This window comes from Nonomuraea sp. NPDC004580 (assembly GCF_040609855.1).
Lineage (GTDB): Bacteria > Actinomycetota > Actinomycetes > Streptosporangiales > Streptosporangiaceae > Nonomuraea > Nonomuraea salmonea.
In genome coordinates this window covers 54,862-99,327 of record NZ_JBEXLH010000029.1, presented here as the reverse complement: position 1 = coordinate 99,327, position 44,466 = coordinate 54,862, and the positions used below count along the sequence as shown (strand labels likewise).

Here is a 44,466-nt window from a genome sequence, read left to right as displayed (position 1 = left end):
CTGCGCGGCCGTCGCGGGCGCGTCACGCAGCGCGGGGGCCAGCGCCGCCGCCGCCTTCAGCCGGGCCGCCGCCGCGACGTCCTGCAGCCCCATCTCGCGCAGCGCCGCCGGCACGCCCGACAGGAACAGCGCCTCGGCCTCGGCCCTGTCCAGCCCGGTCAGCCGGGTACGGTACCCGTCGAGCAGCCGGTACCCCCCGCCGCGCCCCCGATCGGCGTAGACCGGCACGCCCGCCTCCGACAGCGCCAGCACGTCGCGGTGCACCGTGCGCTCGGAGACCTCCAGCTCCTTGGCCAGCTCGGCCGCCGTCATCCCGCCCCTGGCCTGCAGCAGCAGGACCAGCGACATCAGCCGCGCGGCGCGCACAGCGGCAGCACCACGGCCGACGGCCGCCCGGGCGAACGGAACACCTCGACGTCGGCCGGCACCATCCGGCCGCCCCCTGAGCCGAGCGGCTCGCCGGTGCCGGGGTTGCGGGCGATCGTCGGGTACGCCCCCGCCGCCACGTGCAGCCGGATCCGGTGCTCGCGCCGGAACCGGTGCCCGATCGGCCACAGGTCCACCTCGACCCGCCGCACGCCGTCCTCGTCGGTGGCCCCAGGCCCCAGGCGTCTGACCCCCTCGCACACGTTGTACGACCGCCCGTCCGGATGCACGTCGCACACCCGCACCACCACGTCCACGTACGGCGTGCTGGAGCGGACGTACAGCTCGGCGCGCACCGGCCCGATCGCCTCCACGGCCGAGCGCAGCGCGGGGGAGCTGTAGACCAGCACGTCGCGCCGCTCCTCCAGCCGCCGCTGGTCGCGCGGCCTGGAGTCGCCCAGCAGCACGGGCCCGCCGATGCGCGGCGTCGGGTGGTCCGGGCGGTAGCGGAACCGGTCGGGCCCGCCCTCCAGCGGCCCGTCCGGCCCGAGCCCGAACCCCTCACGCAGGTGCCAGCGCGTCTCCCGCATGCCCGGCACCGGCCAGTCGGGGTAGTCGCGCCACTCGCCCGCCCCCGTCACGTGGATCCGCACCGGGTCGGGCCGCAGCCGCGACCGGTCGCCGAGCAGGTGGGCGCGGAACCACGCCGACGCCTCCTCCATGGTGGCGCGGCCGTGCCTGGCGTCGATGTGGTACCAGGGGCCGATCGTCAGGTACGGCCGCCGCCCGGCCGCCCGCAGCGCCGCGTAGTCCTTGAGCTGCCACGGCAGGAACACGTCGTACCAGCCGCCGAGCATCGTCACCGCCGCCTCCACCTTGCCCACCTTGGCGGAGAAATCCCGCTTGTGCCAATACGGGACCGCCGGGTCGGCGTGATGGGCGAGCAGGTCCTGGTAGAAGCGGAGCGGCCGGCCCGCCGAGACCAGGTCGAGCTCCGCCACCGGCCGCCCCGACAGCACCGCGCGGCGGGTCAGGCGGGGCGCGGTCAGCACCGAGGCGCCGCCGAACCTGCGCGACATGCCGTCGGTGAGCGTGGTCCAGCTCAGCGTCGACTCCAGCGCGAACGCGCCGCCCAGGTACGCGGCGTCCCTGAACTGGGAGGCGGTGATCTGCGTGGCCATCGCCTTCAGCTCGGGGCCGGCGAAGGGCGCGACGGCCCACTGCGTGTAACCCAGGTAGGAGGGGCCGAACATGGCGAACGAGCCGCCGTACCAGGGCTGCTCGCGCAGCCAGGCGATGGTGGCCAGGCCGTCGTCGTGCTCGTCGCCGAGCGGGTCGAGCAGGCCGCCCGAGCCGAAGCCGCCGCGGCAGCTCTGGATGACGACGTGCAGGCCCTGCCGGGCGAAGCCGCGCCCGTAGTACCAGCCGAGCATGCCGCGCCGCCCGTACGGGGAGCGCATGAGCACGACGGGGGCGGGACCGCCGTGCGGCGGCGCGTAGTGGTCGGCGAGCAGCCTCACGCCGTCGGGCATCGGCACGGGAAGGTCGCGTCTGATCCGCACGCGTCTCATATACCAACCAGTAACATACGCCGCCCCGGGCGAGTAGCCCGGGGCGGCGCACATCAGGGTCATCTCAGGGGCGCACCACCAGGGCCCCCTAGGATGCCGCCTTGTCGGGACGCTCCGAGATGCGCAGCCCGTTGACGAGCGTCGAGCCCTGCCGGGCCGCGAACCGCACGTTGAGCTGCCCGTCGGTCACCCGCACCGTGTACTGCCTGCTCACCGCCGTGTACGTGCCCGCCTCCAGGGCCAGGTCGAGCGCCGGGATCGCCAGCTCTCCCTCGACCAGCACGTCGAACACCCGCCTGCCCATCTGCGTGCGCTCGAGGTCGGCGAAGTTCAGCTCGACGGTGTACGTCCCGTTCGGCACGTCGTCGAAGCGGTACTCCAGCATGTCCTCTCGCGCCGTCCTGAACAGCGTCTGGTCGGTGGTGCCGGAGATGCTCTTGGACGTGCTCAGCGTCTTGTTCCTGCCGGCCACGTAGCCGTGACCGCCGGTGCTGTACTGCCTGTCGGGCGTCCAGGTGTCACCGGCGGCGTCCACCGTGTTCCGCTTCGCGCCGACGTCCACGGCGACCTGCAGCTTGGGCACCACGACGGTCACCGCGACCTCGATGGTCGGCTGCCGCCCGCTGGCCGACTTCACCAGCAGCGTGCCCGAGCGGTACGTGCCCGCGGCCACCCCGGCGCTGGACACCTCCACGGTCAGCTTCGCCTTCTGCCCCTTGGCGAGCTGCCCGGACGCCGGCGACACCGTGAACCACGAGTCGCCGGTCACCGTGTACGGCGTCGCCGCCCCGAGGTTGGTCAGCTCGATCGTGCGCTTGCGGGTGGTGTCGGCCGGTTGCACCACGGTCAGCTCCGCCGACGACGCGCTCACCCGGCCGGTGACCAGCGCCGTGTCCACCCGCGTCACCGTGGTCGGCGCCAGCGTGACGGGCTGGGTGAAGGTGCCGTAGTGCTCCTTGGACACCTCGACGTCGTAGTCGCCGGCCAGCACCTGCCCGTAGAACGTGCCGTCCTCGCCGGTCGTGAACGTGGCCACGTCGCCCACCTTCACCGTCGCACCGGCGATGGGCTCGCCGTCGTTGGCGTCGGTGACGGCGCCGACGACCAGGCCGTGCCGGCTGGCCGTGAAGGTCAGGCCCTGCCCGGTCGCGGCCACCGGCTCCTGGTAGGAGTACTGCAGCGCGTCGTCACCGGCCGCGTTCTCGACCCCGATGGTGGCGCTGAGGCCCTTGTCGCGCTCGCTCTCGATGTCCTTGTACCGGAACGCGATCGAGCCGTCCTCACCGAGCAGCGCCTCGAACGACACTCGCTGCGCGGTCTCGTTGTAGAAGCTGACGTTGCGCCACTCGACCACGAACTGCCGGTGCGGCGCCGTGCCCGTCACGCCCGTGTAGACGCCGCCTTGGGCGTCCACGATGAGGTCGTCCCAGTACGGGTAGACCGCGTTGTTCGGTGTGCTGCTCGCCGGCAGCCGGACGTTGCCCGCGGCGGTGGCCCGGTCGGTGGCGAAGGTGAGGAAGCCGTTGGTGGCGACCCACGCCCGGCTCTGGCCGGTTCCGTAGAACGGCACCTGGAACGGCAGCGTCACCTGCACGGCCTCGTCGTCACCGGTCAGCGCCAGCTTCTGGGTGCCCTCGACGTACGCCTGCGCGCCGGAGGCGCAGGTGTAGCCGAAGTTGTCGCCGCGCAGCGGCAGCTCGATGTCCTTGGTCAGGTCACCGTCCAGCGTGATCTCCGCGGTCGCGGTGCTGGAGCAGCGCGAGGAGGGCGTGACGGTCAGCTCGTACGAGCCGTGCGGCAGCGTCAGGCTGTAGCGGCCCGCCTCGTCGGTCACCGTGCTCACCGGCGTGCCCGCGGCGGTGACGGTGGCGCCCGCCTCGGGCGTGCCCGTCGTGCTGACCGTGCCCGACACCACGGCGTTCGCCTGGGCCGTCATGGTCAGGTCGGAGGTGGCCGCCTGCTCGGCGGTGATCGTCACGTCCGCCGTGGCCTCGGCGTAGCCGAACTTGGCGGCGGTCAGCCGGTAGTCGCCGGGCAGCAGGCGGGGCAGCGCGTACGTGCCGTCGGCGCCGGTCGTGACCGTGCGGGTCAGCGGGCCCGTGACGGTGACCGTCACGCCGGACAGCGGCTCGCCGCCGGCCGTGATCGTGCCGGACAGGTCACCGAGGCCCTCCTTGGGCGCGGCCTGGACGGCGGCGTAGGAGTCGAGCTTGCCCTCGCCCCACACGTTGTTGTCGGCCGCGGTGCCGCCGCAGCTGGTGTCGGCGGTGTCCACGGCGGTGCCGTCGAGCAGCGACCTGGTGGTCTCGATCTCGCCGGTCAGGCCAGGGGCCGCCGACCAGATCAGCGCCACCGTGGCGGCCACGTGCGGCGATGCCATCGAGGTGCCGGTGTAGGAGTCGTAGCCGTTGCCGGGCACCGAGGAGCGCACGTTGACGCCGGGGGCGGCGATGTTCGGCTTGATCTCGCCGTTCTCGCCCTCGCCCTTGCTGGAGCGGGCGTACAGGGCGTTGTTCACGTCGAAGGCGCCGGCGCTGTAGGCGGACACGTACTGGCCGGGCGAGCCGCTGGAGCGGCAGGACGGGCCCTCGTTGCCGTTGGAGAAGGCGGGGAAGATGCCCGCGGCGATCCAGGAGTCGACGACCTCCTTGTACCAGGGGTCGAAGCCCTCACCGCCCCAGGAGTTGTTGACGATGTCCGGCGCGAGGTCGGGGCGCGGGTTGTCGCCGTTCAGGTCGGTGGGCCGCACGATCCACTGGCCGGCCGCGAGCAGCGAGGCGTCGGTGCAGGTGTTGAGCTCGCAGCCCTTGGCCGCGATCCACTGCGCGCCCGGCGCCACGCCGATGCCGTTCGCGCCGACCATCGTGCCCATCGTGTGGGTGCCGTGACCGTTGTTGTCGCACGGCGCGGTCGAGGGGCACACGCGGGCCGGGTCGAACCAGTTGTAGTCGTGGCTGTAGCTGCCGTCGGGGTTCCTGCCCCGGTAGGTGGCCGCCAGGTCGGGGTGGTCGAACTGCACGCCGGTGTCGATGTTGGCCACCACGATGCCCTCACCGCGGTCGCCCAGCTCCTCCCAGACGCGCGGGGCGTTCACCCGGTCGATGTTCCACTCGACGGCGTTCACCCGGTTCTGCGCCTGGCCTTCGTCCGGCTTCGGCACGTCCAGCCGGCGGATCGGCTGGATGCGCTCGACCTCGGGCAGCTTGGCGATCTCACCGGCCAGCTTCTCGTCGGCGGTCACCTTGACCGCGTTGACGATCCAGTAAGGCGTGTACTCGGCCTTGCGGGCGTCGAGTAACTTGCGTAAGCCCTCCTGGGAGGACTTCGCCCGCTCGCTCTTGGCCTCGTAGACGGCTTCGGCCTTCAGCTCCTTGGTCGCGGCCCTGCGGGCGCCGCTGAGGTCGGCGGAGCCCTTCATCCTGACCCAGAAGGTGGCCTTGTCGTCCTGCGCCAGCCGCGCCTGCACGGCGGCGTCGATCTTGTCGGACTCTGGCGCCGCCTGTGCCGCGGTCTGCGGGACCAGCAGACCGGTGGCGGCCACGACGATCCCCGTGAGGATCATCCGCCAGCGGGGGGTTTGGGGCACGTGCTCTCCTTCTCGACGGGCGAAGGCTTGATCTTCACGCCTCTGTCGAGAAGAGTGAAGTGATCATGTCGGGAAAGCAATAGGTGTCGCAAAAAGTTACTTTGCGGACAGAAATGTAATCTGGTCAGGCGAACTGTCCGTAACCCCAGCCGTCTCACGGGGAACGGTGGCCGAACTGCGCCATGATGGCCATGAAGCGCGCCGCGATCCGCTCCGGGGCGTCGTCGTCCGGACCCAGGCCCACGTGCAGCATGACCGCCGCGGTCAGCACCTCCTGCACGACGTCCACGTCCACCTCGGAGGGCAGGCGGCCGCGGTCGCGGGTGCGCACCAGCACCTCGCGCACCGCCGCCGCGCGCCGCCCGCCGTTGACCTTCCTGTAGGTGTCCAGCAGCTCCGGGTAGTCGTCGCGGCTGCCGTACAGGCGGCGCAGCAACCGCCTGTTACGGGGGACCGCGAGGTAGCGGCCCCAGTCGGCGAACATCGCCTCGAGGTCGGGCCAGCCGGTCAGCGCCGGGTCGTCGTCGTGGTTGGCCCATTCCAGGGTGCGCACCAGCAGCGCCGTCTTGTCGGCGAACCTGCGGTAGACCGTCGCCCTGGTCACCCCGGCCCGCCGCGCCACCTGCTCGATGCTGGTCTGCTGGGCGCCCTGCTCGATCAGCAGGTCGAGCGCGGCCGCCAGGATGGCCAGGTCGGCCTCCTGGCTGCGCGGCCGGCCCGCCGCCCGCACCTGCGGCGCCTGGTCGTCGATCATGCCCCTCCGGTCAGCGTCCCGTCGTCTCGCAGGAGTCTATTGAGGCGCGTCCCAGGCGACGGGCAGCCGGTGCACGCCGTAGATCGCCATGTCCGTACGCAGGGGCACCTCCGCCGCCGGCACCGCGAGCCGCAGCGAGGGGAACCTGGCGAACAGCGCGGGGAAGGCCACCCGCATCTCCACCCGCGCCAGCTGCTGGCCCAGGCACTGGTGCACACCGTGCCCGAAGGCCACGTGGCTCCCGGAGCGCCGGGACGGGTCGAGCAGATCGGGCGAGTGGAAGCGGCCGGGGTCGCGGTCGGCCGCCGCCAGCGAGACGGTCACCGACTCGCCCTTGGCGACCCGTACGCCGCCCAGGTCGAGGTCCTCCAGTGCGGTGCGGACGAGGAACGGCACGATGCTGAGGTAGCGCAGCAGCTCCTCCACCGCCTGGTCCACGTCCTCGAACAGCGCGGCCGCCGCGCCCGGATGCTCCAGCAGCGCGAACGTGCCCAGCGCCAGCATGTTCGCGGTGGTGTCCAGGCCCGCGCCCAGCAGCATGAACCCGATCGTGGCCAGCTCGTCGTCGTCGAGGTCGCCGCGGGTCAGCCCGCTGAGCAGGTCGTCGGAGGGCGCCGCCCGCTTGGCCGCCACCAGCTCCTTGATCTGCCCCTGGACGGCGGCGAACGAGGCGTACTTCTCCTCGACCGTCAGCTCAGAACCGCTCAGCCTGGTCATCTGCGCGATGAAGGCAGGCCGGTCGGCCTCGGGCACGCCCAGCAGCTCGCAGATCACCACCGCGGGGATCGGCGCGGCGAACGCCGCCACCAGGTCGGCCTGCGGCCCCTGCCGCTCCATCGCGTCGAGGCACGTCCGCGTGACCTCCTCGATCCGCTCGGTCAGCCGGCGCATCCTGCGTACGGTGAACTCCCCGGTGAGCAGGTGGCGGTAGCGGGTGTGCTCCGGCGGGTCCATCGCGACGAACAGCCCGGGCGGCGCGGGCCGCCCCTGCGCCGCCTCCGACGCGATGGGCAGGTGCCGCAGCTCGGAACGGGCGCTGAAACGCGGGTCGGCCAGCACCTCGCGGGCCAGGGCGTGGCCGGTGACCAGCCACCCCTGATGCCCGTCGGGATAGGCGAGAGGAACGATGGGGCCGCGCTCGCGCAGCAGGGCCAGCTCGGCCGGCGGGTCGAACGGCGTGGGCCGCCCTGCGGGCATGGTGATCGTCTCGGTCATGGGGTCTCCCTTCACCAAGGAACGATACAGTACTGCTCTGTATTGAAATAGAAAGGCCGTCCGATGAGAGGGGGTAGTGTGCCAGGTGCGCCACACCGGTAGGGGGCGCGTTGCGCGATCATGGTCGGGGGGTTAACCTTGACCACATGCGAAATCACGCTCAGCTCCAGTGGTGGCGCCGCTTCTAGGCGGCGCGTGTTTCGCATTCCACAACGGACGGCCGCCCCGGATGGCGGCCTTTCTCGTGTCCGCCCCCGGGGCTCGATCATTTGAAGGGGCAGGAAGTGGAGAAGAGCGGATATACCACTGCCGGGGGCATCGGTGTCGAGCGCGAGACACGCGAGGTGGACGAGGCCGCACTCGAAGAGATCGTGACGGCGCTGTCGGAGCGGCGCGGCGGCGCGTTCTCCTCCGGCATGGACTACCCGGGCCGCTACAGCCGATGGGCGTTCGGCTACGTCGATCCGTGCCTCGAGATCGTCGCAAAGGGCCGGACGATCTCGGCGACCGCGCTCAACGAGCGTGGCCGCGTCGTGCTGCCCGCGATCACCACGTGCCTGCTGGCCGCCGGCAAGCCCGTCACCGAGCCCACGGCCGACCGGGTCGAGGTCCACGTCCCCGAGTCCGAGGACCTGCTGCCCGAGGAGATGCGCAGCCGCAGGCCCACCGTGTTCACCGCCATCCGCGAGGTGATCGCCGCCTTCAAGGGCGACGACCCGCACCTCGGCCTCTACGGCGCCTTCGGCTACGACCTGGCCTTCCAGTTCGAGCCCATCAGGCAGGAGCTCGTCCGCCCCGACGACCAGCGCGACCTCGTGCTGCACCTGCCCGACCGGCTCGTGGTCATCGACCGCCAGCGCGAGAGCAGCTTCGAGCACCGCTACGAGTTCACCGTCGACGGCGCCACCACCCGCGGCCTCGAGCGCACCGGCGCCACCGCCCCGCCCGTCACGCCCGCCGAGGTGCCGCCCAACCCGCCGAAGGGCGGATACGCCAAGGTCGTGGCCGCCGCCAAGGAGAAGTTCAAGCGCGGCGACCTGTTCGAGGTCGTGCCCGGCCAGGTCTTCCACGCCACCTGCACCGACCCGTCCGCCTTCTACCGCGGCCTGCGCACCAGCAACCCCGCCCCGTATGAGTTCATCATCAGCCTCGGCGAGGGCGAGCACCTCGTCGGCGCCTCACCGGAGATGTACGTCCGCGTCACCGGCGACCGCGTCGAGACCTGCCCCATCTCCGGCACCATCGCCCGCGGCCGCAACCCGGTCGAGGACGCCGAGGCCATCCGCACCCTCCTGTCCAGCGTGAAGGAGGAGTCGGAGCTGACCATGTGCACCGACGTCGACCGCAACGACAAGTCGCGCATCTGCGTCCCCGGCACGGTCAAGGTCATCGGCCGCCGCCAGATCGAGCTCTATTCCCGGCTCATCCACACCGTCGACCACATCGAGGGCCGGCTGCGCCCCGAGTTCGACGCCCTCGACGCCTTCCTCACCCACATGTGGGCCGTCACCGTCACCGGCGCCCCCAAGACGTGGGCCATGCAGTTCATCGAGGACCACGAGGCCACCACCCGCCGCTGGTACGGCGGCGCCATCGGCTTCATCGGCTTCGACGGGTCCATGAACACCGGGCTCACCCTGCGTACCGCACAGATCAAGAACGGCGTCGCCGCCGTCAGGGCAGGGGCGACGCTGCTGTTCGACTCCGACCCCGACTCCGAGGAGCGCGAGACCGAGCTGAAGGCCAGCGCCCTGCTCGGCGCGCTCGCCGCGGTCAACCAGCCCGGCGCCGTCCCGGTCGCCGAGACCAGGCAGCAGCCGGGCCTCGGCATGAAGGTCCTGCTCGTCGACCACGAGGACTCCTTCGTCAACACCCTGGCCGACTACTTCCGCCAGGAGGGCGCCGACGTCGTCACCCTGCGCCACGGCTTCCCGACCCACATGATCGACGAGATCGCGCCCGACCTGGTCGTGCTCTCGCCCGGCCCCGGCTGGCCGACCGACTTCGGCATGTCGGCGCTGCTCGACGAGGTCTACGCCCGCGATCTGCCCGTCTTCGGCGTCTGCCTGGGCCTGCAGGCCATGGTCGAGCAGGCCGGCGGCACCCTTGAGCTGCTCGACTACCCCGAGCACGGCAAGCGCGGCCGGGTCTCCAGGGTGTCCGAGAGCGCGCTGCTGGAGGGGCTGCCCGAGGAGTTCACCGCGGCCCGCTATCACTCCCTGCACGCCAAGCGGCCCGGCGTGGTCGGCTTCACCCCCACCGCGCTCACACCCGACGGCAACGTCATGGCCATCGAGGACGCCGCGCGGCGGCGCTTCGCCGTGCAGTTCCACCCCGAGTCGATCCTCACCCAGGAGGGCAACGCGGGCGCCAAGATCATCTCGAACGTCCTGCGGCTCGCCCGCAGATGAGTAAAACCCGGGCGGGGGCGTGCGGGGCTCCCCTAGAGTCTCCGCATGCTCCCCGTAGACCTGCCAGGCACGGTGCGTGACGCGCTGCTCGCCCCGCTCGTCGACCACCACTGCCACGGGGTGCGGCGCGACGACCTCGGCAGGGCCGGCTTCGAGCTGCTCATCAGCGGGGCCGGCAGCCCGGCGCCGCCCGGCACCACCCACTTCGACACGCCGCTCGGCGTCGCCGTACGACGGTGGTGCGGGCCGCTGCTCGACCTGGAGCCGCACGCGCCGCCCGCCGTCTACCTGGCCCGCCGCGAGGAGCTGGGCGCCGGCGAGGTCAACCGGCGGCTGCTGGCCGGGGCCGGGGTGGTGGCGTTCCTCGTCGACTCCGCCTCGCAGGACGGCGAGCTGCTGAGCGCCACCGAGATGGGCCGCCACGGCGGGGCCGCCGCCGACGAGCTCGTCCGCGTCGAGCACATCGAACGCGACGTCGCCGCCTCCGCCCAGCTCGCCGTCGACTACCTCGACGACCTGGGCGAGCAGCTCGCCGCCAGGGCGGCGCGCGCGGTCGGGCTCAAGACCGTCGCGGGCGCGCTGTGCGGCCTCGACCTGGAGCCGTCCAGGCCCGCCCGGGGCGCCGTGATCGCCGCCGCCAACCGCCGCCTCGCCGACCCCAAGCCCCCGCTCACCGACCCGGTCCTGGTCCACTACCTGGTCTGGAGCGCCGTGGACGTGGCCAGAGAACGCGGCCTCCCCCTGCAGTTCCACTGCGGCCTCGGAAGCGGCCTCGGCGGCGTCCTCACCGGTGGGCTCGGCGGGCCGCTCGGCGAGCCGCATCGGGCGGACCCGGCCAGGCTGAGCGCGTTCGCGGGCGCGCTGCAGCCGCTCGGCGTCCCGATGATCCTGCTGCACAGCTACCCGTTCCACCGCCAGGCCGCGTACCTGGCGGCGGCCTTCCCGCACGTGTACGTGGACGTCGGCCTCGCCCCGCCGCACACCGCCGCCGCGGCCCGCGTCATCGACGAGCTGCTGGAGCTGGCCCCGTTCCACAAGCAGCTGTTCAGCTCCGGCGCCTGCGGCCTGGCCGAAACCGCCTACCTGGGCGCGCTCACCTACCGCCGGGCCCTGTCCCGGGCCCTGTCCACCAGAATCGACTCGGGCGAGTGGAGCACCGCCGACGCCTCCAGGATCGCCCACATGATCGGCTCAGGCAACGCCCGCCGCATCTACCGCCTCTGACGGCTGCGCACGCACCACCCACGCCCGCCCCCTGAGCGGCTTCCGCCGCACGCCGTCCGGCGCGCAGCGAAGCCGCATTCCACAGCGCTTCGCGCTGTCAGGCGCATTGCCGCACGACGTCTTCTTCGCCGACCGTTTGAGCAGGTCGCCGGCCTTCTCCGGGCGCCGTGCGGGGCTCCCGGGGTGAAATACCCGAACAAAAATCCAAATTTCCCGTCTTATAAACAGCCCCATCGTTTCTTGTCGATTTGTCAATATCGCTGTCATGATCGGTGGCGCCAGACAAACCTACCCCTTGGAGGTGCCGTGTCCTGGCGTCCCATCACCCTCGTGGCCGCGTTATGCCTGGCGCTCGCCGTGCCGGGCACCGCGGCGGCCGACGACCCGCCGCCCGAGGTGGAGCAGCGTGCGGGCACCCGCGCCCCGGCAGAGGTGCACGGCCTGTCCGAGCCCGCGCAGGCGGGCGACCCGGTGGCCGCCGCCAAGGCGCACCTGGCCGACCCCCGCTACCACCTCGACCCCGCCGACCTGGCCCCGCTCAGGACGGTCGTGGACGGCGCCGACGAGACGGTCAGGTTCGCCCAGCGCCACCGGGGCGTGCCCGTCTTCGGCGCCCACTACCTGGTGCACTTCCGTAAGGACGGCGACCGGCGCGAGGTGGTCGGCGCGGGCGGCCGCTTCCTCACCGAGCTGACCGTCTCCACCACCCCCACCGTCACCGGGAAGACCGCCGCGCGGATCGCCCACACCACCATGATCCGCGACCACCGGTCCCGCGAGGGCGCCACCGCCCAGGCCGCGGGGCTCGTCGTGGTGCCGAGCGGCGCCGGCCAGCTGGCCTGGCACGTGGTGCTCACCGGCCGCGACGCGGTCGCCAAGAGGCCGCTGCTGCTCGACGCGTATGTGGACGCCCACTCAGGCCGCCCCCTGTTCGCCGTGGACCGCCTGCGCATGGAGGGCCCGGTGACCGGCAGCGGGCGGACCGCGCACGGCCGTACCGTGGAGCTGAACGCCTACGAGCGCGCAGACGGCGGCTACGAGCTGCGTGACCGCACCCGCCCGATGTGGGACGGCACCGACGGCGAGATTCTCACCTACGACGCCGCCGGCCGCACCTTCTTCGACTTCTTCGCCCCCGGCATCCCGGAGGGCACCGAACTGGTCCGCTCCGCCACCCCCGCCTTCGGCCCCGAGCACACCGAGACCGGCGCCGTGGACGCCCACTGGAGCGCCGGGCAGGTCTACGAGTACTACCGCGGGCTCGGCCGCGACGGGCTCGACGGGCAGGGCGGCACCATGTACTCGGTGGTCAACGTCACGGCGGACGGCGAGCCGTACACCAACGCCTTCTGGGACGGCACCAAGATGGTCTACGGCGGAGGCGGCGACTACCACTCCTTCGCCGCCGCGCTCGACGTCGTCGGCCACGAGATGACCCACGGCGTCATCACGCACAGCGCCGACCTGGTCTACATCGGCCAGTCCGGCGCGATCAACGAGGGCCTGGCCGACTACTTCGGCAACGCCATCCAGGTGGACACGTACGGCATCCCGATGAGCGACCCGAACGCGAGCCTGCTCGGCGAGACGCTGTGCAAGACCGCCCCGCCGGAGGAGTGCGCCGGCCGTGACCTCGACGACGGCCGCGTGGCCGGCGAGGACTACCTCGGCTTCACCGTCGGCTACGACAACGGCGGCGTGCACTACAACTCCACGATCTTCTCCGGCGCCCTCTGGGACGTCAGGGAGACGCTGGGCGGCGCCGTCGCCGACCGGCTCGTCTACAAGGCGCTCACCGAGTACATGACGCCGCTGGACGACTTCGTGGACGGCCGCCGCGCCGTCGAGTCGGCGGCCCGCGCGCTCGGCATGTCCGCCCGCGACAAGCTGACCGTCGCCCGCGCGTTCGACCGGCACGGCATCAGGCCGGGCTGGGAGCGCGCGCTGCGCACCGACTCGCGCGTGCTGATCGACGGCATCACCGACCGCCTCGCGCGCCCCGACGTGGCCGGCGACCGGTACGTCATCTCCAACACCTCACCCGACGCCCTGTCGCCGAGCGTGATCCTCACCGGCCGGATCGGCGGCGGCAAGCCGGTGCGGCTGTCGGAGGGCGAGCGGTGGAACTCCGTCCCGGCCACCGACGGCAGGCGGGCCGCGTGGACCTCGTTCGACGCCGCGCAGGAGCACTACCAGGTCCACGTCCGCCCGCTCGACCGCAGCTCGCCGCCCGAGCTCGTCTTCGAGGCCCCGAGCCTCGTCGACTCGGTGGCGATCGACGGCGACACGATCGTGTGGGACGGCGTCGATGCCGACGGCGAGCACGGGGTCTGGGTCAAGCGCGGCTCCGCGGCGCCCGTCGAGGTCACCGCGGAGGCCGCCGTGCACGGGTTCTCGCCGTCGCTCAAGGGCGGCAGGCTCGCCTACGAGCGGTACTGGACGGAGGACGGCGCGCTGCGCAGCGCACCCGCCGTCGTCGACCTCAGGACCGGTGCCGAGACCGTCATTCCCATGCCGGCCGGCTCGTGGACCGCGAGGCCGATCCTGACCGGCCGTCACCTCGTCTGGACGTACGACGCGGACGACGACGGCCGCTACGGCGTCATGCGAGCCGCACCCGACGGCACCCGCAGGGCCGTCGTCGTGCAGGACGGCCCGCAGGCGCCCGGGCCGAACTGGTTCGACGCCAACGACGAGGTCGCCACCATCGGCGTGTGGCCCGACGGCAGCGGGACCGGGATCTCGAACGCGATCCTGCCGAAGATCCACCAGGTGCCGCTCGGTGGCGGGGCCCCGCAGCGCTACTCGTGCAACCGGGGATTCCAGGACTACTTCGCCTCCGGAGAGGGCAGAACCGTCGTCTGGCTCGACGGCACCGACGGGAACACCGACCTGGTGACCCGCGACAGGCCCGCGCCGCGCTGCCGTACCGGCTCGTGACGCCGGGCCAGGTGACCGCCGGGCGACGGCCCGCGCACGCGGGTTGACCTGGGCAGGCGCCCGCCGCACCACGCGAGGGGGGCGGCGGGCACCGAGCCCTGGTCAGGCGTCTCACTGCGGCAACCGAGCGGGGGCTCCCATGCGCACTGCCGAACCCGAGGTCTTCATCGTCGCCCGTCCGGCGCTCGACTACGGCGAGCTGGCCCGCTACCTCGCCGAGGTCGGCGGGGAGAGCTGGCTGGAGCGGCTCGACCGCGGCGACCTCGACGCGCAGAACCTCGCGGAATTCGCCGGCCGGCTCTGCTACCGCTCGTTCGAGCCGGGCCTCAACCCCAACGTGACGAAGATCAGGGAGAAGCAGGACGACTACCTGCGCAACATCCTGGCCAGCGCCCACGGCTCGGTCCTCGAACACGTGAGCTTCAGCTTCGTGCTGCACGACGTCAGCCGGGTGCTGACCCACGAGCTGGTACGCCACCGGCCCGGCGTGGCCATCTCGCAGGAGTCACTGCGCTTCGTCCGCCTCGACGAGCTGCCGTTCTGGTTCCCGGAGTGGGCGCGCGCGGACGACGAGCTGATGCGGCGGGCCACGGCCGTGCTGGAGGAGCTGGAGCGGTTCCAGATCTGGATGGCCGGCCACTTCGGGCTCGACGAGGAGGGCGTTCCGTTCTCCGAGAAGAAGCACCGCACGTCGTTCATGCGGCGCTTCGCCCCTGAGGGCGTGGCGACCGGCCTGGTGTGGACAGCGAACGTGCGCACCCTGCGGCACACCATCGAGGCCCGCACCGCGGCCGGCGCGGAGGAGGAGATCCGCCTGCTGTTCCAGCGCATCGGCGAGCTGATGCGCGAGGAGGCCCCCGCCCTCTTCGGCGACTACGTCGTCGAGGACGGGGCCTGGATCCCCGGCTGGCGCAAGGTCTGACCCTGGGGGATCAGGCGAGGGCCGGCAGCACGTAGACCTCGGCGCCCGGGGGCATGGCGCAGTCGAGGCCGCCGAGCCCCCTGGAGTTCTCCCCGCACACGAACATGCTGATGTGGCGGCGGATGCGGCCGTATTCGTCGCGCAGCCGCTCCTCCAGCATGGGGTGGGTGCGCCGCAGCATGTCGAGCGCCGAGCGCAGGGTGGGCGGCGAGTCGCGGTCGTCGCCCACGGCGAAGACCGCGACCTCCTGGCGCCCGCTCACCCACCGCCGCAGCGAGCTGGGCAGCACGAACACGACCATCGTCACCGGTCTGGCCATGATCTAGAGCACCGCCGCACGCACGGTGAGCACGTCGGGCAGGTGGCGGGCGACCGTGGACCACGTCTGGCCGTCGTCGCGCGAGCCGTAGACCTCGCCTGAGCGGGTGCCGAAGAACACCCCGGCGTCGGAAGCGGTCATCGCGTCGCGCAGCACGGTGGAGTAGACCGGCTCGTCGGGCAGCCCCTGGGAGAACGCCTGCCAGGTGGCGCCGCCGTCGTCGCTGCGGTGGACGCGATAGCGGTGGCCGACCGGCGTGCGGTCCATGTCGGCGTGGAGCGGCAGCACGTAGACCGTGTCGGGCCGTGACGGGTGCACCGCGATGGGGAAGCCGAAGTCGGACGGCAGCGAGGTGCCGATGTCGCGCCAGCTGGCCCCGAAGTCGTCGCTGCGGTAGACGCCGAAGTGGTGCTGGAGGTAGAGCCGCTCGGGCCGGGACGGGTGCATCGACACCTTGTGGACGCACTGCCCGAACTCAGGATATTGCTGTCCCTCCGGCATGAACGGGGCCCTGATGTTCTCGTTGGCCGCCTCCCACGACAGCCCGCCGTCGCGGGTGCGGTAGAAGCCGGCCGCCGAGACGGCGACGGCCATGATCTCGGGGTCGGTGGGGTGGTTGACGATCGTGTGCAGGCACAATCCGCCGCCGCCCGGCTCCCACCGCTCGCGGTGCGGATGCTCCCACAGGCCCTCGACCAGCCGATAGGTGACGCCGCGGTCTTCCGAACGGAACAGCGCGGCCGGCTCGGCCCCCGCCCAGACGACGTCGGGCTCGGACGGCGACGGCGCGAGCTGCCAGACCTTGGCCAGCGTCGCCCCGGTCTTCTCCGGAAAGGCGACGGGCGGGTGGTCGGCCTCGTGCCAGGTGGCGCCGAGGTCGTCGGAGTACATCACCGACGGGCCGAAGTGGCCGTACTCGATGCCGGCCAGCAGCCGGGGCGTGGCGCCCCTGGTGTCGATCGCCACCGAGTGCACGGCGACCGTGGAGAACTGGATCGGCTGGACCTCGAACGGGCCGCCGCCCGTCGAGCGGGCCAGGAACAGGCCCTTACGGGTGCCGACCGCGAGCATTGCGTCACTCATGACTTCGCTCCCATGTTCGCTTGCGGTCATCGTGCCACGAGCCACCGACAGTTACCGAGGACTGGGCGATTCCGCTCGCAAGCGTCTCGCTTACGTGGGGGGTAATCGAGACGCTTCCCTCCGATCGCTACCGTGAGGGGCATGGAAGCGGTCGCCGTACATGAGGAGTCCTTCGGTTCGCTGCTGCGCTCGTGGCGGCAGCGGCGCCGGGTGAGCCAGCTCGACCTGGCCATCGAGGCGGGGGTGTCGGCCCGCCACGTCAGTTTCCTGGAGACCGGGCGGGCCAGGCCGAGCCGCGAGATGGTGACGCGGCTGGCCGAGGAACTGGACGTGCCGCTGCGGCACCGCAACCGGCTGCTGGTGGCCGCCGGGTTCGCCCCGGTCTATTCAGAACGCGAGGTGCGCGCGCCCGAGCTGCAGGCCGTCCGGCAGGCGCTGGACACGATCCTGGCGGGGCACGAGCCGTATCCGGCGGTCGTGGTGGACGTGGCGTGGAACCTGGTGGCGGCCAACGCGGCGGCCGGGATGTTCCTGGAGGGCGTGCCCGATGAGCTGCTGAAGGAGCCGGTCAACGTGATGCGGCTGTCGCTGCACCCCGACGCGATGGGCGGGCGGCTGCTCAACCTGGCCGAGGTACGCGGCCACCTGCTGCGCCAGCTGCGCCGCCAGGCCGAGTCGTCGGGCGACGGGCGGCTGGCCGAGCTGCACGACGAGCTGGCCGCGTACACCTACAAGGACAGGGCCGGCGTCGAGACCAACGTGGCGCACCTGACGGGGCCGTCCGACCTCCTCATCCCGCTGCGCATCGCCGCGGGCGACCGGGTGCTGTCGCTGTTCACCACGATCGCGACCTTCGGCACGCCGATGGACGTCACGGTCTCCGAGCTGGCCATCGAGACGTTCTGGCCGGCCGACGAGGAGACGGCGGCGGCGTTCCGCGTCAGCGGGCGGTGAGGGGGAGCGCGGGCGGCGGCTCGCCGGCGGCGACCGCGGCCTCGATCGAGGCGAGAGGCGCGGGGCCTGGCACGATCGGCAGGCCGCCGGTGACGGTGTGCGTGCGGACGTCGGGCAGGCCCTCGGCGGGCGGCGCGGCGACGGCGAAGACGGGGAAGGCGTTGCCGCCCGGCACGACGGAGACGGAGATGTAGTCGCCCACCGTCCTGCCCTGGCCGGTGACCGGCAGCCAACCGACCGCCATCGGCCCGTGCAGCTCCAGCGGCGCCGACCAGCTCGCCCCGCCGTTGGCCGAGGAGGTGTGGCCGACGGTGAGGCGGCAGGTGGCGGGCACGCAGGCGGCGTCGGCGTAGCGGTAGTACGTCACCGCGAGCCGCGCCCGCTCGCCCTTGCTCGCGCGGTCCACGCCGAGCCCGGGGATGACGTGGTCGCCGCCGTCGCCGGTCACCCGCAGCACGTCGCCCCACCGCTCGCCGGTGGCCGAGGTGCTGAGCACGATGTCGTTGCCGGCGCAGCCGTGCTGGAAGCGGCAGTCGTGCCAGGCGACGTAGACGGTGCCGGCGGCGTCGGTCTCGGCCGAGGGCAGCGGTAACGCCCGCAGCCCGCCCGCCGGCGTGTGCCGCTCCACCCGCGAGACCAGCGTGCTCTCGCTCCAGCTCGCCCCGCCGTCGCGAGAGCGGAAGGAGCGGATCTCTCCGTCGTTGCTCAGGTACGGCACCACGACGGTCCCGTTGGGCCGCACCACCGGCTGCCCGCCCAGCCCGCTCGCTCTGGTGACCGCGACGGTCCAGGACAGGCCGCCGTCGACCGAGCGCGCCACCCTGATCGCGTTCGCCACGGCGTGGTCGTCGAACACGGCGTAGCACTGCCCCCGATACGGGCTGCCGTCCCCGTTGTCGCAGACCACCCAGCTCTTGTCCAGGTCGCCGCCCACGGCGGTGACGACCGGCGGCGACCACGCCACCCCGTCGGTGGAGCGGCTGGTCAGCACGGCCGCCCCGGTAACCCCGCCGGTCGCCCCGCCTGTCTCTGTGAGCCCGATCGAGGTGATCAGCCACACGCCGTGCGGGGCGTCGTAGGCCACCGAGGGGTCGGCGGTGCGCGCGTGCACGCCGCCCGCCGCCGTGGTGAGCCCGGGCAGCGTGCCCCTGCTCCAGGTGGCGCCGCCGTCGCCCGACATCGCGTACGCGATGCCGGCCGCGCCGCCGCCGGACGACCGGCCCGTCTGGTGCGCCGCCACGATCACCTCGCCCCACTGGTAGGTGTCGGCCCCGCCCTGCGGGCCGGGCCGCGGCGCGGTGGCGCTGATCTCGGGGCCGATCTCGGTGAGGGGGACCGCCTCGGACGCCGTGGCGGGAGCCGGCGCGATCAGTGACGCCGCGGCCACGAGGGCGACGAGCACGCCGATCGTACGGCGCCGGGCGGGAAGGGGCACGCTCCACCTCCGCGTGGGGGGTCACCCTCCAGATGGCCTCTTCCACGCCCGATTGTCAACCTTTCGATCACGAGTGTCAGCGTTCGCCGTGCACGGCGTCCCGGTGGATGCGGGCCAGCGGGACGCCGTCGCCCTGGAGGCGGCGCACGGTCTCGTTGACCATGCTGGAGGGGCCGCACACGTACACGTCGTGCTCCGACCAGGAATGGAAGCGCTGGGTCACCTCGGGCAGGTGGCCGCGCATGCCCTCGTAGCCCGGCTCGTCCGAGACCACGGGCAGCACCCGCAGCCACGGGAACGACGACTGCATCCTGATCAGGTCCGGCAGGTCGTACAGCTCGCCCGAGGTGCGGGCGCCGTACAGCAGGTGGATGTTGGGGCGGCGGCCCGAGGCGATGATGGATTCCACGATCGCCTTCAGCGGCGCGAGTCCCGTGCCGCCCGCCACGCACAGCACGTCGCGCACGCTGTGCTCGCGCGGCGTCATCGAGCCCATGGGCGGGCCCAGCATGAGCGTGTCGCCGATGCGGGTGTGCCTGATCAGCGTGGTCGAGACCCAGCCGCCGGGCACCGAGCGCACGTGCAGCTTGATCATGTTGTCCGGGCGCGGCGCGTTGGCGATGGAGAACGTCCGCCACACGCGCGGCCAGCGCGCGGTCTGCACGGTGACGTACTGGCCTGGCGTGTACGGCAGCCGCTGCGCCGGCCGCAACGTGATGACCGCGATGTCGCGGTGGCGCAGCTCGTGGTCGACGACCTCGGCCAGCCACCACGCGGGGGACACCCCCGAGTCGGACTCGGCCGAGCCGATCATGAGATTGGCGGCCGCCGAGTACGCCGCCACCCAGGCCGCCTCGATCTCGTCGTTCCAGACGTCGGCCGCGAAGCGGCGGATCGTGGCCAGCAGGGCGTTGCCCACGGCCGTGTAGTGCTCGGCGACGACGCCGTACTTGCGGTGGTCGCGGCCGAGCTGACCGAGGTAGGCCGCCATTCCGTCCGGGCTGTCCAGGCTCCACACGATCCTGGTCAACGCGCTGAACAGCCGGTCCCGCTGCACGTTCATCGCGGGCGGGAACATGCTCCGCAAGTGCGGGTTCTCGGCGAACAAGCGGCCGTAGAAGTAGGCCGTGGCCTTGGCGGCCACGGGTTCGACGAGGGAGAAACTCTCCTTCACCAGGCGCGGATTCAACGACATGAAAACAACCCCACCCCTTGACCGGAAACGCATTCCGGTCTCGCCGTTCACCTCCCTGACGTTCCGGGTCGTGAGCGCGGGACCCCTCCCCGGCATGTCCGTACGCTCGAAATCGAGTCTTACACCCGCGATGACCCGCCACAACCGTTTCCCCCCAATACGGTGTGAAGCCGAACTATCAGTAATGGTTCCGTGATTCTCCGCGCCCGGGATCGCTGAGATTTCGGTCGTCGAATATGAAAACAACTAATTTTCATATTGAGTAACGAAAAATGCGCGTTTTGCGGGATGCTCCTCGCCCTTCCGGCGGGATGCGCCCGGCTAACCGGACAACCCGGGAAGGAGGTGTCGGACGGGAGGCAAGCCGCACGAGGGGATCTTCGGGAGGGGTGACATATCGGAAAGACTGTGCGCCATGATGGGGGAGTGCATGGGGCCGCCCCCGCATCTCGGCGGAGGGCGGCCGTACGAACTCCACCATGCCCTTGGGAGATCGCATGTCCCGACCGCTGATCGGCGTCACCGCCTACTTCGAGGCCGCCCGCTGGGGCGACTGGGTACGCGAGGCCGTGCTGTCTCCCCCCTCCTACGCCAAGATGGTCGGCCGGGCGGGCGGCGCGCCCGTCGTGCTGCCGCCCATCGCCCCCAGCGCGGTCGACGACTATGTCAGCGGCCTGCGCGGCGTCGTCCTGGCCGGCGGCGCCGAGCTGGCCGCCGACACCTACAACGGCGAGCAGGACCCCAGGGCCGACGAGCCGCAGCCCCACCGCGACCGCTTCGAGCTGGCCCTGGCCAGGGCCGCCATCCGGGCCGACGTGCCCATCCTCGCCATCGGCCGCGGCATGCACGTGCTCAACGTCGCCCAGGGCGGCACCCTCATCCCGTGGCTGCCCGACGTCCTCGACAGCGACCGCCACGCGGAGCCCGACGGCGGCCACGTCATCCAGGTCAGCGTCACCAGCAAGCTCGGCAAGGCCGTCGGCGACCGCGTCGAGGTCAGCGCGCCCCACCGCCAGTCCGTACGCGGGCTCGGCACGGGCCTGCTGGCCGTGGCCTGGGCGGAGGACCAGATCGTCGAGGGCGTCGAGCTGCAGGGACACCGCTTCGGCGTCGGCGTCCAATGGCACCCCGAACGCGGCACCGACACCCGGCTCTTCGATGCGTTCATCGAGGCGGCCCGCTAGGCTGCTGATCATGCCGCTGCACCCCCAGGCGCAGGATTACGTCGCCCAGTTCCAGGCCGGCTCCGACGACGACGGGCTGGCCGGTCTCGACCTGGCCGCCATCCAGGAGATGCGCGCGACCGACCCCATGGCCGTCCACCGGGGGCCGTTGACCAAGCTGCCGTTCGTCCGCGACGAGGTGGCCGAGGGCGTGCCCATCCGCATCTACCGCGCCGACCCTGGCGACGCGCCCCTGCCGGTCCTGGTCTACTTCCACGGCGGCGGCTGGGTCTTCGGCAGCGTCAAGCGCAACGACGCGATCGGCCGCGACCTCGCCATCCGCACCGGCGCCGTGGTGGTCTCCGTCGACTACCGGCTGGCGCCCGAGCACCCGTTCCCCGCCGCCGCCGACGACGCCTGGACGGTCGTGCGCGACCTGTTCGCCCGCCCGGCCTTCTACCAGAGCAACGGCAGCGTCGCCGTCATCGGCGACAGCGCCGGCGCCAACCTGGCCGCCGTGGCCGCCTGGCAGGCCCGCGACGCCGGTCTGCGCCTGGCCCACCAGGTGCTCGTCTACCCGCTGCTCGACGCGGCCATGGACACCCCCAGTTACACCGCGAACGCCAAGGGCTACGGCCTCGACGCGGCCGACGTGGCCTGGTTCGTCAGCCGATACGCCGGCGACGTCGACCCCGCCGACCCGCGCCTGTCGCCGCTGCGCCTGCCCGACGTCTCTGGCCTGGCCCCCGCCACCGTGGTCACCGCCGAGTACGACGTCCTCAGAGACGAGGGCGAGCGCTACGCCGCCCGCCTCGCCGACGCGGGCGTCCCCGCCGAGCTGCGCAGGTACGACGGCGCCATCCACGGCTTCTTCGTCCTGCCCGGCCTGTTCGACCAGGCCGTCGAGGCCCGCGACTACGTGGCGCAGCGGCTGCGGGAGCACCTGTGAAGGACGCCTACACCAAGCTGCGGCTCGACACCCCCGCCGACGGCGTGCTCCGCGTCACGATCAGCGAGCCCGCCAGGCTCAACGCCGTCGACGCCACCGCGCACCGCGAGCTGGGCGAGATCTGGCGCGACGCCGACCGCGACGCGTCCGTACGCGCGATCGTGGTCAGGGGAGAGGGCGCCGCGTTCTCCGCCGGCGGCGACCTGTCCATGATCGAGGAGATGATGCGCGACCACGACACCCGGATGCGGGTGTTCACCGAGGCCCGCGACATCGTCTACAACGTGCTCAACTGCTCCAAGCCCATCGTCTCCGCCATCCAGGGCCCCGCCGTCGGCGCCGGGCTCGCGGTCGCGCTGCTGGCCGACATCTCCGTGGCCGGCCGCACCGCCCGCATCATCGACGGCCACACCAGGCTCGGCGTCGCGGCCGGCGACCACGCCGCCATCGTCTGGCCGCTGCTGTGCGGCATGGCCAAGGCGAAATACCACCTGCTGCTCTGCGAGCCGGTCACCGGAGAGCAGGCCGAGCGCATGGGTCTGGTGAGCCTGTGCGTCGAGGACGACGAGGTGCACGAGAAGGCGATGGAGATCGCGGTCAGGCTCGCCGCCGGCGCCCAAGACGCGATCAGGCTGACGAAATACTCGCTCAACAACTGGCTGCGCCTGGCCGGCCCGTCCTTCGACGCCTCGCTGGCCATGGAGTTCCTCGGCTTCACCGGGCCCGACGCCGCCGAGGGCGTGCGCGCCCTGCGCGGGAAGCGGCCGCCCGCGTTCGGCTGACCCCGGCTTTTCACCGTGCTGGTGTGCTTCCCCCGCCCTCGGGTAGTCGGGGCGCGTGGACGTCGAAGGGCCGCTTTCCGCCGAGGCCGAGAACGCCGCCCCGGCACCCGGAGCCCGGGCGTCCATCGCACAGGGGGAGGAGGTCATCCAGCCGTCGTGATCGTTCACGGCGACCAGCCCACCGGCCGGTCCACCCTTCGCCTCATGGCGGGACCAGGGACGTGATCCGTACGGCGATGGGCACGCCGGCCGGCAGGCCGGCGGGAAACCGCGGGGGCGGTCCGGACGCTCGCGCCGCCAGGGGTTGAGCAGGCAGCTCCCGGCCGAAGGCGTGGCCCGTCCGATCCCGGCGCCGATCGGGCGGCCGGACACCCCGCGCTCCTCCCTCCGTCGCACGTTCCAGCCGGCCGTCAGCCCGGCCGTCAGCCCGGTCGTCAGCGGGGCCGTCAGCGGGGTCTGCGGGCGTGGAAGACGAAGGCGGGAGGCGTGTTGCGCCACACCGTACGGCCCGGCACGACCTCCTCGAACCGCTCGGCCAGCAGCGCGCGGAAGCGCCGCGCCGAGCTGAGCGGGATCGCGTGGATATAGGAGAACGTGGTGAACGCCGCCCCCGGGCTCATCGCCCCCGTCACCGCGCCCAGCAGCTCCCGCTGCGCGTCATCGGGGAACGCCGCCCACGGCAGCCCGCTCACCACCACGTCCGCCATCCGCAGCCCGCGCTCGCCGAGCAGCTCGCCCAGCCGCGTCGCGTCGTCGTGCGCGACGTCCACCGCCGGATAGCGCTCGGCCAGCAGCCGCGCCAGCTGCTCGTTCAGCTCCACCGCGAGATGGTGACCCCGGCCGTCCAGCCGCTGCTGGATCTCCGCGGTGAACGCGCCCGTGCCAGGCCCGAGCTCGACCACGATCGGTTCGCCCCGCTCGGGGATCGGCGCGCAGACGGCCGCCGCCAGCCGCCGCGAGCTGGGCGCGACCGCGCCGATCGTGGCGGGGGAGCGCAGGAACTGTCCGATGAACAGTGCGGTGTCGTTGGGCATGCCCTGAATGTAGGCGCTGGCCGCCGCCGATCGCTCCGCCCTCCGGGCGGACCTGCGGCCACTTGGAGGAGGCGGGGTCCTCCGTGCGGAGGATCAGCCGGTGGAGCGGTGCGGATACGGTGTGGTGCATGCGTTGGCGTGGTGTGCCGCTCGATGTCCTGCTCGCGGCCTCGGGGGTGGCCCTCGACCTGCTGACCACGGCACACGCGGGCGACACCGACGTCCTGCCCGCCGAGGCGAACATCCCCATGGCGCTGCTGGTCGGCCTGCCCATGGGGCTCGTCCGCCACCGGCCTGTCCTCGTCACCCTCTACCTGGCGGCCATGCTCGCCACCACCGACCAGCTCGGCTCGTTCACCTCCAACACAGCGCAGATCCTGCTCTGCGTGGCGCTCGGCGTGGCCGGATACCTCGCCAGCGCCCGCGCCACCGCCCTCGCCGTCGTCGCCGCCATCGTCGCCACCGCCTTCAACATCGCCGACCCCGGCATCGCGCTCACCGGCAACACGTGGATGTACTCCGTGCTGCTGCCCGTCTTCCCCGCCGTGCTGGGCGGCTACCTGCGCAGTTCGGCCGAGCGGCTCGACGAGCGCGACGTCACCCCCGACGCGCTGCTCGCCGCCGGCGGCGTCGCCATCACCGTGCTCAGCACGTGGACGTCCTGGCACTCCGGCGCGCAGCCCGTCTGGGTCGTCGGGCTGCTCGCCGTGGTCGGCGGCCTGTCGCTCGGCGTCGCCAGGCGGCTGCCGGGGCTGGTCTTCCTGCTGCAGGGCGTGCTGCTCGTCTCCGCCGACGCCTACCTCAACCAGGCGGTCAACACCTGCGTGATCCTCACCCTGATCGCGATCGGCGTGTTCGCCATGCGGGTGGTGTCGTGGGCCTGGACGGTGGCCGCGTACCTGACCGGCTGCCTGCTCACCGCCATCGCCGTCGTCGGCGACGACACCTCCATCACCGGCTTCCGCGTCGGCGTGCTCATGACGCTCGTCGCCACGCCCATCGCGATCGGCCGCTATCTCGGCATGCGCCGCGCCGCCGCCGCGTCCGAGCGGCTGCGCGCCGAGGAGGCCGCCCGCGCCGCCGTCGCCCAGGTGCGCGCCGACCAGCTCGCCGAGCGCGAGCGCATCGCCCGCGACGTGCACGACATCGTCGCCCACCACGTCGGCGCCATGGTGCTGCGGGCCAGCGCCGCCCGCTACACCGCGCCCGACGGTCCCGTCGCCGACGCGCTCAACGACATCCGCGAGACGGGACACCAGGTGCTGCAGGACCTGCGTGACCTGCTCGACCTGCTGCGCGACCCCGAGCGCCAGCCCGACCTGCTGGCCAACCCGGCCGACGTCGTCCGCGAGTCCGCGGAACGCATGGCCGCCGCCGGCCTCGTCGTGGACCTCGACCTCGACCCGGCCACCGACCAGACCCCGCTCATCGCCCGCGCCTCCGCGGCCAGGATCGTCCAGGAAGGACTCACCAACGTGCTCAAACACGCCGGCCCAGGCACCCGGGTCCGCGTATCCGTGACCCCCTCGGAAGAGGGGCTCGCCGTCGAGGTCCGCAACGGCCGCCCGCCGACCGCCATCGAGCGCCTGCCCTCCTCCGGCCGGGGCCTGGCGGGCATGCGCGAGCGGGTCCGCACCCTCGGCGGCACCCTCAGCGCGGGCCCCGACGGCGAGGGCGGCTGGCTGCTCGCCGTCCACCTGCCCACCCGCCTGTCCCCGGGGAGCGCCGCGTGATTCGCGTGCTGGTGGCCGACGACCAGGCGCTCGTCCGCGCGGGCGTGCGCATGCTGCTGCAGGCCACGGGCGACATGGAGGTCGTGGGCGAGGCCGAGGACGGCGCCGAGGCCGTCCGCCTGGCCGAGCGCCACCTGCCCGACGTCATCCTCATGGACCTGCGCATGCCCAGGGTCGACGGGCTGGAGGCCATCAGGCGGGTGCTCGCCGCCCGGCCGGGCGCCAGGATCGTCGTGCTGACCACGTTCGCCGAGGACGGCAACGTCTACGCCGCCCTGCGCGCCGGCGCCGTCGGCTTCCTCGTCAAGGACGACGACCCCGAGCGCATGGTCGAGGCCGTGCGCAGGGCCGCGGCGGGCGAGCAGCTCCTCGCCCCTTCGGTGCTGCGCCGGGTCGTCGAACGCTTCCTCGCCGCCGAGGAGCAGGCCGCGCCCGCCGCGCCGCCCGGGCTGACCGAGCGTGAGCTGGAGGTGCTCGCCCTGGTCGGCACCGGCCTGTCCAACGCGGAGATCGCCGAGGAGCTGCACGTCGGCGTCACCACGGTCAAGACCCACATCGCGGCCGCGATGGAGAAACTCGGCCTGCGCAACCGCATCCAGGCCGCCGTCATCGCCCACCGCACCGGCCTGGTGGACGCCTCCTTCCGCCCGGTTCGCCACCCCCGCCCCTGACCCCCTCACCCGGCCGGGCCGCCGTCATCGGGCGGGGGTCCGCCTGTGGGCGGACCCCCGCGTCATCCGGTGGGCGGACGACCGGTCCGGGGGCGGTCCGGGAGCATGTGGTCGCACATTGATCGCAGTAGCGGAAGGACCCCCCCATGCAGGAGACCCTCAGTTCACAGGAGCGGCGGGGCGGCGGCGCGGACCGGATCTCCGGCGGCCTGCTCTACGGGCTGCGGCTGGCCGTCACCGCGCAGGGCGTCGCGCTCGTCGTCGCGGCGTCGTTCGCCGGGCAGGCCGTCGAGACGGCGTCGATGGGTGAGAGTCACGTCATGGCCGGCATGGTCGTCCACCTCGTGGCGCTCGTCCAGATCGTCCTGGCGGTGCTGTTCTGGCGGCCGGGACGCGGCGCGGGCTGGCCCGCGTTGGCGAGCGTGGCGCTGTTCGTCGTCGGCCTGGCCCAGCACGTCACCTGGCTGTGGCTGGGCGCCCACCTGCCCAACGGCGTGATCCTGTTCGGCCTCATCACCGCGCTGCTCATCTGGGTCTGGTCACCGGTCGCCGCCCGCCGCCGCTAAGGTCGAAGGCGTGTACGTGAAGATCTGCGGGCTGAGCGAGCCGGAACACGTCGCCGCCGCCGTCGAGGCCGGCGCCGACGCCATCGGGTTCGTCATGACCAGGAGCCCGCGCCGCATCACGCCCGAGCGGGCCGCCGAGCTGGCCGCGCCGGTCCCGCCCCACGTCCTCACCGTCGGCGTCTTCCGCGGCGAGGACCCGCAGGCCGTGCGCGAGGCCGCGCTGACCTCCGGCGTACGCGCCGTCCAGCTGCACGGCAAGCACCCGCACGGCGACTTCACCGCGCTCAAGGACCTCGGGGTGCGCCTGGTCAGAGCCGTGGACGCGCAGGCCGACCTGCGCTGCGGCGCCTACGACGAAGACCTGCTCATCGTCGACGCGCCCCACGCCGGCTCCGGGCAGCCGTGGGACTGGGCGGCGGTCCGCGGCCGCCCCTCCGGTCAGTGGATGCTGGCGGGCGGCCTGGCCCCTGGAAACGTCGCCGAGGCGGTCGCCGCCGCCCGTCCGTGGGGCGTCGACGTCTCCAGCGGCGTCGAGACCGCCCCCGGCACGAAGGACTCGGACCTCATCAGGTCCTTCCTCAAGGCGGCCCGCAGCCTCGATGCCTGAGCAGGCTCTCAACACCCCTGCCGAACGCGACCCGGGCGCGCCCGAGCAGCCGCCCGCCGTCACCGGCGACCTGGCGCGGGTGCTCGGCTTCCTGCACGGGTTCGCCCGCCGCCGCGCGCCCCGCGTGCTGCCCGCACCGGGCGGTTTCGCCGTGCTCGACGACCGTTTCCCCGGCTCCTACGACGACAACAAGCTGATCGTCACCGAGGACGCGGACCCGGCTCTCCTGCTGAAGGCGGCCGACGACCTCCTGGCCACCCGGGGCCACCGCCTGATCTGCGTGGACGACGACCGCCTCGGCACCGCCTACGCGCCCGTGTTCACCGCCGCCGGCTACGAGCGGGAGACCACGCTCGTCATGACCTTCGCCGGCGACCTCCCCGAGGCGCCGCCCCCGGCCGAGCGCCTGGAGCCGGACGAGCTGCTCCCCGTGCTGCGCCGCGACTGGCGCCACACGCTCCCCGAGGCCCCGGAAGAGGTGATCGAGGGCCTCGCCCGCCGCGTCGAGGCCCGCCCGGCCGGCGCCGACGTGGTGCGCTTCCACGGCGTACGCGCCCCGTCCGGCGAGATCGCCGCCCGCGCCGACCTGTACGTCCACGACGGCGTCGCCCAGATCGAGAACGTCTTCACCGGCCACCTCCACCGGGGCGCCGGTCACGCCCGCGCCCTCATGACCGCCCTCCTCACCGAAGCCGCGGCCCAGCTCGCCGGAAGCAGGAGCAGGAGCAGGGGCGCGGCCGGTGCGGCCGATCGGTTCGCGGGCGTAACCGCCGGGAGAGAGACCGCCGGGAGAGAGACCGCAGGGGGAGAGGCCGGCGGTGTCTCCCCCTGCAGCGGAGAGGCCGGCGGCGGAGAGGCCGGCGGGGGAGAGAGCGGCCTGATCTTCCTGCTGGCCGACGCCGACGACTGGCCGCACCGCTTCTACCGCCGGCTGGGCTTCACCGAGCTGGCCCGCACCCACGCCTTTCTCCGCACCTGACGGGGCCGCCAGGTTCCCCTGAGGCCGATGAGACGGGGGAAGCGCGGGCCGCTGCGGGGGAGTTCCACGCAGTAGGGTCTCCTGCGTGAGCGAAACTTCCGCCGAGGACCGGATCTGGACGGTTCCTAACCTGCTGAGCTTCCTGCGCCTCCTGGGCGTGCCCGTGTTCTTCTGGCTGGTTCTCGGGCCCAAGGCCGACGGGTGGGCCATCGGGATCCTCGCGGTCGCCGGTTTCACGGACTGGCTCGACGGAAAGATCGCACGGGCGTTCAACCAGACGAGCAGGCTGGGCCGGATCATCGACCCTGCCGCGGACAAGCTGTACGTGTTCGCCACCATCATCGCCCTGCTGCTGCGCGATGTGATCCCGTGGTGGCTGGTCGTGGTCGTCCTCGGGCGCGACGTCTTCGTCGCCTGTTTCGCCCCCATTCTTCGCAAATATGGCTATAAGGCACTTCAAGTGCATTTCCTGGGCAAGGCAGCCATGTTCAACCTCATGTACGCCTTCCCCCTGCTCTTCCTTGCCTCGCACTCCGGGTGGTATGCCGAAATAGCACGCATTGTCGGGTGGGCGTTCGCTCTGTGGGGAACGGGCCTGTACTGGTGGGCGGGGGCGCTGTATGTCGTACAGGTGCGTCAACTGGTAACGGCGGCCAGAAGGGGATGATCGGGTGAAGGCGGTCGTCATGGCGGGCGGGGAGGGCACTCGGCTGCGTCCGATGACCGCCAACCAGCCCAAGCCCCTGCTCCCTGTCGTCAACCGCCCGATCATGGAACACGTCCTGCGCCTGCTCAGACGGCACGGCGTGACCGAGACCGTGGTGACCCTGCAGTTCCTCGCCGCTCTCGTCCGCAACTACTTCGGCGACGGCGACGAGCTGGGCATGAGCCTGCAGTACGCCACCGAGGACGTCCCGCTCGGCACGGCGGGCAGCGTCAAGAACGCCGCCGACCGCCTGCGCGACGACCGTTTCCTGGTCATCTCCGGAGATGCCCTGACGGACATCGACTTATCGGACATGATCCGTTTTCATCGCGAAAAAGGCGCGCTTGTCACGATCGGCCTGAAAAGGGTCCCCAACCCGCTCGAATTCGGGATCATCATCGTGGACGAGGAGGGCCGGGTCCAGCGCTTCCTGGAGAAGCCCACCTGGGGCCAGGTCTTCTCCGACACCGTCAACACCGGCATCTACGTCATGGAACCCGAGATCCTCGACGCCGTCGCCACCGGCGAGCCCGTCGACTGGTCCTCGGACGTCTTCCCCGCCCTCCTCCATTCCGGCGCCGCCATCTACGGCTACGTCGCCGACGGCTACTGGGAGGACGTCGGCACCCACGACAGCTACCTCAAGGCCCAGGCCGACGCGCTGTCCGGCCGGGTCGCCCTCGACATCGGCGGCTTCGAGCTCTCACCCGGCGTGTGGGTCGCCGACTCCGCCTCCGTCGACCCCGACGCCGTGCTCAAGGGCCCGCTGCTCATCGGCGACTACGCCAAGGTGGAGGCGGGGGCCCAGCTGCGCGAGTACACCGTGCTCGGCAACAACGCCGTCGTGCGCGAGGGCGCCTTCCTGCACCGCGCGATCGTCCACGACAACGTCTACCTGGGGCCGGGCGCCCACCTGCGCGGCTGCGTCATCGGCAAGAGCACCGACGTGATGGCCGGCGCCCGCATCGAGGAGAACGCGATCATCGGCGACGAGTGCGTCATCGAGGCCGAGGCGTACGTCTCCAGCGGCGTCCGCGTCTACCCGTTCAAGACCATCGAGGCCGGCGCGGTGGTCAACACCAGCGTCATCTGGGAGTCGCGCGGCCAGCGCAACCTGTTCGGCCCGCGCGGCGTGAGCGGTCTGGTGAACGTCGAGATCACCGCCGAGCTGTGCGTCCGCCTGGCCAGCGCGTACGCCACCACCCTGAAGAAGGGCGAGTACGTCGTCACCTCCCGCGACTGCTCGCTGGCGGCCAGGGCGCTCAAGCGGGCCGTCATCGGCGCGCTCACCGCGGGCGCCATCAACGTCCTCGACCTGGAGGCCGCGCCGCTGCCCGTCACCCGCTTCCACACGGCCAGGGTGTCGGCGGCCGGCGGCATCGCGCTGCGCACCACCCCCGGCGACCCGCAGAGCGTGGACATCGTCATCATGGACGACCGCGGCGCCGACCTGCCGCCGGCCGCCCAGCGCAAGCTGGAGCGGGTCTTCTCCCGCCAGGAGTTCCGCCGCGCCTTCCCCGGCGAGATCGCCGAGCTGACCTACCCGGCGCGGGCGGTCGAGGACTACACCCACGAGCTGCTGCGCCACGTCGGCGTGAGCGGCGTCAGGGACATGAAGGTCGTCGTCGACTGCGCGGGCGGCACCTCATCGCTGGTGCTGCCCACGCTGCTGGCCAGGGTCGGCGTCGAGGTGCTCACGGTCAACGCCAGGCTCGACGACGTCTCGCCCACCGAGACGCTGGCCGAGCGCCGCCGCGACCTGCAGCGCCTGTCGGAGCTGGTCAGCTCATCAAGGGCGGCGTTCGGGGTGCGGTTCGACCCGGTGGGGGAGCGCATCGCCCTGGTGGACGAGCAGGGCCAGCTCATCAGTGAGGAACGCGCCCTGCTCGTCGTGCTCGACCTGGTGGCCGCCGAGCGGCGGGGCGGCCAGGTGGCGCTGCCGGTCACCACCACCAGGGTCGCCGAGCAGGTCTGCCGCTTCCACGGTGTCCAGGTGCGGTGGACCCCCACCGCACTCGACGCGCTCACCTCCGCCGCCGCGGGGCCCGACATGATCTTCGCCGCCGACGGGCGCGGCGGGTTCGTGGTGCCCGAGTTCAGCCCGGCCATCGACGGGCTGGCCGCGTTCATGCGGCTGCTCGGGCTGGTGGCCCGCACCCGGCTGTCGCTCAGCCAGATCGACGCGCGCATCCCGGAGGTCAGGCTGCTCAGGCGGACGGTGCCGACGCCGTGGGCGGCCAAGGGCGCGGTCATGCGCTCGGTCATCGAGGCGGCCGAGGCCGAGCCCGACGGCCACCGCGTCGACACCACCGACGGGGTGCGCGTGGCGCGCGACGACGGGAGCTGGGTGCTGGTGCTGCCCGCCGCCGCCGAGCCGGTCACCGACCTGTGGGCCGAGGCGGGCGACATGGACGGCGCCCAGGCCCTGCTCGAACGCTGGGCCCGCGTCGTCGAGCGGGCGGCCGGGTGACGCCCTCACGCAGAGTGATCGGAAAGTGTTCGCCGATGACGTGCCCAGAGAGTGCCGCAAGATCGTAATGTAGAAACGCGCGGCGGCATGGACCACGGGGCGGGGGCGGCGGTAACTTTATCTGCGTCCGAACCACAGTGCAGCGCCCCGCCTTGACCTTTGCCGCTGATCAGCGTAAGTTGCGGCATTCGCAAACGTGAAAAAGCGAAGCGAGGCGCGCCCAGAGCACCGTCGCCGCGTCTTCGCGGTAGGAGGCCGAGCCGATCGATGCCGAGCGTCTACTGCACGCAGTGCGGGCACGCCAACCCCGAGGATGCCCGTTTCTGTTCCCGTTGTGGGTCGCCGCTGACCAGACCCGAGGTCGCCGGGGACACCACCTCGACGATCTCCATAGCGGGAATCGAGGCGTACGAGGCTGAGACCGGTGACATGCTCCTGGCGGAGCGGGCGATCGTCGAGCAGCTCCCGCCCGGCGCGGCGTTGCTCACGGTGACCAGGGGCCCCAATCAGGGGAGCCGCTTCCGGCTGGACAAAGACCTCACCACGACGGGGCGCCATCCCGAGAGCGACATCTTCCTCGACGACATCACGGTCTCGCGCCGCCACGTCGAGTTCTACCGCCATCGCGGCGGCCAGTTCTCGGTGCGCGACGTGGGCAGCCTCAACGGCACCTATGTCAATCGGGAACGCATCGAGGAGGTTCCTTTGCACTCGGGAGACGAGGTGCAGATCGGCAAGTTCCGCCTTCTCTTCCTGATGCGGGGCAACTCCGGCGTATGACTTCTCAGGCGGCACGCTCGCACATGAGCATCGGGGAAGTGCTCGCGCTCCTGCAGGGCGAGTTCCCCGACGTGACGATCTCCAAGATCAGGTTCTTGGAGGGCGAAGGGCTGATCGAGCCCGAGCGCAGCCCCTCCGGCTACCGTAAGTTCACGCACCTGCACGTCGAGCAGCTGCGCTTCATCCTGACCGAGCAGCGCGACCACTACCTGCCGCTGCGTGTGATCAAGGACAAGATGGCCGAGAGCTTCGGCCGCCCGCGCGCGGTGCAGCAGGCGCAGGAGGTCAAGCTCAGCAGGGCCGAGCTGCTCGAGGCGGCGGGCATCGACGACGAGACGCTCACCGAGCTGGAGGACTACGGCCTGCTGGTCCCCGTGGCCAGGCGCTACGACGAAGAGGCGCTCAAGGTGGCCCGCACCGTGGGCGCCCTGGCCAGGTTCGGCCTGCACGCCCGTCATCTGCGGGCGGTCAAGGCGGCGGCCGAGCGCGAGGCGGGGCTGGTCGAGCAGACCGTCGCCCCGATACTCAAACGGCGCCGCCCCGGAGCCATCGGCGAGGCCGACGAGGTGGCCCGCGAACTGTCCACTCTCCTGCTCGACCTGCACGCATCCCTTGTGCGCACGGGGGTGCGGTCGGTCCTGGGTCGTTGATACCGGAGCGAGCTGGGAGGCGAGGGCACATTCCAGGCCCACTGGGTGTTACGTTGAATTGAACCAGTCAGCAGAAGCGATGTTCGAAGAGCTGTGCCGGGTGACCGGTCAGGAATACGGAGCAGCCCGTGTTGCAGATGGAGGTCGTGGGCGTTCGAGTTGAAATGCCCACAAATCAGCCGATCGTCTTGCTCAAGGAGGCACACGGGGAGCGGTTCCTGCCTATATGGATCGGCATGACCGAGGCCACGGCCATCGCCCTGGCCCAGGCGGAGGAGCCGCCGCCGCGGCCGCTCACCCATGATCTCTTCCGAGACGTGCTGAGCGCCCTGGGTGTCGGCCTGCGCGCGGTCAACATCGTCGCCCTGCGCGACGGCATCTTCTTCGCCGATCTGGTCTTCTCCAACGGCGTGGAGGTGAGCGCGCGGCCGTCCGACTCGATCGCGCTCGCCCTGCGCACGGGGGCGCGCATCTTCGCCAGCGAAGAGGTCGTCCAGGAGGCCGGGGTGATCATCCCCGACGACCAGGAGGACGAGGTGGAGAAGTTCAGGGAGTTCCTTGACACGATCACTCCCGAGGACTTCGGCAGGGCGGGGTAGGTATTTCAGTGCATTTACGCTTCACGACGCGCCGAGCCGGATCGTTGACTGAGCATGGTCACGGTCCTACGGTGCAAGTGAAACCCGTGGCCGCCCTTTTACGAACCCCCAGATCAGGCCGCGGGATGAGAGAAAGCCGGAGGTCCGCGTGGCGGTCAGCAGCGGCGAGGGAAAGACGGCCGGCCAGGAAGATCCGGTGCGGCGCGAGAGCGCGCGGCAGCGTGCCGGGGAGCAGGGTCTGCTCTTCGACGAGCAGCCGACGGCGCTGCCGGACGACATCGGATACCGCGGGCCCACGGCCTGCGCCGCGGCCGGCATCACCTACAGGCAGCTCGACTACTGGGCGCGCACGGGCCTGGTGGAGCCCACGATCAGGGCCGCGCACGGCTCGGGCTCGCAGCGGCTCTACAGCTTCCGCGACATCCTGGTGCTCAAGGTCGTCAAGCGGCTCCTCGACACCGGGGTGTCGCTGCAGCAGATCCGTACGGCAGTCCAGCACCTGCGTGACCGCGGGGTCGCCGACCTCGCCCAGATCACGCTCATGAGCGACGGCGTCAGCGTCTACGAGTGCACCTCGGCGGACGAGGTCATAGATCTTCTCCAGGGCGGGCAGGGCGTGTTCGGCATCGCGCTCGGCCGGGTCTGGCGGGAGGTCGAGGGCTCCCTCGCGGAGCTGCCGGGGGAACGCGCGGCGGTCGAGGACACCGTCCCGGCCGACCACCCCGCTGACGAACTGGCCCGCAGGCGGCGCGCCCGCCGCATCGGCTGACCTGATCCCGTCTCTCACGTTCGCGCCGGGTTCCACGCTGCCCAGGACAGGGCACGCACCGGCGCGAAGCGGCGACGGAACGTCACCCGGGGTCCGGCCCTCACCGCCGGACCTGCGGTGAGGTGCGCCCGGAACGGCGGGTGCGGTGCACGGCAATCCCGGCTTACCGTAGTAATCTAGGACAGCAAGGCTGACGACCCCGTGCGGGAGAGTCCCCGGTCCTCACGGTCCGGGGCGCCGAAGGAGCAACCCTCCCCGGAATCTCTCAGGCAACCGGTACCGCTCGGGCGAGGCAACTCTGGAAAGCAGGCGCGCCCGCCAGGCGTGCCTCACCGACGGTGCAAGCCCTGCGCAGGGGTGAAGCTCTCAGGTCGCGGCGCACCACGTGGGGCCGCGCTGACAGAGGGGGAGATCCGGCACTCGCCCGCGCCCCGGCGCCGGTCTCCGTAAGCCTCGGGAGGCACACCCCATGACCGATCTGTCAGCTCCGCCGTTCTCGTCCAGGCATATCGGCCCCTCCGAGCCCGAGCAGCAGCGCATGCTCGAGGCCGTGGGCTTCGAGTCCGTCGCCGACCTCGTGGCCGTCGCCGTGCCCGAGTCGATCAGGGTCAAGGACCGGCTCAAGCTGCCCGCCGCCATCGGCGAGGCCGAGGCCATCGCCGAGCTGCGCGCCCTGGCCGGCCGTAACCAGGTGCTCACCTCCATGATCGGCCTGGGCTACCACGACACCGTCACCCCCGCCGTCATCCGCCGCAACCTGCTGGAGAACCCGGGCTGGTACACCGCCTACACGCCGTACCAGCCGGAGATCTCGCAGGGCCGGCTCGAGGCGCTGCTGAACTTCCAGACCGTCGTCTCCGACCTGACCGGTCTGCCCGTCGCCGGCGCGTCCCTGCTGGACGAGAGCACCGCCGCGGCCGAGGCCATGACGCTGGCCCGGCGGGCCGGCAAGAGCAAGAGCGACGTGTTCGTCGTGGACGCCGACGCGCTGCCGCAGACCAAGGCCGTGCTCGCCACCAGGGCGGAGCCGCTCGGCATCACGCTCGTCGAGCACTCGCTGGACGGTGAGCTGCCCGAGTGCTTCGGCGTCCTCGTGCAGTACCCGGGCGCCTCCGGGCGGCTGCGCGACTTCCGCGCCGTGGCCGCCGCCGCGCACGAGGCCGGCGCGCTCGTCGTGGCCGCCGCCGACCTGCTGGCCCTGACGCTCATCACGGCCCCGGGCGAGCTGGGCGCCGACATCGCCGTCGGGTCCTCGCAGCGCTTCGGCGTGCCGTTCGGGTTCGGCGGGCCGCACGCGGCGTACATGTCCGTACGCGAGGGGCTGCAGCGCCAGCTCCCCGGCCGCCTGGTCGGCGTGTCCGTGGACACCGACGGCGACCCCGCGTACCGGCTGGCCCTGCAGACCCGCGAGCAGCACATCCGCCGCGAGAAGGCCACCAGCAACATCTGCACCGCCCAGGTGCTGCTGGCCGTCATCGCCGGCATGTACGCCGTCTACCACGGCCCCGAGGGCCTGCGCGGCATCGCCCGCCGCGTGCACCGCCACGCCACCGCCCTGGCCGAGAGCCTCAAGGGCGCCGGCGTCGAGGTCGTCCACGGCGAGTTCTTCGACACCGTGCTCGCCCGCGTGCCCGGCAGGGCCGCCGAGGTCGTCGCCGCCGCCGCCGAGCGGGGCGTCAACCTCTGGCAGGTGGACGCCGACCACGTCTCCGTCGCCTGCGACGAGAAGACCGGCGCGACCGAGCTGGCCGCCGTACGCGCCGCGTTCGGCATCACCGGCGGCATCACCGGCGGCGTCACCGGCGGCGTCACCGGCGGCACGGAGCCCGAGCAGGCCCCCGACGCGCTGCCCGCGTCCCTGCTGCGCGAGAGCGACTACCTCACCCACCCCGTCTTCCACCAGCACCGCTCCGAGACCGCGATGCTGCGCTACCTGCGCAGGCTCCAGGACAAGGACATCGCGCTCGACCGGTCCATGATCCCGCTCGGCTCCTGCACGATGAAGCTGAACGCGACCACCGAGATGGAGCCCATCACCTGGCCGGAGTTCGCGGCCGTGCACCCCTACGCCCCCGAGGCGCAGTCCGAGGGCTACCGCGAGCTGATCGGCACCCTGGAGAGCTGGCTGGCCGAGGTGACCGGCTACGACGCCGTCTCCATCCAGCCGAACGCCGGCTCCCAGGGCGAGTTCGCCGGGCTGCTGGCCATCCGCGCCTACCACCGCGCCAACGGCGAGGGCGAGCGCGACGTGTGCCTCATCCCGTCCTCCGCCCACGGCACCAACGCCGCCAGCGCCGTCATGGCCGGCATGCGGGTCGTCGTCGTGGCCTGCGACGACGACGGCAACGTGGACCTGGCCGACCTCGACGCCAAGATCGGCAAGCACCGCGGCGCGCTGGCCGCGATCATGGTGACGTACCCGTCCACGCACGGCGTCTACGAGGAGTCCATCACCGAGGTCTGCGCCAAGGTGCACGAGGTCGGCGGCCAGGTCTACGTCGACGGCGCCAACCTCAACGCCCTCGTCGGCCTGGCCAAGCCGGGCGAGTTCGGGGCCGACGTGTCCCACCTCAACCTGCACAAGACCTTCTGCATCCCGCACGGCGGCGGCGGCCCCGGCGTCGGGCCCGTCGCGGTCCGCGCCCACCTGGCCCCCTACCTGCCCGGCCACCCGCTGCGCGGCGGCACGCCGGTCGGGCCCGTCTCCGCGGCGCCGTACGGGTCGGCGGGCATCCTGCCCATCTCGTACGCGTACGTCAGGATGATGGGCGCCGAAGGGCTCACCGCCGCCACGCAGCAGGCCATCCTGTCGGCGAACTACCTCGCCCGCCGGCTGGCCCCGCACTACCCGGTGCTCTACACCGGCCGCGGCGGCCTGGTCGCGCACGAGTGCATCATCGACCTGCGGCAGATCACCAAGGAGACCGGCGTCACCGTGGACGACGTGGCCAAGCGCCTCATCGACTACGGCTTCCACGCGCCGACCATGTCGTTCCCCGTGGCCGGCACGCTGATGATCGAGCCCACCGAGAGCGAGGACCTCGCCGAGCTCGACCGGTTCGTCGACGCCATGATCGCCATCCGCGGCGAGATCGCCAAGGTGGCCTCCGGCGACTACGACAAGACCGACAACCCGCTGCGCAACGCGCCGCACACGGCCGAGTCGGTCAGCGCCGACGAGTGGCCGCACCCCTACAGCCGCAGCGAGGCCGCCTACCCGGTGCCGTCGCTGCGCGAGGGCAAGTACTGGGTGCCGGTACGCCGCATCGACCAGGCCTACGGCGACCGCAACCTGGTGTGCTCCTGCCCGCCGCTCGAGGCGTACGAGGACTGAGCGACTCCTGGCGGGCGGGGCTCCCACCCGCCCGCCATGCGCAGGGCGTCAAGTGAGCAGACATGATCGCTCGAAGTCGTTAGGCTCAGGGCGACCGTCCCCACAAGGAGCTCCGTTGACGTCCTCAGAGCTGGAGACCTCACCTCTCGACACCGCCCGCCGCCTGGCCGAACGCGGCGACCTCGACGCCGCGGCGGCCATCCTCGGCGAGCTGGCCGGCGACCCCGACGAGCCCGACAGGGCTCAGGCCGCCGTGGGCCTCGCCGTCGTGCTGGAGCAGCGCGGCGACGTCGAGGCCGCCAGGAAGGCCGCCAGGACCGCGCTGGCCACCGGCCATCCCGAATACGCCGCCCAGGCCGCCTGCCACCTCGCCCAGGGGTTCGAGCGCGAGGAGCGCGACGAGCAGGCCAGGGCCGCCTGGCAGGCCGTGCTGGGGGTCGGCACGCCCGCGTACGTGCCGCTCGCCCACCTCGCCCTGGCCCGGCTCGCCGTCCGCGACGGCAACCTGGAGGAGGCCGAGAAGGAGCTGCGCGCGGCCATGGAAGCCGGCATGCAGGCGGGGGACGAGAGGGTAGGTGCGCACGCCGCCCAGCGGCTCGCCGACCTGATGGTCGAGCACGGAGAGCCTGGGGCGGCGGCCGAGGTGCTGCTGGACGCCCTGGAGTTCGCGCCTGAGGACGAGGTGCCGGGGCTGCGGGTGCAACTCGGCATCGCGCATCTGGAGCTCGCCTGCGCGGAGTTCGCCGAGAGCGTCGAAGGCGGCGCCGACGCCCAGACCAGCGCCCTCGCCATCGAGCTCCTGGCCCGCACACTGCCGTTGCGCGGGCGGGCGGACGACGCCGACCGGGTGTGGACGTACGGGCTGGAACACGAGAACGAGGCCCTCGCCGCCGAAGTCCGCCTCCGCTACCACCGCGACACCTGATCCCCGCTGAGAGCGGCTCAGGCTCGCCGCCCGACGACCGCGACCCCCGCGTCCGGTAACGGGCGGCTCAGCGGCGGAGGATGCGCGGCGTGCGGCCCCGGTCTGGTTGCGGCGTTCGGTGGCGCTTGAGCAGCGGCCCGGTCACGGGCATGGTCAGCGGCGGCGCATGACGGCTGCGGCGGCTGCCACGTTGACGACGACGATCGCGAGCCAGGCGACCACCAGGCCATAGCCGCCCGCGGTCGCGCCTGCGACGCCGGTCAGGGGGATGCCGAGGGCCAGTGAGCCGAGGACGATCGGGACCATCGGCGCGGCCGGGCTGGTCCGCTTCCCTCCGGGAACGGCGTCGTGCCGTTCGAGCTCGGCGTGCACGCGGTGGGCGATGGTGGCGTCGAGGCGCTCGACGAACGCGTCGATGAGCGCGGCCTCGTACTCCGGGCCCAGATCACGACGAGCTTCGAGCGTGGCCTGCAAGTCGTCCCGGAGGGATTTGTCTGGCATGAGATCCATGATGCTCCCATCTCGGCGCGCCGTCATCCGACCTGAGAGCTAGCGCGGGATCCTTCGCAGGTACGGTGCTGCCATGCAGGTGATGACCCCGAGAGGGCCGGCGCTGGCCGAGATCGACGAGGCCGGCGACCCGCGGCTGCTGCTGGTGCTGACCCACGGCTCGGCCGGCACCGTGGACGCGCCCGACCTGCTGGCCGTGCGCTCGGCGGCGCTGGAGGCCGGGGCGACGGTGGTCCGGGTGACGCAGGCGTTCCGGGTGGCGGGGGCGCGGGCGCCCGGCTCGCCCGCCCGGCAGGACGAGGCGTGGGAGGTCGTCCTGGACGAGCTGCGCAAGCGCCTGCCGGACCTGCCGCTCGTGCAGGGCGGGCGGAGCAACGGGGCGCGGGTGGCCTGCCGTACGGCGAAGGCCGTCGGCGCGGCCGCCGTGGTGGCGCTGGCCTTTCCGCTGCACCCGCCGGGCAAGCCCGAACGTTCCCGCGCCGACGAGCTGCGTGCGGCCGGGGTGGACGTGCTGGTGGTGAACGGCGACCGCGACCCGTTCGGTGTGCCCGACGCGGCGGACGCGACCCGGCTGGTGGTGCTGCCGGGGGAGGGGCACGACCTGAAACGGGACCCCGCCCGGGTGGGCGAGATCGTCGCACACTGGATCACCCGATACGCCTAGCCCTCGGGAGCCACGTACGGGCTGCTGATTCTTCGACGGAGGCGGCGCCCAGGCCGGAGGGTCGGGCGCTCGTTTCGCTGTCCGTGAGGGCGGGGTGGCGGCCGGGAGGTGTGGTCACTCGGCCGGCCGCTCGTCGCCGTGCCTCAGCGGGTTCGGCCGCGCCTCGGCGGGCCGGTGGCGGTGGTGCCGGGGGCGGCGTGCCCCGGCGCCCGGCTTCAGGTCAGGCCGCGCCTACGACAGGGCGGTGCGGGGCGATGGCGGTGCCGCTGGGCAGGAGCTCGCCGGTGTCCTCGAACAGGACGACGCCGTTGCAGAGCAGGCTCCACCCCTGTTCGGGGTGGCTGGCGAGGGTGCGGGCCGCTTCGCGGTCCGGCGCCTCGGCATCCGGACAGGCCGGGTCGTGCGGGCACATCGGCGTGCCTCCGATATCTCGTGGGATGCTCCCGTGATGGAGGGGCGGGAGCCGGCTCGGGTAGTTGTGCTGGCAAGTGTGCGACCTGAGTCACACGTTTCGACATAGTCCGTTAGGACTGTTACAGGAGGGTCCCCGAACCGTGTGACCTTCGACACAGCGTGCCTTATGCAGGATAACCGGCCAAGCGTGCCACGCGCATCACGTTTGCAAACCCTTGAGAAGAGCGTCGAGTCCGCGCTCGAAGTCCACATCGGCTCTTTCGTCCCGCCTGACCCATTCATCGACTTCGGGGTCCGCCCAGCCTGACTGCTGCACCTCGACCGCCACACTGCCGAAGACGAAGGCCCGCAGCGCGCGTACGGCCTCGGCGGCGTCGGGCAGGCCCGCGTCGGTGAGCTGGTCGATCTGCTCCCTGATCGTGATCATGGTGGCGCCCTTGGGCGGCTTGGTGAGCGCGAGGGCCAGCACGCCGGGATGGTCGCGCAGCAGCTCCCTGCTCGCCCGGCACCACGCCTTGGCCGTCTCCTGCCAGGTCGGGCCGGGCTCGACGTGGACGGCCGTGACGTGCTCGGCCAGCGCGTCCATCAGCGCCTCTTTGCCCCGGGGCAGGTGGTGATAGATGGCCATCGCCTCGACCTGCAGCGCGTCGCCCAGGCGGCGCATCGTGAGGCGGCGCAGGCCCTGGCTGTCGGCGATGTGCAGCGCGGCCTCGATGATCCGCTCGCGGGAGAGGGGGACCGGAGGTCTCTTGGCGGGCATGGTGATCATCTTACTATGTAAAGGCGCTGGCGCCGGGGCGATTTCCGCACGTGTCGCGGGACGGCGTACCCTTGGCGGTTGAACGAGTACCGACAGCGTGAAAGGGCCGGGTCGATGGCGTTTTTCCGTCCGCGGGTGAGCCGGGAGGCAGAGGTTCGCTACCACGCGGACCAGGAGATAGCCAAAAGCTTCCCCGAGTTGCTCGGCAAGGCCAGGGAGGCCGAGCGCACGCTGCAGGAGCTGCGGGCCGCCGACGCCGACGAGGTGGAGCTGCGTGCCGCGGGGCTGGCCTTCGACCGCGCGCTGACCGAGGCGCTGCGTGCCGCCGAGGCGGGGCAGCGGGCCACGTTCGGGGTGAAGGCCTACGACGACCGCATCGCCCGGCGCAAGGCCAAGGCGACGCCCGCGGGCGCCATGTGGACGGCCGAGGTCAACCGGCTGCGCACGCTGCGCGAGGAGAACCGCCTCTGGGGCATCCCGCGCGTCCCGTCGCGCGTCCCCGCCGCCCGCTGACTCTCCCACGGCCCTGACGCTTCCGCCGCCCGCGGCGGGTGCTCCGTCAGGCGACGGTGCGGGCCGTGAACGACGAAGAGCCCCGGTGGATCACCGGGGCTCTTCGCTGAGCCCGCCCGATCAAGCAGCGGGCGGGTGGTGCCGGTCCGTCTGATCGAGCCGGGCGGGTGGTGCTAGCTTGCCCAGTCCAGGAGTGGGCGGGTGTTGCTGGGGTGGCGGAGCTTGGAGAGCGACTCCTTCTCGAGCTGGCGGATTCGCTCCCTGGTCAGTCCCAGGTGCTTGCCGATCTCGTCGAGGGTGTGCGGCTTGCCGTCCACGAGGCCGAAGCGCAGGGCCATGATCTTCGACTCGCGCGGCGAGAGGTTGTCGAGCACGCCGCGCAGCTGGTCGCCCAGCAGCTGGCGGTCGACGATCTCCGACGCCTCGGGGGAGTCGACGTCCTCGATGAGGTCGCCGATCGTGGTCTCGCCGTCCTCGCCGATCGTCGCGTTGAGCGAGATGGGCTGCCGGCTGGTACGCAGCAGTTCCTCGATCTGGTCGGGCGTCTTGTCGAGCTCGACGGCCAGCTCCTCCGGCGTGGGCTCGCGGCCCAGGCGCTGGTGCATGTCACGCTCGACCCGCGACAGCTTGGACAGCATCTCCAGCACGTGTACGGGCAGCCGGATCGTCCTGGCGGAGTCGGCGAAGCCGCGCTGGATGGCCTGCCTGATCCACCACATCGCGTACGTGGAGAACTTGAAGCCCTTGGTGTAGTCGAACTTCTCGACGGCCCTGATGAGGCCCAGGTTGCCCTCCTGGACGACGTCCAGCAGGGACATGCCGCGGTCGGTGTACTTCTTGGCCACCGACACCACGAGGCGCAGGTTGGCCTCCAGCATGTGGTCCTTGGCCTGCTTGCCGTCCTCGACGACGAGGTGGAGGTCCTCGCGCATGGATTCGGGCAGGTCGGGCTGGGTCTCCAGCTTGTACTCGGCGTACAGGCCGGCCTCGATGCGCCGGGCCAGCTCGACCTCCTGGGCGGCGGTGAGCAGGGTGCGGCGGCCGATGGACTTGAGGTAGGTGTGCACCGAGTCGCCCATGACGGACGCGGTGTCGTCCAGGTCGAGCGGCTCGTTGTCGGCGTCGTGGTCCTCCCCGTTGACGGCACCGTTGACGGCAGCGTTGACGGCACCGTTGATGGCGACGTCCTCGGGGACGTCCTCCATGTGCTCCGGCTTGGGCTCGGGGGCCGTCTGCGTCTTCGCGGAGGTTTTTGCCTCGCCGGCCTTACGGCCGGTAGTCTTTGCCCGCGAGGTGCTCTTCCTGGTGGTGGCCTTCTTGGGCGTGGGGGCGATGGTGCTGAGCGACGGCTCGTTCTCGGCGGCCAGGCTCACGCCGGCCTCTGAGAGTTCGCGCAGGATCGTGCGGCCTTCAGAGGGGCTGATACCGGCCTTGGCGAAAGCGTCACGCAGCTCCGCCAGAGAGAGGTGACCCTGGTTTCGCCCTCGTTCAATGAGCTGGTCGAGAGTTACGGGTGGGGTCGCCACGGCGGTTCTGGGCATGAGGACACCTCCTCCGTACGGAGTGGAAGCGATCAGGCAGGTTGTGGTGGGGCGGGTTCGCGTCCGCACGGCGCACCAGTATCAATAACGCCAATCGCCGTCATTTGTTCCCGTGCGCAGTGATGCGGGGTGAAAAGGGGCGGATCGCCCACATAGCCAACCGCCCCGACCCTGGTCTTATTCCGGCAGGCCGGCGATCTCTCCCGCCTCGACCTCGCCGGAACGGCGCCCGCCCGGCGCCGCGTCACTGGTCTCCAGCTTGCCCACCTCGGGCATCGGCATCGGCTGGGCGTCCTCCATCCGCTGGTCGCTCCAGTATCTGAGCACCTCGCGGGGGTCGGGGTTGACCTCTGTGGAGACCACGACGCCGTCGGTGGTCTCGGGACGCGGCTGCTCGCCGGACGGTGTCGCCTTCTCCACCACGGCTCGGGTCTCCCTCGCGACCTGGTCGAGCTTGCCCGCCGAGGCGGCCGCCGCGACAGAGGCACCTCCGACGACGATGACGCCGACGACGGCCGCGGATGCCCACATCTTGCGGGTCTGGTCCATGAAGGCTCCTTCCTTCTCCCCCACTATGACGCAGCCGCAACTCGTCAGGTTCCTGCCCTCAGGCGTACCAGATCGGTCTTTCCGTTCGGCAGCAGGGGCAGCCGGGACATCAGCCGCAGGTCGCGCGGGGCAGCGTGAGGAGGCAGCCTATCGCGGCAGAATGCCCGCAATTGCGAAAGTGTGGGGGGCGCGCCGGGGTCGGCGGGGACGATGACGGCGGTGACCAGCTCGCCCCACTCAGGGTCGGGTACGCCGATCACGGCCGCGTCGGCCACCTCCGGGTGGGCGGCCAGGACGGCGGTCACCGTGGCGGCCACCACCTTCTCGCCCCCGGTGTTGATGACGTCGTCGGCGCGGCCCAGCACGCGCAGCCGCCCGCCGGCCAGCTCGCCGAGGTCGGAGGTGACGAACCAGCCGCCGTCGAGCGGGGCGGGCGGCCGGTCGAAGCGGTAGCCGGAGAACAGCACCGGGCCCGCGATCCTGATCAGGCCGTCGTCGCCGATCTTGAGGTCGACGCCGTCGAGCGGCCGTCCGTCGTAGACGCAGCCGCCTGAGGTCTCACTGCTCCCGTACGTCGTCACCACCCGGGCGCCCAGCTCACGCGACCGGTCGAGCAGGCCGGGACGGGGTGCGGCGCCGCCGAGCACGATCGACTTGAACACCGACAGGTCGGCCCCCATCTCGACCAGCCGGTGGAGCTGGGTGGGGACCATGGAGACGTGGTCGGCGCCGGAGTCCAGCACCGCGTGGGGGTCGAACGAGGAGTGGATCACCGGCTCGCTGCCGGAGAGCAGGGCGCGTACCAGGACTTGGAGGCCGGAGA

The 44,466-nt window shown here is 72.0% G+C and carries 39 protein-coding genes and 1 riboswitch (1 of these 40 only partly in view); of the genes, 23 read left to right on the top strand and 16 right to left on the bottom strand.

Annotation, left to right across the window (positions count from 1 at the left end):
- From ABZW11_RS27285 to ABZW11_RS27265, 5 genes are all read right to left on the bottom strand, one after another.
- The coding region (locus ABZW11_RS27285; RefSeq protein ID WP_355422611.1) for an HTH domain-containing protein at positions 1 to 366 on the bottom strand (366 nt) is incomplete at its 3' end.
- Entirely contained in the window at positions 348 to 1,937 is a 1,590-nt protein-coding gene (locus ABZW11_RS27280) for a CocE/NonD family hydrolase (protein ID WP_355422609.1), read from the bottom strand. The genes ABZW11_RS27280 and ABZW11_RS27285, both read right to left, overlap by 19 nt.
- Positions 1,938 to 2,025: 88 nt before the next feature.
- Positions 2,026 to 5,523 (bottom strand): S8 family serine peptidase, encoded by a 3,498-nt coding sequence (locus tag ABZW11_RS27275; protein ID WP_355422606.1) that lies wholly within the window; start codon positions 5,521 to 5,523, stop codon positions 2,026 to 2,028.
- 154 nt (positions 5,524 to 5,677) lie between these two features.
- Positions 5,678 to 6,277: a helix-turn-helix domain-containing protein gene (locus ABZW11_RS27270; RefSeq protein WP_355422603.1), complete on the bottom strand. Its 600-nt coding sequence runs from the start codon at positions 6,275 to 6,277 to the stop codon at positions 5,678 to 5,680.
- A gap of 36 nt (positions 6,278 to 6,313) precedes the next feature.
- On the bottom strand, positions 6,314 to 7,492 hold the full coding sequence (locus tag ABZW11_RS27265) for a cytochrome P450 (protein WP_355422601.1): 1,179 nt from the start codon (positions 7,490 to 7,492) through the stop codon (positions 6,314 to 6,316).
- Positions 7,493 to 7,776: 284 nt separating this feature from the next.
- Between ABZW11_RS27265 and ABZW11_RS27260 the strand changes: the two genes are divergently transcribed.
- The 4 genes from ABZW11_RS27260 to thyX all read left to right on the top strand — a co-directional run bounded on the left by ABZW11_RS27260 (position 7,777) and on the right by thyX (position 14,989).
- On the top strand, positions 7,777 to 9,903 hold the full coding sequence (locus ABZW11_RS27260) for an anthranilate synthase component I (RefSeq protein ID WP_355422598.1): 2,127 nt from the start codon (positions 7,777 to 7,779) through the stop codon (positions 9,901 to 9,903).
- Positions 9,904 to 9,948: 45 nt separating this feature from the next.
- Positions 9,949 to 11,127, top strand: coding sequence for an amidohydrolase family protein (locus ABZW11_RS27255; RefSeq protein ID WP_355422595.1), 1,179 nt, complete (start codon positions 9,949 to 9,951; stop codon positions 11,125 to 11,127).
- Between the two features lie 306 nt (positions 11,128 to 11,433).
- Positions 11,434 to 14,067 carry a M4 family metallopeptidase gene (locus tag ABZW11_RS27250; RefSeq protein ID WP_355422592.1) on the top strand — a complete coding sequence of 878 codons (2,634 nt, stop codon included), beginning with the start codon at positions 11,434 to 11,436 and terminating at the stop codon, positions 14,065 to 14,067.
- A 139-nt stretch (positions 14,068 to 14,206) separates the two neighbouring features.
- Entirely contained in the window at positions 14,207 to 14,989 is a 783-nt protein-coding gene (thyX, locus tag ABZW11_RS27245) for an FAD-dependent thymidylate synthase (RefSeq protein WP_355422589.1), read from the top strand.
- 10 nt (positions 14,990 to 14,999) lie between these two features.
- Here the strand turns inward: thyX and ABZW11_RS27240 are convergent, their stop codons facing one another.
- On the bottom strand, positions 15,000 to 15,308 hold the full coding sequence (locus ABZW11_RS27240) for a molybdopterin synthase sulfur carrier subunit (RefSeq protein ID WP_345403508.1): 309 nt from the start codon (positions 15,306 to 15,308) through the stop codon (positions 15,000 to 15,002).
- 3 nt (positions 15,309 to 15,311) lie between these two features.
- On the bottom strand, positions 15,312 to 16,391 hold the full coding sequence (locus ABZW11_RS27235; protein ID WP_355422586.1) for an exo-alpha-sialidase: 1,080 nt from the start codon (positions 16,389 to 16,391) through the stop codon (positions 15,312 to 15,314).
- A gap of 141 nt (positions 16,392 to 16,532) precedes the next feature.
- On the opposite strand from ABZW11_RS27235, the gene ABZW11_RS27230 reads away from it, so the two are divergent.
- Entirely contained in the window at positions 16,533 to 17,345 is an 813-nt protein-coding gene (locus tag ABZW11_RS27230) for a helix-turn-helix transcriptional regulator (RefSeq protein ID WP_355422583.1), read from the top strand.
- Here the strand turns inward: ABZW11_RS27230 and ABZW11_RS27225 are convergent.
- Together ABZW11_RS27225 and ABZW11_RS27220 are read right to left on the bottom strand one after the other, a co-directional pair.
- Entirely contained in the window at positions 17,332 to 18,780 is a 1,449-nt protein-coding gene (locus tag ABZW11_RS27225) for a sialidase family protein (protein WP_355422580.1), read from the bottom strand. The genes ABZW11_RS27230 and ABZW11_RS27225 overlap by 14 nt on opposite strands.
- Positions 18,781 to 18,856: 76 nt before the next feature.
- Positions 18,857 to 19,975 carry a globin domain-containing protein gene (locus ABZW11_RS27220; protein WP_355422577.1) on the bottom strand — a complete coding sequence of 373 codons (1,119 nt, stop codon included), beginning with the start codon at positions 19,973 to 19,975 and terminating at the stop codon, positions 18,857 to 18,859.
- Between the two features lie 497 nt (positions 19,976 to 20,472).
- Here ABZW11_RS27220 and ABZW11_RS27215 point away from each other — a divergent pair, with 497 nt between their 5' ends.
- Genes ABZW11_RS27215 through ABZW11_RS27205 form a run of 3 tightly spaced genes read left to right on the top strand, consistent with a single transcriptional unit; the run spans position 20,473 to position 22,869 of the window.
- Positions 20,473 to 21,159, top strand: a complete 687-nt coding sequence (locus ABZW11_RS27215) for a gamma-glutamyl-gamma-aminobutyrate hydrolase family protein (RefSeq protein WP_355422574.1) — start codon at positions 20,473 to 20,475, stop codon at positions 21,157 to 21,159.
- Positions 21,160 to 21,169: 10 nt separating this feature from the next.
- Positions 21,170 to 22,087: an alpha/beta hydrolase gene (locus ABZW11_RS27210; protein WP_355422572.1), complete on the top strand. Its 918-nt coding sequence runs from the start codon at positions 21,170 to 21,172 to the stop codon at positions 22,085 to 22,087.
- A complete protein-coding gene (locus ABZW11_RS27205) occupies positions 22,084 to 22,869 on the top strand; it encodes an enoyl-CoA hydratase/isomerase family protein (protein WP_355422569.1) in 786 nt (261 codons plus the stop codon). The genes ABZW11_RS27210 and ABZW11_RS27205 overlap by 4 nt, the downstream gene beginning before the upstream one ends.
- A gap of 446 nt (positions 22,870 to 23,315) precedes the next feature.
- On the opposite strand, the gene ABZW11_RS27200 is transcribed toward ABZW11_RS27205, so the two are convergent.
- Positions 23,316 to 23,903, bottom strand: coding sequence for an SAM-dependent methyltransferase (locus ABZW11_RS27200; RefSeq protein ID WP_355422566.1), 588 nt, complete (start codon positions 23,901 to 23,903; stop codon positions 23,316 to 23,318).
- 128 nt (positions 23,904 to 24,031) lie between these two features.
- Here ABZW11_RS27200 and ABZW11_RS27195 point away from each other — a divergent pair, with 128 nt between their 5' ends.
- The 13 genes from ABZW11_RS27195 to ABZW11_RS27135 all read left to right on the top strand — a co-directional run bounded on the left by ABZW11_RS27195 (position 24,032) and on the right by ABZW11_RS27135 (position 38,692).
- Positions 24,032 to 25,636 (top strand): histidine kinase, encoded by a 1,605-nt coding sequence (locus ABZW11_RS27195; RefSeq protein ID WP_355422563.1) that lies wholly within the window; start codon positions 24,032 to 24,034, stop codon positions 25,634 to 25,636.
- The gene (locus ABZW11_RS27190) at positions 25,633 to 26,307 is read left to right on the top strand and encodes a response regulator transcription factor (RefSeq protein WP_355422561.1); all 675 of its coding nucleotides are present in this window, start codon (positions 25,633 to 25,635) and stop codon (positions 26,305 to 26,307) included. The genes ABZW11_RS27195 and ABZW11_RS27190 overlap by 4 nt, the downstream gene beginning before the upstream one ends.
- Positions 26,308 to 26,453: 146 nt before the next feature.
- Positions 26,454 to 26,873, top strand: a complete 420-nt coding sequence (locus ABZW11_RS27185; protein ID WP_355422559.1) for a hypothetical protein — start codon at positions 26,454 to 26,456, stop codon at positions 26,871 to 26,873.
- A 10-nt stretch (positions 26,874 to 26,883) separates the two neighbouring features.
- A complete protein-coding gene (locus tag ABZW11_RS27180) occupies positions 26,884 to 27,480 on the top strand; it encodes a phosphoribosylanthranilate isomerase (protein WP_355422556.1) in 597 nt (198 codons plus the stop codon).
- Positions 27,473 to 28,459 (top strand): hypothetical protein, encoded by a 987-nt coding sequence (locus tag ABZW11_RS27175; RefSeq protein WP_355422553.1) that lies wholly within the window; start codon positions 27,473 to 27,475, stop codon positions 28,457 to 28,459. Before ABZW11_RS27180 ends, ABZW11_RS27175 begins: the two co-directional genes overlap by 8 nt.
- Before the next feature lie 85 nt (positions 28,460 to 28,544).
- Positions 28,545 to 29,126: a CDP-alcohol phosphatidyltransferase family protein gene (locus ABZW11_RS27170; RefSeq protein ID WP_355422550.1), complete on the top strand. Its 582-nt coding sequence runs from the start codon at positions 28,545 to 28,547 to the stop codon at positions 29,124 to 29,126.
- Positions 29,127 to 29,130: 4 nt separating this feature from the next.
- Entirely contained in the window at positions 29,131 to 31,635 is a 2,505-nt protein-coding gene (locus tag ABZW11_RS27165) for a mannose-1-phosphate guanyltransferase (protein WP_355422547.1), read from the top strand.
- Positions 31,636 to 31,902: 267 nt separating this feature from the next.
- Positions 31,903 to 32,415, top strand: a complete 513-nt coding sequence (locus tag ABZW11_RS27160; protein WP_345403567.1) for an FHA domain-containing protein — start codon at positions 31,903 to 31,905, stop codon at positions 32,413 to 32,415.
- 23 nt (positions 32,416 to 32,438) lie between these two features.
- Positions 32,439 to 33,065, top strand: coding sequence for a MerR family transcriptional regulator (locus tag ABZW11_RS27155; protein WP_355422543.1), 627 nt, complete (start codon positions 32,439 to 32,441; stop codon positions 33,063 to 33,065).
- A gap of 128 nt (positions 33,066 to 33,193) precedes the next feature.
- Positions 33,194 to 33,664 (top strand): bifunctional nuclease family protein, encoded by a 471-nt coding sequence (locus ABZW11_RS27150; RefSeq protein ID WP_090771501.1) that lies wholly within the window; start codon positions 33,194 to 33,196, stop codon positions 33,662 to 33,664.
- Between the two features lie 148 nt (positions 33,665 to 33,812).
- Positions 33,813 to 34,433 (top strand): MerR family transcriptional regulator, encoded by a 621-nt coding sequence (locus tag ABZW11_RS27145; protein WP_345403573.1) that lies wholly within the window; start codon positions 33,813 to 33,815, stop codon positions 34,431 to 34,433.
- 194 nt (positions 34,434 to 34,627) lie between these two features.
- Positions 34,628 to 34,725, top strand: a riboswitch (glycine riboswitch).
- A 177-nt stretch (positions 34,726 to 34,902) separates the two neighbouring features.
- On the top strand, positions 34,903 to 37,767 hold the full coding sequence (gene gcvP, locus ABZW11_RS27140) for an aminomethyl-transferring glycine dehydrogenase (protein ID WP_355422540.1): 2,865 nt from the start codon (positions 34,903 to 34,905) through the stop codon (positions 37,765 to 37,767).
- 115 nt (positions 37,768 to 37,882) lie between these two features.
- Positions 37,883 to 38,692, top strand: a complete 810-nt coding sequence (locus ABZW11_RS27135; RefSeq protein ID WP_355422537.1) for a tetratricopeptide repeat protein — start codon at positions 37,883 to 37,885, stop codon at positions 38,690 to 38,692.
- A 153-nt stretch (positions 38,693 to 38,845) separates the two neighbouring features.
- Here ABZW11_RS27135 and ABZW11_RS27130 read toward each other — a convergent pair whose 3' ends face one another.
- Positions 38,846 to 39,193: a hypothetical protein gene (locus tag ABZW11_RS27130; protein WP_355422534.1), complete on the bottom strand. Its 348-nt coding sequence runs from the start codon at positions 39,191 to 39,193 to the stop codon at positions 38,846 to 38,848.
- Between the two features lie 82 nt (positions 39,194 to 39,275).
- Between ABZW11_RS27130 and ABZW11_RS27125 the strand changes: the two genes are divergently transcribed.
- Positions 39,276 to 39,866: an alpha/beta family hydrolase gene (locus tag ABZW11_RS27125; protein ID WP_355422531.1), complete on the top strand. Its 591-nt coding sequence runs from the start codon at positions 39,276 to 39,278 to the stop codon at positions 39,864 to 39,866.
- Between the two features lie 220 nt (positions 39,867 to 40,086).
- On the opposite strand, the gene ABZW11_RS27120 is transcribed toward ABZW11_RS27125, so the two are convergent.
- A complete protein-coding gene (locus ABZW11_RS27120; RefSeq protein WP_043616949.1) occupies positions 40,087 to 40,278 on the bottom strand; it encodes a DUF5999 family protein in 192 nt (63 codons plus the stop codon).
- A gap of 201 nt (positions 40,279 to 40,479) precedes the next feature.
- Positions 40,480 to 41,040 (bottom strand): TetR/AcrR family transcriptional regulator C-terminal domain-containing protein, encoded by a 561-nt coding sequence (locus ABZW11_RS27115; RefSeq protein ID WP_355422528.1) that lies wholly within the window; start codon positions 41,038 to 41,040, stop codon positions 40,480 to 40,482.
- A 135-nt stretch (positions 41,041 to 41,175) separates the two neighbouring features.
- On the opposite strand from ABZW11_RS27115, the gene ABZW11_RS27110 reads away from it, so the two are divergent.
- The gene (locus ABZW11_RS27110; protein ID WP_355422526.1) at positions 41,176 to 41,553 is read left to right on the top strand and encodes a hypothetical protein; all 378 of its coding nucleotides are present in this window, start codon (positions 41,176 to 41,178) and stop codon (positions 41,551 to 41,553) included.
- A gap of 173 nt (positions 41,554 to 41,726) precedes the next feature.
- On the opposite strand, the gene ABZW11_RS27105 is transcribed toward ABZW11_RS27110, so the two are convergent.
- From ABZW11_RS27105 to ABZW11_RS27095, 3 genes are all read right to left on the bottom strand, one after another.
- Entirely contained in the window at positions 41,727 to 43,094 is a 1,368-nt protein-coding gene (locus ABZW11_RS27105) for an RNA polymerase sigma factor (protein ID WP_355422524.1), read from the bottom strand.
- 177 nt (positions 43,095 to 43,271) lie between these two features.
- Positions 43,272 to 43,643: a hypothetical protein gene (locus ABZW11_RS27100; protein ID WP_355422521.1), complete on the bottom strand. Its 372-nt coding sequence runs from the start codon at positions 43,641 to 43,643 to the stop codon at positions 43,272 to 43,274.
- A gap of 44 nt (positions 43,644 to 43,687) precedes the next feature.
- Positions 43,688 to 44,466, bottom strand: partial view of an AMP-binding protein gene (locus ABZW11_RS27095; protein ID WP_355422518.1) — the 3' portion only. 370 nt of this gene lie beyond the right edge of the window; the window shows 779 of its 1,149 coding nt (coding positions 371-1,149); its start codon lies off the right edge, out of view — the gene reads right to left on this strand; it ends in the stop codon at positions 43,688 to 43,690.

Coding starts and splice junctions, on each gene's coding strand:
- ABZW11_RS27210 (WP_355422572.1), top strand. CDS start 21,170: ATGCCGCTGCACCCCCAGGCGCAGGATTACGTCGCCCAGTTCCAGGCC.
- ABZW11_RS27230 (WP_355422583.1), top strand. CDS start 16,533: ATGGAAGCGGTCGCCGTACATGAGGAGTCCTTCGGTTCGCTGCTGCGC.
- ABZW11_RS27120 (WP_043616949.1), bottom strand. CDS start 40,278: ATGTGCCCGCACGACCCGGCCTGTCCGGATGCCGAGGCGCCGGACCGC.
- ABZW11_RS27160 (WP_345403567.1), top strand. CDS start 31,903: ATGCCGAGCGTCTACTGCACGCAGTGCGGGCACGCCAACCCCGAGGAT.
- thyX (WP_355422589.1), top strand. CDS start 14,207: ATGCGCACTGCCGAACCCGAGGTCTTCATCGTCGCCCGTCCGGCGCTC.
- ABZW11_RS27125 (WP_355422531.1), top strand. CDS start 39,276: ATGCAGGTGATGACCCCGAGAGGGCCGGCGCTGGCCGAGATCGACGAG.
- ABZW11_RS27240 (WP_345403508.1), bottom strand. CDS start 15,308: ATGGCCAGACCGGTGACGATGGTCGTGTTCGTGCTGCCCAGCTCGCTG.
- ABZW11_RS27235 (WP_355422586.1), bottom strand. CDS start 16,391: ATGAGTGACGCAATGCTCGCGGTCGGCACCCGTAAGGGCCTGTTCCTG.
- ABZW11_RS27185 (WP_355422559.1), top strand. CDS start 26,454: ATGCAGGAGACCCTCAGTTCACAGGAGCGGCGGGGCGGCGGCGCGGAC.
- ABZW11_RS27100 (WP_355422521.1), bottom strand. CDS start 43,643: ATGGACCAGACCCGCAAGATGTGGGCATCCGCGGCCGTCGTCGGCGTC.
- ABZW11_RS27195 (WP_355422563.1), top strand. CDS start 24,032: ATGCGTTGGCGTGGTGTGCCGCTCGATGTCCTGCTCGCGGCCTCGGGG.
- ABZW11_RS27155 (WP_355422543.1), top strand. CDS start 32,439: ATGAGCATCGGGGAAGTGCTCGCGCTCCTGCAGGGCGAGTTCCCCGAC.
- ABZW11_RS27215 (WP_355422574.1), top strand. CDS start 20,473: ATGTCCCGACCGCTGATCGGCGTCACCGCCTACTTCGAGGCCGCCCGC.
- ABZW11_RS27200 (WP_355422566.1), bottom strand. CDS start 23,903: ATGCCCAACGACACCGCACTGTTCATCGGACAGTTCCTGCGCTCCCCC.
- ABZW11_RS27105 (WP_355422524.1), bottom strand. CDS start 43,094: ATGCCCAGAACCGCCGTGGCGACCCCACCCGTAACTCTCGACCAGCTC.
- ABZW11_RS27130 (WP_355422534.1), bottom strand. CDS start 39,193: ATGCCAGACAAATCCCTCCGGGACGACTTGCAGGCCACGCTCGAAGCT.
- ABZW11_RS27280 (WP_355422609.1), bottom strand. CDS start 1,937: ATGAGACGCGTGCGGATCAGACGCGACCTTCCCGTGCCGATGCCCGAC.
- ABZW11_RS27220 (WP_355422577.1), bottom strand. CDS start 19,975: ATGTCGTTGAATCCGCGCCTGGTGAAGGAGAGTTTCTCCCTCGTCGAA.
- ABZW11_RS27175 (WP_355422553.1), top strand. CDS start 27,473: ATGCCTGAGCAGGCTCTCAACACCCCTGCCGAACGCGACCCGGGCGCG.
- ABZW11_RS27270 (WP_355422603.1), bottom strand. CDS start 6,277: ATGATCGACGACCAGGCGCCGCAGGTGCGGGCGGCGGGCCGGCCGCGC.
- gcvP (WP_355422540.1), top strand. CDS start 34,903: ATGACCGATCTGTCAGCTCCGCCGTTCTCGTCCAGGCATATCGGCCCC.
- ABZW11_RS27115 (WP_355422528.1), bottom strand. CDS start 41,040: ATGCCCGCCAAGAGACCTCCGGTCCCCCTCTCCCGCGAGCGGATCATC.
- ABZW11_RS27255 (WP_355422595.1), top strand. CDS start 9,949: ATGCTCCCCGTAGACCTGCCAGGCACGGTGCGTGACGCGCTGCTCGCC.
- ABZW11_RS27265 (WP_355422601.1), bottom strand. CDS start 7,492: ATGACCGAGACGATCACCATGCCCGCAGGGCGGCCCACGCCGTTCGAC.